This window comes from Clostridium sp. AF20-7 (genome assembly GCF_003479275.1).
In the GTDB taxonomy this organism is placed as follows: domain Bacteria; phylum Bacillota; class Clostridia; order Lachnospirales; family Lachnospiraceae; genus Otoolea; species Otoolea fessa.
Genome location: NZ_QUGF01000003.1, coordinates 173014 through 230684, shown reverse-complemented (window position 1 = coordinate 230684; position 57671 = coordinate 173014). Strand labels below are relative to the sequence as shown.

48 protein-coding genes and 1 pseudogene (2 of these 49 only partly in view) are annotated in these 57671 nt (G+C 50.5%); 6 read left to right on the top strand and 43 right to left on the bottom strand.

Annotation, left to right across the window (positions count from 1 at the left end; genetic code table 11):
• The 8 genes from DWX68_RS04160 to DWX68_RS04125 form a co-directional block, all read right to left on the bottom strand.
• Positions 1-794, bottom strand: partial view of an electron transfer flavoprotein subunit alpha/FixB family protein gene (locus DWX68_RS04160; protein WP_118491963.1) — the 5' portion only. Its footprint begins 394 nt before the window's first position; only the first 794 of its 1188 coding nucleotides appear in the window; it begins with the start codon at positions 792-794; its stop codon lies beyond the left edge, outside the window.
• Positions 795-805: 11 nt separating this feature from the next.
• Positions 806-1594, bottom strand: a complete 789-nt coding sequence (locus DWX68_RS04155) for an electron transfer flavoprotein subunit beta/FixA family protein (RefSeq protein WP_022359830.1) — start codon at positions 1592-1594, stop codon at positions 806-808.
• A gap of 203 nt (positions 1595-1797) precedes the next feature.
• Positions 1798-2502, bottom strand: coding sequence for an FCD domain-containing protein (locus DWX68_RS04150; protein ID WP_118468026.1), 705 nt, complete (start codon positions 2500-2502; stop codon positions 1798-1800).
• A gap of 74 nt (positions 2503-2576) precedes the next feature.
• On the bottom strand, positions 2577-3854 hold the full coding sequence (locus tag DWX68_RS04145; RefSeq protein WP_118628674.1) for a Wadjet anti-phage system protein JetD domain-containing protein: 1278 nt from the start codon (positions 3852-3854) through the stop codon (positions 2577-2579).
• A 16-nt stretch (positions 3855-3870) separates the two neighbouring features.
• Complete coding sequence (locus DWX68_RS04140; RefSeq protein WP_118628673.1) at positions 3871-7131, bottom strand: SbcC/MukB-like Walker B domain-containing protein; 3261 nt, start codon at positions 7129-7131, stop codon at positions 3871-3873.
• Complete coding sequence (locus tag DWX68_RS04135) at positions 7106-7792, bottom strand: DUF4194 domain-containing protein (protein WP_117796428.1); 687 nt, start codon at positions 7790-7792, stop codon at positions 7106-7108. Before DWX68_RS04135 ends, DWX68_RS04140 begins: the two co-directional genes overlap by 26 nt.
• Positions 7793-7795: 3 nt before the next feature.
• Positions 7796-9211, bottom strand: a complete 1416-nt coding sequence (locus DWX68_RS04130) for a Wadjet anti-phage system protein JetA family protein (RefSeq protein ID WP_107000148.1) — start codon at positions 9209-9211, stop codon at positions 7796-7798.
• 192 nt (positions 9212-9403) lie between these two features.
• Positions 9404-10306: a LysR family transcriptional regulator gene (locus tag DWX68_RS04125; RefSeq protein ID WP_107000149.1), complete on the bottom strand. Its 903-nt coding sequence runs from the start codon at positions 10304-10306 to the stop codon at positions 9404-9406.
• 275 nt (positions 10307-10581) lie between these two features.
• Here DWX68_RS04125 and brnQ point away from each other — a divergent pair, with 275 nt between their 5' ends.
• Both brnQ and DWX68_RS04115 read left to right on the top strand, forming a co-directional pair.
• Positions 10582-11967, top strand: coding sequence for a branched-chain amino acid transport system II carrier protein (gene brnQ, locus DWX68_RS04120; RefSeq protein ID WP_118628672.1), 1386 nt, complete (start codon positions 10582-10584; stop codon positions 11965-11967).
• A 28-nt stretch (positions 11968-11995) separates the two neighbouring features.
• Positions 11996-13012, top strand: coding sequence for an ABC transporter substrate-binding protein (locus tag DWX68_RS04115; RefSeq protein ID WP_118628671.1), 1017 nt, complete (start codon positions 11996-11998; stop codon positions 13010-13012).
• 190 nt (positions 13013-13202) lie between these two features.
• Here DWX68_RS04115 and DWX68_RS04110 read toward each other — a convergent pair whose 3' ends face one another.
• Entirely contained in the window at positions 13203-14669 is a 1467-nt protein-coding gene (locus DWX68_RS04110; protein WP_243027526.1) for a D-alanyl-D-alanine carboxypeptidase family protein, read from the bottom strand.
• Positions 14670-14868: 199 nt separating this feature from the next.
• Between DWX68_RS04110 and DWX68_RS04105 the strand changes: the two genes are divergently transcribed.
• On the top strand, positions 14869-16353 hold the full coding sequence (locus DWX68_RS04105; protein WP_243027524.1) for a polysaccharide deacetylase family protein: 1485 nt from the start codon (positions 14869-14871) through the stop codon (positions 16351-16353).
• A 141-nt stretch (positions 16354-16494) separates the two neighbouring features.
• Here the strand turns inward: DWX68_RS04105 and DWX68_RS04100 are convergent, their stop codons facing one another.
• The 18 genes and pseudogenes from DWX68_RS04100 to DWX68_RS04010 all read right to left on the bottom strand — a co-directional run bounded on the left by DWX68_RS04100 (position 16495) and on the right by DWX68_RS04010 (position 35601).
• Entirely contained in the window at positions 16495-17430 is a 936-nt protein-coding gene (locus DWX68_RS04100; protein ID WP_118628669.1) for a GTP-binding protein, read from the bottom strand.
• A gap of 18 nt (positions 17431-17448) precedes the next feature.
• Complete coding sequence (locus tag DWX68_RS04095; RefSeq protein ID WP_118491949.1) at positions 17449-18678, bottom strand: CobW family GTP-binding protein; 1230 nt, start codon at positions 18676-18678, stop codon at positions 17449-17451.
• Between the two features lie 244 nt (positions 18679-18922).
• The gene (locus tag DWX68_RS04090; protein ID WP_118628668.1) at positions 18923-20257 is read right to left on the bottom strand and encodes an MATE family efflux transporter; all 1335 of its coding nucleotides are present in this window, start codon (positions 20255-20257) and stop codon (positions 18923-18925) included.
• Between the two features lie 418 nt (positions 20258-20675).
• Complete coding sequence (locus DWX68_RS04080) at positions 20676-21503, bottom strand: metal ABC transporter permease (RefSeq protein ID WP_022359814.1); 828 nt, start codon at positions 21501-21503, stop codon at positions 20676-20678.
• A gap of 147 nt (positions 21504-21650) precedes the next feature.
• Positions 21651-22352, bottom strand: a pseudogene (locus DWX68_RS04075) (metal ABC transporter ATP-binding protein); the annotation flags it as partial.
• Between the two features lie 89 nt (positions 22353-22441).
• Positions 22442-23698 (bottom strand): metal ABC transporter substrate-binding protein, encoded by a 1257-nt coding sequence (locus tag DWX68_RS04070; protein WP_118628666.1) that lies wholly within the window; start codon positions 23696-23698, stop codon positions 22442-22444.
• A 129-nt stretch (positions 23699-23827) separates the two neighbouring features.
• Positions 23828-24511 carry an HAD family hydrolase gene (locus tag DWX68_RS04065; protein ID WP_107000160.1) on the bottom strand — a complete coding sequence of 228 codons (684 nt, stop codon included), beginning with the start codon at positions 24509-24511 and terminating at the stop codon, positions 23828-23830.
• 268 nt (positions 24512-24779) lie between these two features.
• Positions 24780-25460 (bottom strand): epoxyqueuosine reductase QueH, encoded by a 681-nt coding sequence (locus DWX68_RS04060; RefSeq protein WP_181357178.1) that lies wholly within the window; start codon positions 25458-25460, stop codon positions 24780-24782.
• A 274-nt stretch (positions 25461-25734) separates the two neighbouring features.
• A complete protein-coding gene (gene rpoD / locus DWX68_RS04055) occupies positions 25735-26862 on the bottom strand; it encodes an RNA polymerase sigma factor RpoD (RefSeq protein WP_022359808.1) in 1128 nt (375 codons plus the stop codon).
• A 304-nt stretch (positions 26863-27166) separates the two neighbouring features.
• Positions 27167-28087 (bottom strand): YegS/Rv2252/BmrU family lipid kinase, encoded by a 921-nt coding sequence (locus tag DWX68_RS04050; RefSeq protein ID WP_118293271.1) that lies wholly within the window; start codon positions 28085-28087, stop codon positions 27167-27169.
• A 38-nt stretch (positions 28088-28125) separates the two neighbouring features.
• The gene (locus DWX68_RS04045; RefSeq protein ID WP_118628665.1) at positions 28126-29316 is read right to left on the bottom strand and encodes an A/G-specific adenine glycosylase; all 1191 of its coding nucleotides are present in this window, start codon (positions 29314-29316) and stop codon (positions 28126-28128) included.
• Complete coding sequence (locus DWX68_RS04040) at positions 29309-30289, bottom strand: biotin--[acetyl-CoA-carboxylase] ligase (protein WP_118472057.1); 981 nt, start codon at positions 30287-30289, stop codon at positions 29309-29311. Before DWX68_RS04040 ends, DWX68_RS04045 begins: the two co-directional genes overlap by 8 nt.
• 5 nt (positions 30290-30294) lie before the next feature.
• Positions 30295-30603 carry a DUF6637 family protein gene (locus tag DWX68_RS04035; RefSeq protein ID WP_022359804.1) on the bottom strand — a complete coding sequence of 103 codons (309 nt, stop codon included), beginning with the start codon at positions 30601-30603 and terminating at the stop codon, positions 30295-30297.
• Positions 30604-30840: 237 nt separating this feature from the next.
• Positions 30841-31779, bottom strand: a complete 939-nt coding sequence (locus DWX68_RS04030) for an SPFH domain-containing protein (protein ID WP_022359803.1) — start codon at positions 31777-31779, stop codon at positions 30841-30843.
• Positions 31780-31784: 5 nt separating this feature from the next.
• Positions 31785-32222 (bottom strand): NfeD family protein, encoded by a 438-nt coding sequence (locus tag DWX68_RS04025; protein ID WP_118628664.1) that lies wholly within the window; start codon positions 32220-32222, stop codon positions 31785-31787.
• Between the two features lie 220 nt (positions 32223-32442).
• Complete coding sequence (locus tag DWX68_RS04020; RefSeq protein WP_118628663.1) at positions 32443-33237, bottom strand: RNA methyltransferase; 795 nt, start codon at positions 33235-33237, stop codon at positions 32443-32445.
• Positions 33234-35201 carry an NAD(+) synthase gene (locus DWX68_RS04015; protein ID WP_182432133.1) on the bottom strand — a complete coding sequence of 656 codons (1968 nt, stop codon included), beginning with the start codon at positions 35199-35201 and terminating at the stop codon, positions 33234-33236. Before DWX68_RS04015 ends, DWX68_RS04020 begins: the two co-directional genes overlap by 4 nt.
• A gap of 280 nt (positions 35202-35481) precedes the next feature.
• Positions 35482-35601, bottom strand: a complete 120-nt coding sequence (locus tag DWX68_RS04010) for a hypothetical protein (RefSeq protein WP_117796415.1) — start codon at positions 35599-35601, stop codon at positions 35482-35484.
• A 293-nt stretch (positions 35602-35894) separates the two neighbouring features.
• On the opposite strand from DWX68_RS04010, the gene DWX68_RS04005 reads away from it, so the two are divergent.
• Positions 35895-37004 carry a ribonuclease H-like domain-containing protein gene (locus DWX68_RS04005; protein WP_118628661.1) on the top strand — a complete coding sequence of 370 codons (1110 nt, stop codon included), beginning with the start codon at positions 35895-35897 and terminating at the stop codon, positions 37002-37004.
• 1 nt (position 37005) lies between these two features.
• Here DWX68_RS04005 and DWX68_RS04000 read toward each other — a convergent pair whose 3' ends face one another.
• Entirely contained in the window at positions 37006-37626 is a 621-nt protein-coding gene (locus tag DWX68_RS04000; RefSeq protein WP_243027522.1) for a DUF5662 family protein, read from the bottom strand.
• Between the two features lie 290 nt (positions 37627-37916).
• Here DWX68_RS04000 and DWX68_RS03995 point away from each other — a divergent pair, with 290 nt between their 5' ends.
• Entirely contained in the window at positions 37917-38117 is a 201-nt protein-coding gene (locus DWX68_RS03995; protein WP_022359797.1) for a cold shock domain-containing protein, read from the top strand.
• 234 nt (positions 38118-38351) lie between these two features.
• On the opposite strand, the gene hslO is transcribed toward DWX68_RS03995, so the two are convergent.
• Together hslO and DWX68_RS03985 are read right to left on the bottom strand one after the other, a co-directional pair.
• On the bottom strand, positions 38352-39269 hold the full coding sequence (gene hslO / locus DWX68_RS03990; protein ID WP_118628716.1) for an Hsp33 family molecular chaperone HslO: 918 nt from the start codon (positions 39267-39269) through the stop codon (positions 38352-38354).
• A gap of 3 nt (positions 39270-39272) precedes the next feature.
• Complete coding sequence (locus DWX68_RS03985) at positions 39273-40028, bottom strand: class I SAM-dependent methyltransferase (protein WP_118293280.1); 756 nt, start codon at positions 40026-40028, stop codon at positions 39273-39275.
• A 286-nt stretch (positions 40029-40314) separates the two neighbouring features.
• Between DWX68_RS03985 and DWX68_RS03980 the strand changes: the two genes are divergently transcribed.
• Entirely contained in the window at positions 40315-41019 is a 705-nt protein-coding gene (locus DWX68_RS03980) for a hypothetical protein (protein ID WP_107000168.1), read from the top strand.
• A gap of 96 nt (positions 41020-41115) precedes the next feature.
• Here DWX68_RS03980 and DWX68_RS03975 read toward each other — a convergent pair whose 3' ends face one another.
• The 13 genes from DWX68_RS03975 to DWX68_RS03915 form a co-directional block, all read right to left on the bottom strand.
• Positions 41116-42945, bottom strand: coding sequence for an ABC transporter ATP-binding protein (locus DWX68_RS03975; protein ID WP_118628660.1), 1830 nt, complete (start codon positions 42943-42945; stop codon positions 41116-41118).
• Between the two features lie 12 nt (positions 42946-42957).
• Positions 42958-43755 (bottom strand): ABC transporter permease, encoded by a 798-nt coding sequence (locus DWX68_RS03970; RefSeq protein WP_107000170.1) that lies wholly within the window; start codon positions 43753-43755, stop codon positions 42958-42960.
• An 11-nt stretch (positions 43756-43766) separates the two neighbouring features.
• The gene (locus DWX68_RS03965) at positions 43767-44717 is read right to left on the bottom strand and encodes an ABC transporter permease (protein WP_117796410.1); all 951 of its coding nucleotides are present in this window, start codon (positions 44715-44717) and stop codon (positions 43767-43769) included.
• Between the two features lie 137 nt (positions 44718-44854).
• On the bottom strand, positions 44855-46429 hold the full coding sequence (locus DWX68_RS03960; protein WP_118472064.1) for an ABC transporter substrate-binding protein: 1575 nt from the start codon (positions 46427-46429) through the stop codon (positions 44855-44857).
• Between the two features lie 110 nt (positions 46430-46539).
• Entirely contained in the window at positions 46540-47397 is an 858-nt protein-coding gene (locus DWX68_RS03955) for a glycerophosphodiester phosphodiesterase family protein (protein ID WP_118628659.1), read from the bottom strand.
• Between the two features lie 50 nt (positions 47398-47447).
• Entirely contained in the window at positions 47448-50249 is a 2802-nt protein-coding gene (locus tag DWX68_RS03950; RefSeq protein WP_118628658.1) for an SMC family ATPase, read from the bottom strand.
• On the bottom strand, positions 50246-51430 hold the full coding sequence (locus DWX68_RS03945) for an exonuclease SbcCD subunit D (RefSeq protein WP_118628657.1): 1185 nt from the start codon (positions 51428-51430) through the stop codon (positions 50246-50248). Before DWX68_RS03945 ends, DWX68_RS03950 begins: the two co-directional genes overlap by 4 nt.
• A 186-nt stretch (positions 51431-51616) precedes the next feature.
• The gene (locus DWX68_RS03940; protein WP_107000176.1) at positions 51617-51943 is read right to left on the bottom strand and encodes a cupin domain-containing protein; all 327 of its coding nucleotides are present in this window, start codon (positions 51941-51943) and stop codon (positions 51617-51619) included.
• Positions 51944-52082: 139 nt separating this feature from the next.
• The gene (locus DWX68_RS03935; RefSeq protein WP_118628656.1) at positions 52083-54059 is read right to left on the bottom strand and encodes an RsiV family protein; all 1977 of its coding nucleotides are present in this window, start codon (positions 54057-54059) and stop codon (positions 52083-52085) included.
• A gap of 231 nt (positions 54060-54290) precedes the next feature.
• Entirely contained in the window at positions 54291-54713 is a 423-nt protein-coding gene (gene cdd / locus DWX68_RS03930) for a cytidine deaminase (protein WP_118628655.1), read from the bottom strand.
• Positions 54706-55488 carry a uridine phosphorylase gene (gene udp, locus DWX68_RS03925; RefSeq protein WP_022359925.1) on the bottom strand — a complete coding sequence of 261 codons (783 nt, stop codon included), beginning with the start codon at positions 55486-55488 and terminating at the stop codon, positions 54706-54708. Before udp ends, cdd begins: the two co-directional genes overlap by 8 nt.
• Positions 55489-55531: 43 nt before the next feature.
• Positions 55532-56719 carry a phosphopentomutase gene (locus DWX68_RS03920; protein ID WP_118628654.1) on the bottom strand — a complete coding sequence of 396 codons (1188 nt, stop codon included), beginning with the start codon at positions 56717-56719 and terminating at the stop codon, positions 55532-55534.
• Positions 56720-56768: 49 nt separating this feature from the next.
• Positions 56769-57671, bottom strand: the 3' portion of a protein-coding gene (locus tag DWX68_RS03915) for an alpha-hydroxy-acid oxidizing protein (protein WP_118628653.1). 114 nt of this gene lie beyond the right edge of the window; 903 of the gene's 1017 nt are visible here — the last part of the coding sequence; the start codon falls outside the window, past its right edge; it ends in the stop codon at positions 56769-56771.

Sequence of the window (57671 nt, the reverse complement as noted above, 5' to 3'; positions counted from 1 at the left end):
ACGATATCCAGAACCCTCACGTGGGAAAGCAGTTTTTCCTTCTCAATTGTACAGACCACAATCTCACCGCTCTCTTTCTCGGCACGCTCCGGTGCGTTCATGATCTTATAGCGCACGGTCGCCATCTGCGGACGGTGGTTCGGGGTCTTGATGTGCGCCATGATATTGCCGCCAAAAGCCGGTCGGATCTGGGATAAATCAGTATTTTCATCCATTTCCAGGATCGTACAATCCGCGGTCAGACCTGTCTTCATACGGGCAGCCACACGCGGCGCCAGCTGTCTGCCGACCGTGGTCGCACCGACGAGAATAGACGATGGTTTTACTGTCTGGATGAAGTTTTCAAAAACAGCCGTGTACGGCTCGATCTGGAAACGTGCCAGTTCCGGTGCATCATAGACGAATACTTTATCTACATTATAATGAAGCAGTTCGTGTGCAGCCGCTTCGATTCCATTTCCCATAAACAGGGCGTAAACCGGATGTCCCGTTACCTTGGAAAGTTCTCTCGCTTTTCCAAGAAGTTCCAATGTAACCGGATGCACCTTTCCATCCACGTGATCTACGTAAACGGCAATGCCCTTCCATGCACTCTTATCGACGCTTGGTTTTACCGCGTCTTCTACATATTCAACCGCGCCCTTCGGACCTTTTCTCACGCAGAGACGGCACATTTTACAGGCGGCGCTGATCGTCACCTTTCCGTCCTTTTCTTCCATCGCCCCGAACGGACAGAGCTTGATAAGTTCCTGATTATCCGGGATTTTGTCCTGATGTATGATTAACTCAGCCATGCTTCCACCTCCTACACGAATTTCATATCCACGATCTTCTGATACAGCCGGTCTGCCAGCTCTTCGCCGCTTCCGTCCCACATTTCCTTTTTGTCATTGACAGCCGGTGGAAAAATGCGCTGAACCTGCGTCGGGGAACCATTGAGTCCATAGTGCATCGCGTCTTTATCGTCCATATCCGCCAGGGAAAGAATCCGGATTTCACGGTCTTTCGTGTTCATTTTCCGGACATACGAAGGAAGTCTTGGCTGAAAAATGTCCTTGTCAACGGCTAAGAGACACGGAAACTGCACTTTCGCCACCTCGACCTCTTCCGGCAGATCCATGCTGACGGTGATGCCGTCCTCATCAATCTGATTGATCTTGACAACATCTGCCACACTCGGGATATTCAGCCACTCGGAGATCTCCGGACCAACCTGCGCGGTGTCGCCGTCCGTTGTCTGTTTGCCGCAGAGGATCAGGTCAAAATCGCCGCAGCTCTTGATGCCCTGCGCAAGTGTATAGCTGGTCGCCAGTACATCCGCACCGCCAAATTTGCGATCCGATAAAAGCGTTCCGCCGTCCGCGCCCATCGCAAATGCCTCGCGGATCACCTGCTGCGCCTGCGGCGGTCCCATGGAAATGACGTGAACACTTCCGCCCACTTCTTCCCGGATCCGGAACGCCGTCTCCAGCGCGTACAGATCGTATGGGTTCATCTTCGAAGCCGCGCCGTCTCGTTTCAGCACGCCGGTAACCGGATCGACTTCTACTTTATTGCTTTCCGGTACCTGTTTGATACAGACAAGAATCTTCATTCTGTTTCCTCCTTCATATGGATGCTTTGTAAAAATCTTTAAATGATGGATGCTCTTCAGGTCCTCACAAATTTTAAAGAATTTTTAATCCGCATATTGGTTCTACCAATTTATTGAAAAGAAAAAGAATTTTGGTAGAACCAATTTTCTTTATTCGTTAGTATAGTGGGCTGCGTTCTGGTTGTCAACGATTGTTTATCTTTTCACATAGAATGTGTTTTTTCATTTTTTTCCAAAATTTCATCTATCATCCGGAAATGCCGGTCCAGTGCATCCTTCCCCGCTGCATTATCTTTGTTCCGCAGCGCTTCCGCAATCTGCCGGTGACAGAGATTCAGTGCTTCTTTCGCCTCTTTTGTCCGCAGAATTTCCGCGCGCATATTCCGGATGAAGGTATCGATCACGCCGGAACACGCCTCTAAAATATTGAGCAGCAGCACATTTCCCGACGCCTGTGCCAGTGTAAAATGGATCTGTTTATCAATCCGGGCGTTTTCCTGCTCGTCCATGCTCCGGTCAAGACGTTTTACCAGTTCTTCCAGCGCGTCCATCTGGCTCTCCGACGCATGTTCAACCGCCAGGGAAAACGCCTGCTGTTCCAGCGCATAGCGGATCTGGCTGATCTGCTGATAATTAATCTGGGACATCGCAAACATCATCCCCATCGTCTCTGCAATGCTTTTCTGAAATTCACAAGTGATGTAATTCCCCGAGCCCTGCTGGGAGGAAATCACTCCCGTCATATCCATGATCCGCAGCGCTTCCCGGACGGAATTGCGGCTGACTTCCAGCATCTGCGCAATCTCCCGCTCCGGAGGAAGCTTCTCCCCCGGACGCAGCTCGCCCGCCATGATGCGATTCTTGAAATATTCGATGACGCCTTTGTAGGCTTTTTCCTGTTTTTCCATAGACGCTGCATTCCTTTCACTTTGTCTTTATCATATCATATATAAAAATCCGGATTGGACCGAAAAGATTCTTTTTACAGAAAGCTCTCCAATCTCGTCTCCTGCCAGCTTATAATCTCCTGCTCCAATTTACAGTTGTGCTCCAACATATACCGCAATATTCCCGCATAGCTGCTGCCCTGTTTTATCATCGCTTCCGCCTTCGCCCGATCGGGTGCTTCCAATGGCTTCGCATATGTCTGAAACCGCTGCAATTCCTGCACACCCATCGCGCACAGCTGAAACGGCAGTCCCGTCTTTCGGATCAGATGCCCCGCGATCGCCAGACCATCTGGATCGAGATCGCCAAAATGATGCCAGGAAAGTCCCGGATTTTCTCTGGCGATCCGCTGCAATAGCGCCTGTTTCGTGCGGGTATGGTAGCCGCTCAGAAACAGATAAAATATATGTTCCCGCTCCAGCCGGTGAAACGAGGTCAGATTTTCCACCGTCATCAGCGCCGCATCCCGGATATGGATGCTTTTTGCCTTCTGGAATGTCTCAAAAGGGATCGACATCGGCAGATCGTGATAAATCCGAAGTTCGCGTCCATCTTCAAGGCAGATCCGCGCATCCCCTTTCAGATAGATATACGCCGGATTGGAATAAATGTAAAATTCCTCCAGAAGCGCCGTCTGCCGCTCCCGTTCTTCTTCCAGCTCCGCAAGCGGTTCATCATACCGCCCTGTGTGCTCCAAAATTCCACACACCTTTTTCCGGTATATCTTTTCCCACTGTTTACTGTCATGCAGAACTGCCTCTGACATTTCCCGCTCCAGCGTAGTTCTCTGCTTTTCCTGATTTTCTTTTAAAAATTGCACCAGATTCCAGATAGCTTCTGCCTCGGTTATCTCTTTTTCTACCTTCTTTTCATCCAGCTTTCTCGCACGGCTGTTTTTCAGTGTCTGAAGCTTTTCTTTTCCATATGCCTCCAATAAATCGCATTGGCAGAAGCGATGATAAACCTCTTCCAGCCGTTTTTTTAGAATATTCTTTTCTGTCCGGTTCAGACAGGTATAGTAATCTTTCCAGCGTTCCGGGACGGCACAGATCTGACGGAGAATACCAGTATTCGGAGGAACTACATGAATAAGTCCCCCCGATTCCATCTGACGGATCAGTCGTTCAAATTCTTTTTCCTGGAAAAGCTGTTCCGGCGGGAGAAAATCTTTGTTGTAGCCCTTGAAAATATCGGATGGTTTGACCGAAAACACTTGTTTTACCTTATTTTCACCGACATAGGTGACGCTTTTTTCGTATTGATCCAGCAATTTACTTAAAAGCTGTTCTTTCCACTCTTTCCGATCCGCCATTTTTTCTCCTCGTTTCCTATGCCTGCTTCACCAATCCTTCTACCGCATTCGTATACCGTCCTGTCACGATGAGGCTGACGGTTGAATCGATGAACTGACCGATACTGTTGATCTTCTCCGGCGGGGCTGCATAGAATACCTGGAAGTGATTCTCTTCGAAATAACGGACCATCTGCTCGATCCGCTCTCTCGACAGCGCCGAGAATGCCTCGTCGATGAATGCCAGACGGGCGCAGCAGGTGTTTGCCGGATAGCACTGCAAAAGACTCGCCGCCAGAATGATGAAATACGGGGTCTGCTTCTCTCCGTTGCTGGCGGAACCCTGTTTTTTCGATAACTCTGCCGTGATCTCGGTCTGCCCCTGACGGCTGCTGATCTCCATATCGTAAGAAAAATATCTCCTGTAATCCGTGTATTCCCACTCATCCTCTTCCGCCAGAATGATACTCATAAACTCCTGAATATCATTCTCCATCTCCTCGTCGTCGCGCGCCGAATTCATATAGACCTGCGGGGAACTCATATATTTTTCCAGACGCCTGCAGATGCGGAAGAAGAGAGCGCGGTCTGGCTTTTCTTTCATCACAAACTTGTAGGTATCGTTGCCAAACGGCATATGGCGCAGTTCGCGGTTGATCGCGTCCATCTCACGTTTTGCCTCGCGGACATTCTCGTCAATCTCCGCCACGAAATCGTTCATAAACGCGCTCTCCAGCCGTCCTGCCTGCTCCTGCAGCTTCTGCTGGGCTTCCTCCACCTTGACGTGCGCCAGGTTCCGATATTCTTCCCGGTACCACGGGATGTAACCGATGCCGCGCTTTCCGACGTCGATTCCCGCCAGGCGGCAATACGCCAGCTGTGTGTCCTCCAGCTGGCGCTCCCGCTCTGCCAGCATATTTTTGCTCTTGTCGATGGAAAGCTGTGTCGTCACGCGGATCGTGCCGCGCTTCTCGCTTTCGCGGTTATATTCCTCCAGCATCGCCTCTTTGAGTTCCATGTTGACAAGGCATTTTTCCTCATATGCCTTCTGGCATAAATAGATCTCCGTGCTGATACGGCTCAGTGTTCCTTCGCAGCCCTTTAAATCATTCTTACAGCCGCCAAGCTCACTCTGGTTCTGGTTCACACTCTCATTTGCCTCGCGTGCCAGCCGTCCCGCCGTCTCCAGTTCTTTCAGGACTGCGGTAAAGTCCGGATTTGCCTCGATCTCCTCGCGGTCCTTTACCAGGCTGTCCCTGCGCTTTTTGCAGTCCTTCAGCCCATATGCCGCGCCGAAATCGTAGTGTCCGCCGTCCCAGTCGATCTCCTTGATCGCATCACGGTATTTGATAACCTGTGAAAGTGCCTCTTTATCGGCCCGCTGAACCACCTGTAATTCTTCCAGTTCTTTTCTGGACTGTTCCAGCTGGCAGCGGATCGCGTCTGCGCCGAGACACAGCTCGGTCCGTCTCATATCCATCATCGCAACCGCATAGCTCTTCGCCAGCATGCCATCCCGCATGAGTCCGCCCTTCGGGTATTCATGCAGCTCTTCCAGATTTTCACAGAGATGAATGCCGTTTAACAGATAATTGGCGTAACGTCTCGCATAGACGTTCGGGATCCGCAGAATCTCCGCCGCGGAACCTTCCACCGCCTCTGTTTCCGGAAGCTTATCCGTGATCACGACATTTCCATCATAGATCCGCTCTTTCTGTAAAATCTGCATCGCCTTATGGCAGTGCGCGCCGTCCACGATGATATAGAAACGCTTTCTTCCCAGAAATGTCTCAACCGCCTTTCTCCACTCCGGAGCGGTCACCTCCTGGACCAATTCGGCAAAAATGTGGACCTCGGTCTGGATACCCTGTTTTTCTAACCCTCTCTGAATCTTATTCCGGGCATTTTCCACCTCCGCCGGGAACACAAGGATATTCGATTCCAGACGGCGGATCTTCTCCTGCAGCGCCCCTATCTCTTTTTCGCGCTCTTTACACTGATCCTGCAGGTGGATCTTATTTTCCTCATAGATGGCATCCTGACGGTGCACCTTCTCGCGGAATGCGTCAAACGCCTCCCGCTTCTTCGCCGTCTCCCCATCCGCCTGTTCCAGTGTCTCCAGATAGGTGTTTTCCGAGTATAAGGACGGAAGATCTGCTTCCAGAAGCTTGATAAGCGCGCTTATCTTCTTCTTCAATTTCAAAATCTGCGCCAGCTTGTCCTCCCAGTTCTTTTTCTCACGATCCGCTTCCTCGATCTGGCGTTTCAGGGAATCCAGGCTTTCCTGCATTCCCTTGACCATATCGTTATTTTCTGCAATTCGCAGGCGTTCCTGTGCGGCTTCCTGCTGTCTTGCGAGCTCTCCCGCCCGCTCGGTCAGGCGCCCGTACTGGTCTTTTAAAGCCTGATAACGGTTTTTCGTCTGCTTTTCTTCCTCTTCCTTCTCCCGGAGCGCCTGGTACGAAAGCATCAGCTCCCGGATGCGGAGTACCCGCTTTTTCTTCTCGTATTCGTCACTCTGGCGAAGAACCTCTTCGAGCTGAATTTTGCCCTGTCTGAGACTCTCATAGAGTTCCCGCAGGCGCTCAAACTGGCGCTTCTGCTCGCGCAGTTCCTCCAACGACTGGACTTTTCCCGGTTCCAGGACACAGTCCTGAATAAACTGGTCGATATTATTTTCCGGGTTAAATGCCATCATTTTCAGAAGCTTTGTCCGGTATTTGGCTGCGTCCACGCGGAGTCCCAGCGCCCGGAGTACCGCCTCCGTGCCGCGGTCCCGTCCCATAAAAGAGGAAAGCTTCATCGCCTCGCCATTCACTGTCAGCTCATTTTTCGGCGTGATGCGGAGTGCATTTCCCTCAATCCGTGTAAAATCGATATCGTCAATCGCCGCCCCTGGACAGATAAACCAGCTGCTGACCGGCTTGCCAGACTCACTTGGAGACTCAATGCATACTCCGACCGTGAGCGGCACTCCCAGCGTCGGATCGGAAAATTCCATCGCAATATAGCTGACAATGCTGCCATTTCTCAAATAACGCGCCTCGCCATTACTGCGCGTGTCGCCGCGCACATAGCCAAGCACCGTCCGGTCTCGGTCCTTCGCCGCCTTGTTAAACTGCGTGTTGCCCGTCAGGAGATAGGTCATCGCATCAAGCACCGTCGATTTTCCGCTTCCGTTGACACCGGTCACCAGGGTCGAACCTTCCAGCTCGATACAGACATTCTGGAAACGCGACCACTGGACCATCAAAAGTTTTTTCGCCGATTTCCTATTCATGATCGTCTGATTCTTCATCGCCGTCTTCCTCCTCTTTTGTCAGCTCCGTTTCCCATTCGTCCTCACGGCTCCACTTTTCCTGCATCCGCCGGTTGACATTTTCCACAAATTTGCCAAACTCCTGTGGTTCCAGCACAAACTGCATCGACGGATAAAGACAGATCCGGCAGTCCTCCTCGCCGAGCTTTCCAATCACCTGCAGAAGCTGATATTTGGTAAACAGCGTCAGAATCGATGCAAAACTGCTCTTGTCAATCTGATCCCGAATGCCGTATTTTTCCATCTCATAGCGCAGATCGGTCACCGAAATCTCAATATTTTTCGAAAGACTTCCAGAACGCACCCGGTCCGCATAGAGAGTCCAGAGGCAGCATAAAACCACACTTTCCATCTTTTTGAGTGTCACATGGTTGATCTGCAGTTTTCCATTCTCGCCGAGATCCCGGCAGTTCTGCAGCATAATCACGCCATTTTCCCGGTCAATTACAATATCATATCCGATATATCCCAGGTACGCTGAAAATGGTTCCGAACGCTTGGAGACAAAATAGTACGCTTTTTTGCTGTCCTCGTCACGGTCGCGCACGATAAAGGTCTGCTTCAGAAGACGCCTGACACTTTTCTGGAACATGTCCTTCTCAGAGGATGTATATTCATTCCATATTTCTTCAAATCCCATGTTTTATTTCTCCTTCCGGCGTTCGATTTTAAAGCGCCGCAGAAGCATCTGCTGCGTTTCCAGATAACCATCCTCCGCCTGTATCTCATACCCATTTTCCGAACCATAGGCAACCGCCGAGAGCGCGCTTAAAAGATCCCGCTTGCTCTTCATCGGAACCTCCTCGCTGGATATCTCCGTCCGATCTCCTAAAAGCGCCTCCAGATAATTCTTCATCTTATCCTTCGAATACGGGTTCTCTGCCTCCCTCTCCTGTGCCTCCCTCGCACGATCGATGTCCTCCTGTGTCATTTCTTCCAGCTTTGCATAGGTTGCCTCGCGGATCATCTGCTCCCGTCGCGGATAGCGGATCGAGTCGGTATCGATAAACTCATTATTTTCCAGCAAAAACAACCCGTTCATCGACTCCGGCAGTTCTTCCTTCCAACCGAGTGTGTTCATCTCCGCCGCAATCACGCGGATCGTCTGCTCGACATGCCCGCGCACATCGCTGTCCCGGTTTTGAAGAAATCTCGCGCGTCCAATCGCAATCTGTAAATAGATATTAATTTTATGCTTGATATCCCGCATGATCTGGTCGTAATCGACTGAGAAAAACTGCAGAATCGTCTGGATCATATCCAGCACCTTATTCTCCGCCTCAATGTGTTCCAGTTCTTCTTCCTTCGCGCATCCCGCCACCAGGCCCTCAAACAGCTCCTGCCGGTTCTGCATCGCTTCCAGCTTTGACCGGATAAAGGAACGGTACATATGAATATTCTGCTGTTTCGTCAGACGCGCGTACTCGCGGATAAAATCGCCCTCACAGTATTCGAGGACGTTCTCGGTCAGACTTTCCAGGCTTTCCTCGCGCACCATCCGCTCGATGATTTTTTTGATAAAGGTCGCCAGGCGCTTGAGCGCACCGGAGAGCTGTTTCGCGTTGCGGTAGACCGAGCGCAGCGCATTGACATAGATATCCGGTTCCCACTGGTCTGGATTCTGCAAAATATTATAAATATTGAAAATATAACTTGAAAATTCTTCCCACTCCGGCTTCATCATCTTCTGGAGAAATTCTGCCAGAAAGACGCCCTGCTCCGTCATCATGATATGCTTCTCATACGTCGCATCGTCCGTGTCCTCCTCCAGCCATCCGACCTCTTTCGAGCAGAATTTGCGGATCACGGAATTGGCAAGCTGGTTGTAATTCCGGTCGGTTGTCATCTCATCGTCCAAATAATCAATGTGATTTTCCAGAAGATAGATGGCAAGCGCATCCCGGATGCGGCTGCGGGCAATGCGGTAGGTAATCTCCCGATCATACTCATGATAAATGAGCAGAAGACAGTCCGAATAAATGCGGTTGCTGCTGCCGCTTGCCAGGCAGTTGAAAAAGCCGATTGGGAGAGCATCAAAAAGGTTTTTATTTATACTCACGGTGTATTCCTTCCATATATTTATCTGTATTTATGTTTCTGATTTTCCTGAATATTTCAATATCTGAAAACACCTAACTACCAGCTCTTCCAAAAAACGAAAAGCCGGCAGTCTCAGTCGTTTCTTCTTAATAATTATATACTCTATACCGGGAAAATGGCAAGGCTGGGACTGTTTGGACTTTGATTCCGGTTATTTCAAAGAGACGTTTCTTCCTTTATTTAACGTACTCACAAACTGCATCACACATTTCGTCAGCTTCGCAATGCTTTCACTTTCCTCCGCCCCCGGCTTCATACCCATTCCTATTTCCCGGATGCAGGTCGGGGAAACCGGAACGCAGTAGACATCTTCCGTATTTCCGCGGATCATCAGTTCAGACATCATTGAAATGCCCAGTCCTTTTCCCACCATGCGGATCACCGTCTCGTCATCCACATAGACGGACTGCTCCTTTGCCCTGACTCCCTCTTTTGCAAATGCGGCGTGTACATCGATGTCAAACCGCCCGTAAGGCATCAGGAAATCTTTTCCTTCAAATTCACGCAGCGGAAATTCTTTGCGCCCATTTAAGGGATACTGCTTTGGCAGAATCGCATACAAAAGTTCATGATACAGCGGAATCCACTCGCATTTCGGTTCTTTCTGTCTACTCGCAAAAATGACATCCGTCTTTCCGCTCTGTAATAATTCAAATGGTTCCAGCGCATGATCGACCATGCGGAGATCAACGTCCACCTTCGGGCAGAGGCGGCGGAACCGGTATAAAATCTCCGGCATCCAGTACATCGCGATGCTCGCATATGCCGCCACACGGATCGACTCCTCCTGCTGTTCCCGCACCGCCTGAATCTTATTTTCCAGGGTGGCATTTGCCTGCAAAAACTGGCGGATATCCGGCAACAGGTTTTCTCCCGCCTCCGTCAGCGCGATGCCGCTGTAACTGCGGCGGATCAACGGAAATCCAATCTCCCGCTCCAGGCTGTCCACCAGATGGGTCAGCCCCGACTGCGTGTAGCCAACTACCTCGGATGCTTTCGAAAAACTTCCAAGATCTACCGCCGTCATCAATATTTCCAGTTTTTTGGCATCCATGCCGCACCTCCTTTTAGAATATTACATTTTGTCATATTTCTATTATAAACTAGATTTTCACAAACCACAAGGAAGGCTTTATAATAATGATTAGAAAAGAGTTTTCAATTGTTGCTGTTCACGGGTAGGCACTTTTGGAACCGAAAATGCCGTAAGAAAACGTGGTGGCAGCAGGAATTTGCCGTATTTAAATGCGAAGCCACGGCAAATTCCGTTACTGGACACGTATGCGTGAACAGTAACTTTCAATTCTCATGTAAAAGGAGTGAATATCTATGACGCAGACCTGTCTTTCCCATAAGCAGCGGCTTTTAGTTGCCGGAACATTATTCGGCATGTTCTTTGGCGCCGGAAATCTGATTTTTCCGGTACATCTCGGTCAGCTTGCCGGACGCCAGTTTCTCCCGGCAGCGATTGGATTTATTCTGACTGCCGTCGGCATTCCGATCCTGGGTGTTGCCGCGATCGGAAGCACACATTCGGAGGGACTTCAGGATCTGTCCCGCCGCGTCGGACACAGATATAGCTATTTCTTTACCTGTCTGCTCTACCTGACAATCGGACCGTTTTTCGCTATTCCGCGGTGCGCTACGACCTCCTTTACCGCCGGAGTCAGACCTCTTTTAGGAACACAGCTTTCCGAACAGACTATGCTGTTTTTGTTTTCGCTGATCTTCTTTGCGCTGGTGTTTGTATTTTCCATTCGTCCAGGCAGCATCACGCTCTGGATCGGAAAAATCATCAATCCGCTGTTTCTTCTGTTTCTAGGCGTTCTGATTGTGACTGCCCTGCTTCATCCGAGCATCGAGGTTTCAGCGGCAGTTCCCGATGCCTCTTATCAGAATGGAGCTTTCTTTTCCGCGCTCTCCCAGGGCTATGAAACCATGGATGCGATTGCCGGACTCGCATTCGGGATCGTGGTCATTTCGGTTATCCGCCAGATGGGCGTGCGGGAAGATTCAACCATTGCAAAAGAGGTTCTGCATTCCGGTATGCTGGCCGGGCTTCTGATGGCATTTATCTATCTGCTTACCATCCTGATTGGAGTACAGTCACTGGGACAATTCGAACTTTCAGAAAACGGCGGCATTGCCCTCTCCCAGATTGCAGACTACTACCTTGGACGGATGGGCTCCTGGATCCTCGCCATCGCGATCACATTCGCCTGCCTCAAGACCTCCATCGGGCTTGTAACCAGCTGTGCGGAAACCTTTGTGAAACTGTTTCCCCATGCCCTTTCCTACCGTGCATGGGCGGTCGTTTTTACCCTTTTTTCACTCATTGTGTCAAATATAGGACTGTCCGCTATCATCACTTACTCGGTTCCTGTTTTGATGCTGATTTATCCGCCAGCCATCACGCTGATTCTCCTGGCGCTGGTTGGAAATGCATTCCAGCATGACAAAAAAGTCTATGTCTGCGTTACCATCTGTACCTGGGCAGCTTCCATCTTTGACTTTTTAGCAGCTCTGCCGGACGAAATGCAGTCTGCTCTGCATCTGGAACCCGTCATCGCAGTTGCCAGACAGACGCTTCCGCTGTTTGATTTGAATCTCGGATGGATTCTGCCGTCGCTTGTCGGGCTTTGTATTGGACTTCTCCGAAGACGGAAAGAAAAGTCAGCAGACCACTCACACCTTCCTGTATTCCCCATATCTTAATAGTATGAACGAACCGCAGGAGGCAACCATGAAACGAAATAAATTTGCAGCTGCCCTGGCTGTGCTCACCCTGCTTACTACCCTGACCGGGTGTGGACAGGCGAAGGAGACGGGCGGGGCGCTTGAACCGGTCACACTCAATGAGGTAGCCCACTCGATTTTTTATGCGCCGCAGTACGCCGCCATCGAGCTGGGCTATTTTAAGGATGAGGGCATCGCTCTGACACTCGTAAACGGTGCCGGTGCCGACAAGGTTATGACCGCGCTCATCTCCGGGGACGCCGATATCGGATTTATGGGCTCAGAGGCAAGTATCTATGTCTACCAGGAAGGTTCCGCCGATTATGCCGTCAATTTTGCCCAGCTGACCCAGCGTGCCGGAAACTTCCTCGTTGGACGAAGCGCCGAACCAGACTTTTCCTGGCAGGATCTGAAAGGCAAAAAGGTGCTTGGCGGGCGTGCGGGTGGAATGCCAGAAATGGTCTTTGAGTATATTTTAAAGAAAAATGGCATCGATCCAAAAAATGACCTGACCATCGATCAGAGTATCAATTTCGGGCTGACAGCGGCGGCGTTTACGAGTAATGATGCGGATTACACGGTCGAGTTCGAGCCCTTCGCCACCACCCTTGAAACCGAAGGAAATGGCACCGTTGTTGCCTCACTCGGCGTCGATTCCGGTTATGTCCCCTACACCGCCTACTGTGCAAAGCAGAGCTATCTAAATGGGCATCCGGAAATTATCCAGTCGTTCACGAATGCCATCCAGAAGGGCTTAGCTTACGTCAACTCCCACAGTGCGGATGAAATCGCCGAGACAATCCAACCTCAGTTTCCGGAAACAGACCGTGCGGCAATCGCCCGCATCGTTGAACGCTACAAAGCGCAGGACACCTGGAAAAATGATACTATTTTCCACAAGGACAGCTTTGAGCTTCTGGAAAATATTCTGGAAGAAGCAGGTGAACTCAAGGAACGGATTCCTTATGAAAAACTGGTAACGACCACGTATTCTGAAAAAGCGGCTGGATTGCAGAATGAATAACTAGCAAAAAAGAATGTGCCTTGGCACATTCTCGCGCCGAGCGCGGTCGCTTGCGACAACCTACATCTTCGCGCGAGTGCGCATCATTGGCACGTTAGTGCCTTTTTGTGTAATAGGGAATTCCAAGGAATTTCCTATTACACAAAAAAGCTGTCATGTATCACTATTCAAACATGACAGCTCTTTATTTCTATGCCGCAAACACTCCCATTACCTTCTTAAAATAGTCCCAGAGCCCCGCTTTCTCCACCGTTTCTGCCGCTTCTATCTCCACACTTCCCAATTCCCGTCCATCCAGCCGGTAGACCAGATGTCCGATCACATCGCCCTCCTGAATCGGCGCTTTGCGGGATTCTTCCATCATCCACTCTTTTTCGATTCCATCCAGATTCTCTCCTCCCATCGAAAGATAAGAAAAGGTTCCCCGCAGACGTCCTTCAACCTGTTCCTGGATGCCGCCCGCCACCGTCGTTTCCGGCACAGCTCCCGGATTCTCATCTTTGTAAAGATGGCAATTTGCAAACCCATAATTTAATAATGTGACTGCATCCGCAAACCGCGCCTTATAATCCGGTGCTGCCAGAATGACGGCAATCAGATCAACGCCATCTTTCCGCCCGGTTGCGGACAGGCAATATTTTGCCAGCGATGTAGAACCTGTTTTCAGTCCCGTCACCTCAAAATTTGTCACCATTTTCAACAGCTTATTCGTATTGGAAAGTCCAAATTCTTTCTCTCCCTGCTTGGTCCGGTGCGTTATATTTTCCATCCAGATCGTTGAATACTGAAAAATTTCCGGATACTTCGTGATCAATTCCCGCGACATGAGGGCAATGTCGCGCGCCGACATCGCGTGCGTCGTAGACGCCGTCAGACCGCAGCAATCCTCAAACCTTGCTGTCTCCATTCCAAGCCCTTTCGCCCGCTCGTTCATCATCGCAACAAATGCCTCCTCGCTGCCGCCGATATACTCTGCCATCGCCACACTGGCATCGTTTCCCGATGCAATGACAATGCACTTGATCAGCGTTTCGACCGTCTGTACCTCCCCTTCTTCCAAAAACACCTGGGATCCCCCCATGGATTTCGCATGCGCGCTGGTCGTGACCTCATCCTGCAAATGAATTTTCCCCGAATGTAACGCATCAAAAATCAGAAGCAGCGTCATAATCTTCGTCACGCTGGCTGGATTTCGCGCCTCGTCCGCATTTTTTTCATACAAAACGGTTCCGGTGGAGGCCTCCATAAGGATCGCCTCCGGTGCCCGGATGGGAAGCTCAGCGGCATTTTCTGCTGCCTGCGCTGTCTCTGCGGTTACTGAAACGGGAATCCACAGTTCCTCCGCGTAAGATGTGAGCATACCACTTCCCCCCAATTTACCAATTCCAAGCTGTATGCCTGACACACATTCTCCCATCGTAAGCACAACCGCTACACCAATCGCTGCCAGCCCTCTCCAAGCATTTTTATTTAAATACTCTCTTCTCCTGTCTCTGCCCCCTTTGTCCCAACACATACATTCTTTTTCCCGAAACAGCTTCTTTTTCACAAACCAACACCATTTTTCCACACGCTTCCATTTCAAATACCACGCCTCTCCCTGCATGATACATTTTTCATTCATATCTTCCTCCGTCTGCACATACTCTCTTCTCAAGATATGGCATATCCGCCCGTCCCTATGCCAAAGAGAATTGTAAGAAACTGTCATAGACCACCTTTCCTTTTTATGGTATACTATAAGAACACAGACAGGCTTATAAAAACGTTTTCCGCTCTCTTTCTTGCTGTGTCGAGTCGGTGGCAAACTTTCTCGGCCTGTTATTACTATCTGACGCAAAAAACGACAGATAAATATGAATAAACAAAAGGTGAAAACTATGATGAGAAGAAATTCCTCCCTTGGAAGCGTTGGATTTTCTGCACGTGGCGGACGTTCCAGGCGACGGCACGGCGGTTCCTCTAAACTTCCGTATTTAATTTTAATCGGCATTCTGATTGTACTGCTTGGAATTGCCGCGTTCCTCTGGGTGCGCCGCTCTCCGGCAGCACATGTATCTTCGGTTCCAGCGACAACCGAAACGGATTCTGAAAATGGAGTAATTTCCCTTGATAATGCATCTGCACCTGCTGATGACAGCCTCGAGGGTGTCATCGCTCAGGCAAAGCTTCTGGCAGACGGTTATGACTATGACGGGGCAATCAATCTCCTGTCCAGCAGTACATACGCATCTGACGAGTCCGTGACGGCAGCGATCGACGAATACAACGCCACCAAAGAAACACTGGTGCGCGCTGATCCGCGTAAGGTAACGCATGTATTCTTCCATACACTGATTATGGATACCTCGAAAGCATTTGACGGCGACAGCCGCGAAAAGGGTTATAATCAGGTCATGACGACCAAGGATGAATTTATGAAGATTCTCCAGTCGATGTATGAGCGCGGTTTCGTTCTGGTACGTCTGCACGATGTAGCATATGAGGTGACCGCAGAGGACGGTTCCAAACATTTCCAGGAGGGCGATATCATGCTTCCGGAAGGTAAGAAACCGTTCGTCATGTCACAGGATGATGTCTGCTACTACGAATACATGGATGGCGATGGCTTTGCCTCCCGTATGATTATCGGCGAGGATGGCAAGCCAACGAACGAGATGAAGATGGACGACGGTTCTGTTTCCGTCGGTTCCTATGATCTGGTGCCGTTACTGGATGATTTCATCAAAGAGCACCCGGATTTCTCCTACCGCGGCGCAAAAGCGTGCATTGCTTTTACCGGTTACAATGGCATCCTGGGCTACCGCACCGATTCCGCCTACAATACTGACGAGTACAAAGCGGAACACCCGGATTTCAACTTTGAGGAAGAACGCGCCAACGCAGCAAAAGTCGTCCAGTGCCTGCGCGACGACGGTTTTGAAATTGCCTCCCACAGCTGGGGACACCGCAACATGGGTACGATCTCCATGGATAAATTCCGTGAAGATACCGATAAATGGGCAAATGAAGTCGAAACGCTGACCGGTCCGTGTGATATCATCCTCTTCCCGTTTGGAAGCGATATTGGGGACTGGCATCCGTATGATACAAGCAGCGAGCGCTTCCAGTACCTGTACAACAAGGGATTCCGTTACTTCTGTAACGTAGATTCCTCCCAGTATTTCGTCCAGATCGGCGACGATTATATGCGGCAGGGGCGCCGGAACCTTGACGGCTACCGGATGTATTATGACCTTCCGGAAAGTGGAGTCGGCGGCGATCATTTGAGTGACCTGTTTGATGTCAACGAGGTATTTGACCGGTCAAGACCTACTCCGGTGCCGAAGATGACGGAGTAAGATAAAGCTGTAATCCAATTTTAAATAAAAGAAAGAGAAATCGAGCATTTGTTCGATTTCTCTTTCTTTTTTAAAAACCCCGGAGTCTTCCACACTCCGGGGCACACCTTTTCTTTCAAACACAGCTTTCCGTTGCAAATCTTAGAACTGCACAATCTCCTCAATCGGCTCTGCCTTTTCCACGTAATCTGCATAAAGCATCGGACCTTCGCCCTCATACTCCGGCATATACTCATATTCTACGCGGGCACGTACTTTGACCCAGTCTTTCGTCTCAAGCAGACGGGCATTTTTTGCCTTGCACATGAAACCTAAGAACGTCATATCTGCCTCGCAGCAGGTCATCGCCATACGTCCAGGAACAAAGTTGTTCTTCGGGAAATCCGGGGTTTTCAGTACCATGCCGGTAAATTCAACAGTCTTTCCACGGTAACGGTCCGGTTTATCCATCGCATCAATATACCAGATACCATATGCCTCCGGCGGAATCTCGATCACTTCGGCATTGACATCAAATGGAAGATCCGCTTCGGTCACTTCCTCAATTTCGCCCTCTGCGTCCTCAAATACGATCTGAACCTGCGGGTTCATGCCCTTTAAAGTACGGCGGTATACATCCAGATCCTCGATCTCGTCGCAACGGTTCATGATAATCATTTCCGTGTTGCGGACCATGGCACCAATCAATGGTTTCATGTTCTGCAGGTATAAATCAAATGTGGAACCATCGATGATCGTGATCTGCTGATACAGATCCCAATCGTTCGGAAGTTTCAGGGCATCCAGATTCCACATACCGTTCCACTCCATCAGAACTCGCTCCGGATTGTAAAGGAGTTCCAGATCCTGTAGGTATTCCGGCGTCAGCTTTTCCGCTTCCTCTATATAGACAACCGCTGTATGAGTCTGCTTTAAAAGATCCTCATCATACTCTTCCTCGCCCTCTTCGCAGACAATCAGAAGTGTTTTTCCTTCGGTCTGGAAATAATCCTGCTGCATTGTAAATTTAATAAACTGGGTTTTTCCAGCTTCCAGAAAACCATTGATGAGAAACAACGGCATCTTATCTTCATTCATAGTTCATTCTCCTTGTATTTACGCGTTGAACGCTGCCTTCAGACCCTCTTCGTCCAGCTCGGCACCGATCACGCACACCTTTCCGGTAAAATCCGGTGCTCCCTCACGGATCTCAGCCTGCTCCGGAACCATATCAAAATGCAGCCATACGCCCTTTTCTTCACTCGGAACCATGCCTTTCGCACGCAGAACCTCGCCGTATTTATCACCATAAGCCAGATCATCCAGAATCTTCTGCAGATCTTCTTTCTTCATCACGCCGACATTCTCCAAGCCCCAGCTTGTAAATACATCATCTGCATGATGGTGTCCTTCGTGATCGTGGTGGTGGTCATGGCAGCCACAGCCACACTCGTCATCATGGTCGTGATGATGATGCTCATGGTCATGATCGTGACAGCCACAGTCATCATCATGGTCATGATGATGGTGCTCATGATCGTGATCATGACAGCCACAATCGCAGTCATCGTCATGGTGATGATGCTCGTGATCATGATCATGGCAGCCACAGTCGCAGTCATCGTCATGGTGGTGATGCTCATGATCGTGGTCATGGCAGCCGCAATCGCAGTCATCGTCATGATCATGATGGTGATGATGCTCATGCATATGCTCTCTTGCCTCTTTCATCAGCTCCTCTGCCATATCATCTTCCTGCTCGATCATCTCAAGAAGCTGTGCGCCGGTCAGCTCGCTGCATGGAGTGGTCACGATGGTTGCCTTTGCATTGTGCTGGCGAAGCATCTCAACCGCGCCCTGTACCTTCTTCGGATCCGCTACATCGGTACGGCTTAACACGATCGTGCCTGCATTTTCGATCTGGTTGTTGAAAAACTCACCGAAGTTCTTCATATACATACGGCATTTGTTGACATCTACCACGGTAACCGCACTGTTTAACATAACCTCAATCTCAGAAGCTACATTTTTTACTGCATTCATAACATCAGACAGCTTGCCGACGCCTGACGGCTCGATGATAACACGATCCGGCTGATATTTGGTCAGAACTTCCTCGAGGGAACGTCCAAAATCGCCGACCAGAGAGCAGCAGATACAGCCGGAGTTCATCTCACGGATCTCGATGCCAGCGTCTTTTAAAAAACCGCCGTCAATGCCGATCTGTCCAAATTCATTTTCAATCAGAACGACTTTCTCGCCTGAAATTGCTTCTTTTAAAAGCTGTTTAATAAACGTAGTCTTTCCTGCACCCAGGAAACCGGAAATAATATCAATCTTTGTCATTTTACTTACCTTCTTTTCTGTACAAATGTGTACTGACTGTAAATCATTGTCCGCCCGGTACCTGGCATCCCGGCAATGCATAGCTTTACATCGCCCGAATCTGCCGAAGTTCCGATCAGCCACTTATTATTTTACACAAATACCTAGTAAAGTCAAGCATCGGCAAAATCCCGTTACTGGGCGCGTGTGAACACTAACGTTTTTAGCCTCACATATATGCAGCCTTTTTGAGACCAAAAACGCCCTATAAAGACACAGTAATCGTCCGCTTCCAGCTCGCCCCAGCATACACTGCCGTGATAAGCTCTGCCAGCCAGAACGCGTGCCAGACACCGGTAGGACCGATGATCCGGCTGAGCACACATGCGATCGGAATGATAATCACGGCATAGCGCATCAGGGAAATTTTCAGAGATTTAAGTCCCATTCCAAGTCCCTCAAACGCGCCGGAAGCAATGACGGAAACCGTTGACATGACAAAGCCCGGGCTGATGATCCGGAGCGCCGTTCTGCCGATCTCCACCGTCGAAGGCGTCTGCGTAAACAGCCCCATCAGGAAATCCGGCACCAGCTCGCCAAGCAGGGTTCCCGCTGTCATGATAATGCCAACAATCATAAGGGCCGCGCGGAAGATCTTTTTCACCCTCTCCTGCTCGCCTGCACCGTAATTGTAACCGATCAGCGGGCGCATTCCCTGCACCACGCCGCTGGCTCCCTGATAAAGCAGTGCCTGCAGCTTGTAGTAAACACCCAGCACCAGAATATATACCTGCGAAAATGGTGCCAGAATCGCATTGAGCGCCGTCAGAAGCAGGGATGTCAGCGCCATATTGAGTGTTGCCGCGATTCCGACTGAATACATACCGCCGCAGATCTCCTTCGACGGACGCATTTCCCGCAGCGAAATCTCCACATTTAACGGTTTCACATGGTTTAAAATCAAATAAAACAGCAGCGACGCCGTCTGCCCGATTCCTGTCGCCCACGCCGCACCGCAGATTCCCAGTTCCGGCATGGGGCCTAATCCAAAGATAAAGATCGGGTCCAGCACGATATTGACGCCGCATCCAATCAAGACGGCTGCCATCGATATTTTCATCTTTCCAACCGACTGGTAGACCTTTTCATATGCCATTCCCATCGTGTCAATCGTTGAAAACAGAAACACATTGCAAAAATACGTCAGTCCGTAGGAAATCGTTACCTCATCGCTCGTAAACATCCGCAGGAAATACGGAATCACCGCCATTCCTAAAATCGTTAAAATCATTCCATGTAAGGCACTTAAAAATACTCCCTGCGATGCTGTCTGGTTCGCCATCCGTGTTTTTCCTTCGCCAAGGCGTCTCGCCACCATCGCATTGATACCAACACCAAACCCAACCCCGGCTGCGTGCGCGAGGTTCTGGATCGGATAGACAAGCGAAACCGCCGTCATCGCGTCCTCACTGATCATTGCCACGAAAATGCTGTCCACGATATTGTAGAGTGCCCCGGCGATCATCGATATGATGACCGGGATTCCCATCGAAAGCAGCAGCGGGACAACTGGTTTTTCTTTCATGTAGGTCTGATCCATTTTTCCATCTCCATTCCCTTTTTTATTTTCCACTTTTCATGAGCGTTTCTGACACATTCTTCGCAGAAAAAACACCTGGGTTTCTTCCGCAAAGCATTTCTTATCAAATAAAAAAGAGACTACGGACTTTACTGTTTATCTCAGAAACAGTACAAACCCTATAGTCTCTTTAACGCTTAGACAAGCTATTCGATTTTCGTTTTCTATCGCCGACCAGCAACTCTGCAAGCTTTTGCTGGCGATCTGCCCATTCCGGCAACCGGATATTATTATAACCGCAAGCCATTTTATTTGTCAACCACTCCCCGGCAAATTCCTGCTGCCACCACGTTTTCTTACGGCACTTTCGGTTCCAAAAGTGCCTACCCGTGAACAGAAACATGAGCATACAGAATGTGTATGTTCTACAAAAAACATCCTATTTGCGGGCAGTAGCAGCTATCCCTCTCTGTATCAGCGAAAAGAGCAGAAACGCCGCCAGATCCACCACAACAACGCTCGCGCCCGCCGGTGTTGAGTACGTGTAGGACATCACCATTCCTCCAAAGAAACAGATCAGCGACAGAATCCCCGATGCGATAACCACCCCCCGGAAGCTCTTGAACACCCGCATGGAGGTCAGAGCCGGGAAAATAATCAGACTGGAGATCAGCATCGCGCCCATCATCCGCATTCCAATCACGATCGTGATCGCGGTCAGAACCGCTATCAGCACGTTATAGAGCGACACATTGACGCCGGTCGCCTTGGCAAAGCTCTCATCAAAGGTAACCGCAAATACTTTGTTATAACAAAAAAGATATAATCCAAGCACCACCATGGAAAGCACCGCCGCAAACTGGACATCTTCCCGGCTCATCGCGAGAATGCTTCCAAACATATAGCTGCTGACATCGGTCGTCATACCGGTTGTCAGGGAAGTTACGATAATACCGATTGCAAGCGCACTGGCCGAGATCATCGCAATCGCAGCGTCACTCTTTACTTTTCCATGTTCCGTGATCCGCAGCAGGAAAAATGCCGCCAGCACGACCACCGGAATCGAAACCTTTAAAGGTGACCAGCCTGCCGCCAGTGCAATCGAAAGGGATCCGAACGAAACATGGGATAAACCGTCTCCAATCATTGAGTAGCGTTTCAGCACCAGGCTGACACCCAGCAGAGAGGCGCAGAGAGAGACTAAAAGACCGCCGATCAGCGCCCGCACCATAAACGGGTATGATAACATTTCAGATATAATTCCCATCTTCTACACCTCCTTCTCCGCATTTCTGTCTTTCAAATGCTGTTTCGTTTCAGAATCAGTTTCCGAACCCATTTCCGGCTTCTGCATCTTCCTGATTCCATCCTTCTGCATCGGCACTCCGCATCTGTGCCCCAGAGTTGCCAGCTCTTCCCGTCCCAGGAAAGAATGAGCAATCTCACTCTTCACATATTCTTTCATCGTACCCCAGAACAGCGGCTTCTGCCGCATCTGCAAAATTTTTCCTCCCTGATGCACAATATTTGCCATATCATGGGAAACCATCAGGATTGCAACCTTTTCTTCCTGATTCAGTTTCTGGATCAGCTGGTAAAAGTCCAGAATCGCCGACGGATCGAGTCCCGTGATTGGCTCATCGAGAATCAACAGCTTATCCGTCGCACAGAGCGCCCGCGCGATCAGAACACGCTGTTTCTGACCGCCGGAAAGCTCTCTGAAACAGCTTTTTTCCAGATCGCGGATTCCCAGACGATCCAGATTTGCCCGCGCCTCTTTCTTTTCTTTCATCGAATAAAACGGGCGGCTGCCGCGTTTTCCCAGGCACCCGGAGATAACCACCTCAAACACAGTCGCTGGAAAGTCCTTCTGCGCGTCGGTCTGCTGCGGCAGGTAACCAATACCGGCTTTTTTTAATTCTTCCGAATATTCAATTCTGCCCGAAGTCGGTTTTAAAAGTCCCAGAATGCCCTTCATCAGGGTACTTTTTCCCGAACCATTTTCCCCGACAATGCAGATGTAATCGCCCTCATTTACCTCCAGGTTCACATCCAGCACCGCATCCTGGTTTTCATAACCAAAACCTACATGCTCACATTTTAAGAGTAATCCCATCTATAATTCCTTTCACTACTGCTCTACTCTTCTATTGTCATAAACATTCACCATGGCTAAAGACTTTTTCCCATAATCATCTATTCTTTTTATGACAATCCCTTTTTCAAGTTCTTTACGTTCTGCTCCATCAATTCCAGATAGGTAACGCCCGAATCAAACTGGTGTCTCGTCACATTGTGGCAGGAGTGGAACAACAGTGGTTCCGCGCCCGTCTCTTCCCCGATGATCTCCGCCACGCGCGGGCTGGAAAGCTCCAGGTAATAGACGGCTGGTATCTGTTCCTCCCGCACCTTATCGATCAGGTAGGCGATGGTCTTGGCACTCGGCTCCGTATCCGTACTGCATCCTGAAAATGCCGCCCTGTATTCCAGCCCATACTCATCGAAAAAGTACCGGAGTGGAAATTTATCACCGAAAACGACGAGACGGCGCTTGGCATGGGAGACAACTTCTCTGAATTCTGCATCCAATTCCGTCAATTTATCCTGATAGGACGCGCAGTTTTCCGCATAGGAAGCCGCGTGCGCCGGATCTTCCTGTGCCAGCACCTCCGCCAGCACGCCGGCCAGCTTTTTCGCATTGACCGGGGATGTCCAGATGTGCTCGTCATATTCAATCTCGACGCCGTGACCATCGTCCTCATCCAGATACTCTTGAGCGTGATCTTCATCATGAACCGCCACATCTTCCATATCATGCTCATCCTCGCTGTGAATATGCTCTTCTGTGTCGTGTTCTTCTTCACTGTAAACATGGTCCTCTGGCTCATGTTCTTCTTCACTGTGAGCATGATCTTCCGACTCATGATCGTGATTACCCGCATGAACTGTTCCATCCGCATGAACATGCGTATGTCCATGATCGTGCGCCTCTCCATCTTCCATGCCCTCGACGATCTCCTCCTGCACTACATCCACGCAGTCCATCATCGTCACGACGCGCTTCGGTCCGGTACCTTCCCCGAAGGAATCAAGCACCTGCGAAAGCCACTGTTCCATCGTACCGCCGTTGCAGACTAACAGATCTGCATTCTGGATCGTGATCATGTCCGCCGGCGTCGGCTCGAACGAATGGCTGTCCATGCCCGCCGGAACAACCATCGTCAGCCGGATCGAATCCCCGGCAATCTGCCGGAGAAAATCGTAATACGGAAATAGCGTCGTCACAACGTTTAAGCGCGTATCACCAGACGCATCTGCCCCTTTTAACGGATTCGACGATGAATCAGACGATGCAGTTCCCCGCCGTGGCGTACACGCTGTAAGAACACAGGAAAAGGCAATCAAAAAAGCAAGCATCCATGATATCCATTTACATTTAAATCCATTCTTGTGTTTTACCATATTTCTTTTTTACCCTTAACTTCTTCTATTTCAGTAAATGTTTTTCAATAAACATTTCGAATTACTCTTTCAAATATCATTTTCTTTCACAACTGTTTCTCTTTTCACAGCTATGAACAAACACAGACACTACTCCATTCTTCCATGTGACTCATTCTTTTTCTTCACAATCTCCGCTACTTCCGACGGATGTGCCACAATATACTGCGGATGGCAGCCTTCCAGCTCTTCCCGGTCACGGAAGCCCCAGAGCACGCCGACCGTGTCCATTCCGGCATTCAGTCCAGTTTCCATATCTGTATTCGTATCGCCCAGATACAGACACTCTTCCTGTTTTATACCCAGTTCCCGGCAGATGGCGAACGCCCCGTCTGGAGCCGGTTTTTTCGGCGTTCCCGCCTGCTCGCCGCGCACCACATCAAAATATCCTTTCCCAAAGAATGTCTCAATATTCACAATTGCCTGCTCATGCGGCTTGTTCGAAAGGACAGCCACATGTACACCCATCTCTTTTAACGACGCCAGCAGTTCCCGGATACCGTCATATGGCTCTACGTCTTTCAGGCAGTATTTAGAGAAATTCTCCATATAAATCGGAAGCGACGCTTCATAATGAACCAGCTTCTCGTCCCCCGCCAGCACCAGCGCGCGCTTCATCTGCATCCGGTATCCATTTCCCACGATCCGTTTCGTTTCCTCCGGTGTAACATGGCGCAGTCCGAATGCATCCAATGTTAAATTTGTCACATAAGTCAGCGCATAAACCGTATTTAAAAGAGTTCCATCCAAATCAAATATACATAAGCGGTACATTGCGTTTCTTCCTTTCTGTTTCCATCTTTTCTTGTAACTTTTTTGTTACTGTTCACGCATACGTGCTCAGTAACGGAATTTGCCGTGGCTTCGCATTTAAATACGGCAAATTCCTGCTGCCACCACGTTTTCTTACGGCACTTTCGGTTCCAAAAGTGCCTACCTGTGAACAGTACCACTTTTTCCCCTCACAGCCGATTCATACTTTCACAGCTACAGGCAATCATCCATACAAACTCATCTTCGACCAAACATATCGCCCCGCAAATCACGATGTTTCCTGCCTCTCCTTCTGCATCTGCTCTTCACGCTCCCGCTTCGAGAACACGCATCCGCAGTAATTCTGCCGGTATAGATGATACTGCGCCGACAGCTCGATCGAGCGCTTATATCCCTCTTTTTTCTTGAAATCCGACGGTAGAAATGCCACATGATACTCTTCTCCCATCGCCTGCCCGATCGTATTGAGGCGCCCGGCATTTTTGAGCGGACTGATCGTGAGGGTCGTCGTGAACCAGTCATAGCCGCCCTCGGCTGCCAGCTTCGCCGCTTCCCGGAGGCGCATCTCAAAACAAATACCGCAACGCTCGCCGCCCTCCGGATCCTTCTCATGCCCCCGGACTGCCTCATAGTAGCATTCCGGGTCGTATTTTCCTTCTACAAACCGGATCGGATGCACCGCTGGAAGCTCCCGGATCAGCCGCTGTACCTCCTCCGTGCGCGCCTCATATTCCTCCTTCGGTGAAATATTCGGATTGTAGTAGAACACCGTAATTGAAAAATACTGCGACAGATATTCCAGCACGTAGCTGCTGCACGGCGCACAACAGCTGTGGAGAAATAAAGTCGGAACTCTGCCGTCCCGGACTGCTGCATCCAGCACTTTTTCCATTTCTTTCTGATAATTCCGTTTCGCCGTCTGTGTCTTTCTGGCTGGCGGATTTTTCATTGGTTCCGACATTTTTCTCTCCTCTTTCTATAAATTCCCATCTGTCCGTGCATTTTCCATCCAGCACACGATACTTCTATCCGAAACGCTTCTTTCCTGACAAACATCATTTCCATCCTTAGACGTCATATGAAGATATGCACAATAATTCATATTCTTCAAAACTTGAAAAAGCAGCCTGTACCCACGGACGGGTACAAACTGCTTTATCTTTTTATTAAACCTTTCAGGAAATTCCAAACAAATTCCCCTTTTTACCAAAATGATACAACTCTTACAGGAAATCGCGAATCCGTTTGCTCCGGACCGGATTTCTTAATTTACGAAGTGCTTTTGCCTCGATCTGGCGGATACGCTCTCTCGTTACGTTGAATGCTTTTCCGACCTCTTCCAGGGTTCTCGGATGTCCGTCCTCCAGACCAAACCGGAGAATAATAACCTGACGCTCTCTCTCCTTCAGGTCTCCAAGCAATGCATCGATATGCTCACGCAGCATAACAGATTCTACATTTCCTTCCGGCGTTACCACGTTGCCGTCCGCTACGAAATCACCCAGATTGGAATCGTCTTCCTCACCGATCGGGGTTTCCAGGGAAGCTGGCTCACGTGCGATCTGCATGATCTCCATGACCTTATCCTCGGACATGCCAAGCGCCTCGGAAAGCTCTGCCACCGACGGCTCATAGCCCAGTTCCAGCGTCAGCTTACGCTGCATCTTGGACATCTTGTTGATCGTCTCTACCATATGCACCGGGACACGGATAGTTCTCGCCTGATCCGCCAGAGCCCTTGTAACAGACTGACGAATCCACCAGGTCGCATATGTACTTAACTTATAACCCTTTGTATAATCAAACTTCTCAACGCCCTTAATAAGACCCAGATTGCCTTCCTGAACCAGATCCAGGAAGCTCATGCCGCGTCCTGTATAGCGCTTTGCAATGCTGACAACCAGGCGCAGGTTTGCCTCAATCAGGCGCTCTTTTGCATTCACATCACCCTCTGCTTTGCGCTTTGCAAGGCGGATCTCCTCCTCCGCGCTCAGAAGCGGAACAGTACCGATCTCTTTCAGGTACATGCGGACCGGATCTTCCGTGCCGATTCCCTCTAACAGATCGATCGCATCCAGATCGATATCCTCTTCCTCGTTCTTGAGGAATTCATCATCCACATCATCATCGAGCATCGAATCATTTTCCTTGAGGATCGAATCATCGATCACCTCCGGAATGACATCAATATTATTCTGCTCCAGATAATTGTAAATCTGCTCCATCTGCTCTGTCTGCAGATTATCGCCCATAAAAAAGTTATTGATCTCTGTCACGTCCAGCGCGTTCTGCTTGGACTTTGCTAACTCTACCAGTTTCCTTAACTTACCTAAAAAATTTTCTTTCTCCACGAATTAACGTCCTTTCGATTTATTTCGCTTAGAAGTTTCTTTATATCTAACGTGATATTGTCCCTCGATTGTTTGTGTGCTTTTATTTCCCTGCACCTTTCCCTGCAATATCCCGAAAGTACATTATATACGATTAAATTCTATTTTTCAACAATTTTCGAAATTTTTCGATCTATTTCTATTTAGGCAGTTACTGTTCACGCATACGTGCCCAGCAACGCAATTTGCCGTGGCTTCGCATTTAAATACGGCAAATTCCTGCTGCCACCACGTTTTCTTACGGCACTTTCGGTTCCAAAAGTGCCTATCCGCGAACCGTAACTTCAGGCACCCTGATCGCAATCTCTCTTGGTTTATTTTCAATCACGACCTCTGTCTGACTTCCACCAAACTCACCGTCCAGCGACCAGTCCACCAGCTCCTCCGACTGTACCGTCAGTTTCGAGGTGCGGAACTTGAATACGCATTCATTTTCGCCCTCTCTCTGAATCAGATAAGCAGCAATACTTGCAATGTCAAGCGGCGTGCGCGGTTTCCGGACCAGAAGCACCTCAAACTCCCCGTCATCCAGCGCCACGTCCATACCAACCAGTCCTTTAAAACCTCCGATCGAGGTCGTATTGGTCACCATTCCCAGAATAAATTCCTCTTCCAATTCTCTCTGCTCCCCCAGATGTTCCCACGTAAGGCGCATCCGGTAGGATTTAAGCCCTGTCAGGCGTTTGATAGCTTCCAGCATATATGCCTGATGCCCCAAAATATTTTTCGTCTCCTGCGGGGTCGAATAGGATACCTCCGTAAATGCTCCGAACGCCGCCACATAGACGAAATATCGGTTTTTACCGAATACACCGACATCCACCAGAAATGGTTTTCCCCGCACAGCTGTCTGCGCCGCTTTCCGCATATTTTTCGGAAGTCCCAGACTGGATGCGAAATCATTCGTGGAACCCGACGGGATATATCCTAACTCCGGGCGCTTTTCCGGGGTGATCGTCATCAGCCCCGATACCACCTCGTTGAGCGTACCGTCCCCGCCGCTGCACACGACCAGTTCCTTCGTTTTCGCACGTGCCGCCTGATACTCCGCATCCTTCGGGCCCTGCGTAATATAAACAGACGGTCCATAGCCCGCCTTTACAAAACTATCTAAAATTTCAAGAAGACGACTTCGAATCTGTTCTTTGCCAGATCTCGGATTGATGATAAAAAGCATTTTTTTCATAATCGCCATTTCTCCTGCTCCCCCACACTAACAGTATTTCATATTAATATATTTGTATACACGCGAAATGCATTGGGGATCGGATAGCGATCCTGCAGCTGTGCCCGGCACACCATCAAAACTGCTTTATCCTGATAACCGGATGCCCGTTTCAGGCGGATTCTGCGTCCGCACATATGCCATTCAACATGGGAAAAAATGTGGACTGCATCCGGCAGATCCTCGGTTTCCCTGATATCCGCCTCCGCGATCCCCAGTTCTTTCGCTGCCTCCACCGCACTCTTTTTTCCGTCCAGATTGACATATTCGTAGAGGGACGCCAACAATCCCTTGCTGCTGCGCTTGCGGATCGCCACCGTATCCTCCCACTCAATCAGGCAGACCGTTTTTTCCTCGATCCGGCGCGGCTTTTTCGGCGGCTTGACCGGATATTGCTCCTCCTCTCCCCGCCGGTGCGCCAGACAAAGGGATTCCAGCGGGCACTTCTCACAGAGCGGACGTCCGCCCGGGATGCAGACAAGCGCGCCCAACTCAATCCATGCCTGATTATATTCACCTGGATGAAATAGCTCTTCTGACCGTGATGCCGTTGAAACCTCACCGGCATCATCACCGGCTAACAAATAGGAATCTCTTTCCTCCGTCCGGCGCACAAGTTCCGCCTCCAGGCGCCGCTCATATTTCTTTCGAAGCGCCGGCTTCGTGCTGTCCTGTGGGTCAGCAAACAGGCGTGTCAGAACACGCACCACATTTCCATCCAGCGCCGGAGCCGGCAGATCATACGCGATCGACGCAACTGCCCCGGCTGTATAACTTCCGATGCCCGGAAGTTTCAATATCTCATCCCGCGACGCCGGCATCTGACCGCCGTAGTCTTCCATCAGGCAGACCGCTGCCTTTTTTAGGTTCCGGGCTCTGGAATAATACCCAAGTCCCTCCCACAGCTTCAAAAGCCGCTCTTCGTCCACCTGTGCGAGCGAGGTGATGTCCGGGAGTGCTTCCATAAAACGGGCAAAGTACGGTTTGACCGCCTCTACCCGCGTCTGCTGCAGCATGATCTCCGAAATCCAGACCGAATACGGTTCCGGATTCTCCCGCCACGGAAGGAGCCGCCGGTTTTTCCGGTACCAGGAGAGCAATGGAGCGCCGGATGCCGCCAGCCTCTCTTCTTCCGCATAAGGTATTTCCCCCTCTAAAGGCTTCAACGACGCATAAAAATCTTTATACATATCCGTAAATGCCCCGGACAGATACCTCTCCTGAGATCACCTTGCATACCTTTCCGTCTTCTGTGCGGACCAGCAGTTCGCCCATCTCATCAATTCCAAGCGCCATGCCCGTATACTCATTGCCCGGAGACAGGACGCGCACCTGTGTACCGCAGTTTGCCAGACGGCTGTTATAAACGTCCATCAGGGATTTCATGTTCTGGTTTTCCATGAATTTATCATAATATCCCTCATACGCACGCATGATCGCGGCGATAAGCTGGCTGCGGCGCACTTCTTTTCCTGTCTCCAGATACAGAGACGTTGCCACATCCCGAATCTCCTCCGGGAACTCGTGATTTGCCACGTTGATACCAATACCAGTCACGATATAATTAATACACTCTAATTCCGTGCTCATCTCGGTCAGGATACCGCAGACCTTCTTTCCATTGACGACGATATCGTTCGGCCACTTGATCTTTGCCTCCAGATCACAAACCTCCCGAATCCCGTCGGCAACTGCCAGAGCCGCCACCAGCGTCAGCATCGACGCGCAGGTCGGAGGAAGCTCCGGGCGCAGAAGCAGGCTCATCCAGATGCCGACGCCATGCGGCGCCGCCCAGCTTCTTCCGCGGCGTCCCTTTCCCATCGACTGATAATCCGCGACTGCCAGCGTACCGTGCGGGGCATCTTTCTCCGCCGCTTTCTTGATCTCGGTATTGGTTGAATCCGTCTCGTCAAAATATAAAATATTTTTTCCAGCCCACTCGCTGTCGATGCTGCTCTCCAGCTCTGCCTGGCTGAGAACATCGCCCAGGAAACGCAGCCGGTAACCGCGGTTCCGGACCGCCTCTATCTCATATCCTTCTGTCTCCAACTGTTTGATAACTTTCCAGACTGCCGTCCGTGATACATTTAAACGCTCACAGATCTCCTGTCCGGACAGGTAATCATCCGTTTCTTTTAACATTCGCAAAACTTCTGTTTTCACTTTTATTACCCCCACCATATTGTAAGTGTACTGACAATACATAAAAGGAACAATCCTGCTCCCACAGCCATCAGGATCATTCCGCCGGTCCGCAGATGCTTTCTTCCCCTTCCCCGGCGATAGCGGTCATAGCCATTGGCAAAATTCAGTACCGCCGCCAGAAGAAAGATTACCGGAAACAAAATCCGGTTTTCATCCGGGTTCAGAAACGCAAGAACCGCAAATATCACGATCAATATACCCACTACGATATGAAGCATATCCAGGGCAAACGCGATATTCGCGCTTTTCTTTCTTTTTTCCTGCAGGTTCAACGCATCCACTCCTTACTTATATTCGCAAACAACAGCCTCATTCTTCATATAGCACATAGCTTCTTGCATATACCCTTTCATCAACATATATGGGTATACATATCACTATGGGATATTATACCGAATGTCCGCAGGCTTGTCAAAAAAGAAATCGAAAAAGGCTGCGGTTCCTGCTTTACATAACCATCAGCCTTTTCTTATACCTTCTTTTTATAACTTAGAGCCGCTCACTCCCGGCTACTCTGCCTTTTGAACATCCGTGCCAACTTCCGTCAGACCCTTTACCAGACCGGCAATGCCCTGGATCTCGGACGGGATGATGATCTTCGTCGCCTTGCCGTCCGCTGCTTTGGCAAATGCCTCCAGGCTCTTGAGCTGCAGCACTGCATTGTCCGCGCCTGCTTCCTTGATGAAGCGAAGTCCGTCTGCTTCCGCTTTCTGGACTTTGAGGATCGCTTCCGCCTCACCTTCTGCCTCGCGGATCATCTTTTCCTTCTGTGCTTCTGCACGCAGGATCGCCGCTTCCTTCTCTGCTTCTGCTTCCAGAATCGCGGACTCTTTCTTACCTTCGGCTACCAGGATCGTCGATTTCTTCTCGCCTTCGGCACGGAGAATGGACTCACGGCGCTCACGCTCTGCCTTCATCTGTTTCTCCATCGCATCCTGAATGGCTGCCGGAGGAATGATATTTTTCAACTCAACACGGTTTACCTTGATTCCCCACGGGTCTGTCGCCACATCGAGTGCAGCGCGCATCTTCGTGTTGATCGTCTCACGGGAGGTTAAGGTCTGGTCAAGTTCGAGATCACCAATGATATTTCGAAGGGTGGTCGCCGTCAGGTTCTCGATCGCCATGATCGGGTTCTCAACACCATAAGCAAACAGCTTCGGATCCGTGATCTGGAAAAATACAACCGTATCAATCTTCATCGTAACGTTATCTTTCGTGATAACCGGCTGCGGTGCAAAATCTACAACCTGCTCTTTTAAAATGACTCTTTTTGCCACGCGGTCAATGAACGGCACCTTGAAATGCACGCCAACCGACCATGTCTCCAGATAAGCACCCAGACGCTCTACGACTAATGCCTGTGCCTGCGGCACGATCCGGATACAGGATGACAAAATCAGAAGTACCACAATCGCAATGACAAGAAAACTGATAACTGCTCCCATATTTCCTACTCCTCCTTACATTTGCTGACAATCAGCTTGACGCCGCTGACCGCCTGAATCTGTACCATCGTATCCCTCGGAATCCGGCTTCCATCCGCCGAGCGTGCCGTCCATTCCTGGCCGGACACCATCGCCGTTCCTCTCGCCTCGTCGTTATCAATCTCTGCGGTTACCCGCGCTTTTTTACCCACCAGCGCGTCCACATTGGTCCGCACCGTCTTCTGATTGATATACCGGAGTGCCAATGGTCTTGTTGAATACAAAAGAAGGAATGAAACAACGACAAACACTGCCATCTGAATGTAAAGATTCACTCCCGCGATCGACAGGACACACGCAATCAGAGCGCCTCCAGCAAACCAGATCGAAGTCAGCGCCATCGACGCTGCTTCCAGCCCGATACACACTACAAACACCACCAGCCAGACACACCATACTGCCATGTCATCCCCTCCTTCCATATAGGTCTTTTGACCCTGATATCTTAAAACTAGTATACGATATTTTCTGACATTTATCAACCAATCAGCTCTGTTTTTGAACTTACGGTTTTATTACAAACTTCTTAATGGAACATATCCATCGGCAGTTCCATTTATCTCTTCACAATTCTCTATCTGCACAAACTATTCGGCTCAAAAAGATTGTCTCAAAAAATGCATTTTACTGCCGCCTCTGCCGTGCCGTCTCAAACAGCAACACCGAAGCTGCCACCGCTGCATTGAGAGATTCGACCTTTCCAGCCATCGGAATCTTCACCCACGCGTCAGCAAGCTCCGCCGTCTCCTCGGTCAAACCATTCGCCTCGTTTCCGATCAAAAAGCCGGACGGACCTGTATAATTTTCTTCTTCGTAGTTATGTTTTCCCTTTAAATGCGCCGCATAGAGGCGAATTCCCTGTTTTTTCACTTCCCCGATCGTCTGATGCAGGTCATCCGTGTAGATAAACGGTACCCGGTAGATCGAGCCCATCGTGGAACGGATAACCTTCGGGCTGTAAATATCGGCTGAACCGCGGTCAAGAATGACGCCCGTCACACCCGCTCCCTCTCCTGCACGCAGGATTGTTCCCAGATTACCCGGATCCTGCAGCGTCTCCAGAATCACAAGCTCCGGTGCCTTTCCGTCCAGGCTATTTTTCAGCACATCTGAGAGCTGATAGGAAAACTGTTCCGCTACCGCCAGGATTCCCTGCGGTGTCTGGGTGTCCGACATATGGCGCATGACCTCATCCGTCACCGTCTCATACCGGCAGCCAGCCAGCAGTTTTTCTGCTCTTTCCCCCTGCTGGCGCAGAAAATTTTCCGACACATAGACTTCGCGGCGTCTCTCCACCGGCAGTTCCCCGAACATCTTCGGACCTTCCACCAAAAAGACGCCCTGTTCCCGTCTTGCTTTTGCTTTCTTTGCAAGCGCCGTCACCGCTCTGACACGGGCGTTGCCCGTGCTCGCGATCACAGGCTGCCTCCTGCCGCGTTCGTCTCCGGCACTCCGTAAACGCAATCCTCATCCAGTGTTTCCAGCTCCTCCAGCCACAGGCGGCTGCACGCATCGCTCGGCATACGCAGGTCGCCGCGCGGTGATACTGCAGCAGAACCTACCTTCGGACCATCCGGCAGGCAGGAACGCTTAAACTGCTGGTTGAAGAAACGGCGGTAGAACACCTTCAGCCATTTAAGGATCGTTTCCTTATCATAAGCACCGTCAAATGCCTGACGCGCCAGGCGGTAAATCTTGCCCGGACGGTAGCCGAATCTTAATATATAGTAGAGATAGAAATCATGCAGCTCATAAGGACCAACCAAATCCTCCGTTTTCTGTGCAATCTTTCCATCCTCCTCCGGCGGCAGAAGCTCCGGGCTGACCGGTGTATCCAGTACATCCAGTAGAATATCAGAAAGCTCTTTCTCGCCACAGGTATCTGCATAATAGCGCACCAGATGGCGCACCAGCATCTTCGGAACCGAGCAGTTGACACCGTACATCGACATATGATCGCCGTTGTAGGTCGCCCAGCCAAGCGCCAGCTCCGACATATCGCCGGTACCGATGACTAGACCGCCGATCTTATTGGCAAGGTTCATCAGAACCAGCGTTCTCTGGCGTGCCTGTGAATTTTCATACGTTACATCATGAACCGACGGATCCTGCTCAATGTCACGGAAATGGATAGTAACTGCCTCTCGGATATCGACTTCTTTCAAGGTTGCACCCAGCTTTTTCGTGAGCTGGCAGGCATTCTGGTACGTCCGGTCAGTCGTACCAAAGCACGGCATCGTCACAGACAGGATATTTTCACGCGGAATCCCCAGCAGATCAAAGGCGCGCACGGTTACTAAAAGTGCCAGCGTTGAATCCAGACCGCCTGAAATACCAACGACAGCATGGCGGCATCCGGTATGTTTGAGACGTTTTTTCAATCCCATCGCCTGGATCGAAAGGATCTCCTCGCAGCGGCGGTTCCGGCTGCCCGCATCGTGTGGGACAAACGGGGTCGGATCGATCGTGCGCTCCAGCGCAAGCGGTTTCCGATCCAGCGTAAAGCTTACAAACCGGTAATCCTCACGGTCTTCTGTCTGATAGGTCGTCATCCGGCGGCGCTCACATTCCAGACGTTCCAAATCGATATCTGCGTAGATTGTCTGATTCTCAAATCGCGCTGACTCCGACAGGATATTGCCATTCTCAGCGATAATATTCTGGCCGCCAAAAACGAGATCCTGGGAAGACTCTCCCTCGCCCGCATTGGCGTAAATATACGCACAGAGCAGCCGCGCCGACTGACCGCTGATCAGACTTCTGCGGTACTCGCTCTTGCCTGTCACCTCATCGCTGGCAGAACAGTTGACGATCACCGTTGCCCCCGCCGACGCGTGTGCAATACTCGGTGGATTTAAAACCCAGACGTCCTCGCAGATCTCCGCCCCCACGACGAGATTTTCCACATTGTCACAGGAAAATAAAAGCTTCATTCCCATTGGCACCTGATAACCGTCCCAGGAAACGTCGATTGTCTTTTCCCAGCCCGGGTTGAAATAACGTCCCTCATAAAATTCAGAATAGTTTGGAATCCATCTCTTCGGAACCAGACCGAGCAGCTTTCCATCCTGGATCGCCGCTGCCACATTGTACAATTTATTGTTGTATTCCCACGGAAGTCCTACAAATACAAGCATTGAATCGCCAGCTGTAAAGGCGATCAGCTTCCTAAGCTCTTCCTTTGCCTTCGCCAGCAGCGATTTCTGGATAAACAGCTCACCGCACGTATATCCCGTCAGCACCAGCTCTGGAAATACCATAATCGAAGCGCCCTTTTTGCGCCCCTCCTCTATCTGTTCACAAACCTGTTCCCGGTTGTACTCTACATCTGCCACCTTCACTTCCGGTGTTGACGCGGCAACCCGGATAAAGCCATCTCTTATCATATGGTTTGTCTCCCTTATAAATGATTTTTAGAAACACATATTTATTGTAGCGGTCACTATACAAAAAGTCAAACACATAGGACGAAGTTTCCTATGACATAAAAAGAGAGCCGCTTTTCCCCCACAGAAAGCAGCTCTCCGGTCACGTTCACAACCGTTACATTAAATAGTTTGATTGCTGTATGTAAATATACCACTCTTTTCCAATTTTGTCAACGTCACCTTTGTCATTTTGCACAATAAATCTTTTTCTTTTTTCGACAAGAAAAAGCAATTTTCACAGTTCTTTTTTACGAATCTTTCCGCTTTCAGTCTTTGGAAACTCCTTTAGCAAGGCAAATTCGCGCGGGATCTCATAATCTGCCAGTCTTTCCGCCAAAAATTCCCGAATTGCCATATTGGTACAACCACATTTCCCGCTGTCACTTCCGACATTTTCTAGTATATCGGAATTTCAAAAGATTGCCAAACTTGTACCACTGAAGGTTTACAAATTGTTTTTCTTTTTACTCAACTGCCAGAACGGATATTTCACGATACCGGGTGTGTTATTGTTTTGTCGTTTTAAACGGTTGCTTTTCACTTCCGATGAATTTATAATAACGCCATAGGTTACAGTCTGAAACCAATCCCCGACGCAATGCGGACCAGGGGCGGACATTATAAACCGACACAGGAGGATACTGCCAAATGATCACCATTCAAAATCCGCTGACCTTTACTTCCTCTTATCCGCCCAAACGGTTAGGAGCTATCTCCGATCTGCTCTTTTTCGATATCGAGACGACCGGCTTTTCCGGCGACTACGCCTCAGTCTATCTGATCGGCTGCGTCTGGCACGACGGAAACACCTGGATTCTGACCCAGTATTTTGCCGAGACGAGGGATGCGGAGGAAGAGGTTCTCGACGCTTTTTTTGCACTTCTCCGGACAAAGCGCATCCTCGTCCATTTCAACGGCGACGGGTTTGACATTCCATTTCTGACGAAACGCTGTGTTTTTTATAAAAAGAACTGGAATTTTGAAGCAGTTGAAAGTTTTGATATTTATAAGAAAATACGCCCATTAAAAAAATTGCTGGGACTTGAAAATCTGAAACAAAAAAGCATCGAGCGGTTCCTCGGCATTGCCCGCGAAGATAAGTACAACGGCGGTCAGCTCATCGAGGTTTACGGTGAATATTTACAGACGCACTCTGAACTGCTGAAACACCTTCTGATTCTCCATAACGAGGATGACTTAAAGGGAATGCCGCAGATTCTGCCGATTCTCGCCTACCCGGACTTTCTGACCGGCGATTTTTCTTTCAAAGGTTCAGAAAGCCGTGATATCCCATATGCGGACGGAAACTCAGAAAAGCACCTGCTGCTTCACTATGAAAGTCCCGTCTCTCTGACAAGCAGATTCCAGTTTTCCATCGGTGAGCTGGAGCTGTCGGCGGAAGGAAACCGCCTGACGCTCGACCTTCCATTATATTCCGGGGAACTGAAACGATTTTACAGCGATTATGAGAATTATTACTATATGATCTACGAGGACTGCGCCATCCACAAAAGTGTCGGTCAGTATGTGGATCGCTCCGCCCGCAAGAAGGCAACCGCCAAAACGTGCTACACCCGCGCAGCCGGGCTGTTTGTGCCGCAGCCGCTTCTTGCAGATGGCACTCCGATGTGGCATGAATGCCTGAAAGCAGACTATAAGAGTAAGCAGCTGTTTGTGCCGTATTCAGAACAGCTTTTCACAGATCCAGAGACGGCAGTGCTGTACTTACATAATTATCTGAGAGAATTGTCCTTATAAATTACAGCACCCGTCCACGCTCTCTTATCTCCCGGATCACGTATCCCATCCGTTTTCTCCGGACTGCCTGTTCTTTCGCCCTCTCCCGCGCAAGCAGCGCCCGGATGAACGCAAAGGTTCTCTCCTCGCCCTGCTCTTTCAGCATCGTGAGGAGATATTCCAGCTGGTACTTCGTCCTCGGGTGCATCACGACAAAATCTCTGCCTCTTTCAAAGTATTCCCACGCACACGCATCCGTGTAATCTTTTCCCTTATAAACCTTCGACGCGGCAATCCGGTCCATTACCATCTCGATCAGGTAGCGAAGGGGCATTTTATTGCCGACAAGCCCCCAGGACTTGTCCGGTGCAAAATCGATCCAGTATTCGAAATGATGTTTGTTGCGTCCCTTGTGGTGCAGCCATGCCGCCGAATAGCCCTTTTCTTCTTTTTCCGCTGCATTTGGGCTGCGGTTTCCCTGATAATATTTAACGCCGGTCACAAATTCCTCCCAGGAATACTTGGAGAGGTCGTGCAGAAGTCCCTGGCGGTACAGCCCTACCGCAAAGCAGTTTTTCATGACCTCGCATTTATGTTTCGTGATCGTCAAAAAATGATGATACGCATTGTAAATATAATTCATTTTCCTACCTCTTTCCCCTTTTCTTTCCTCCTATTTTACCCCCCGTATTCTGGTTTGACAACCCCACTTTCTTTCGCGGCTTTCTGGAAAATACCCGTTACTGGGCACACATGTGTGTACAGTAACAAATGCCCTTATTTTCCACAAAAATTTAACTATTTTTAAATGTCTGAATTTCCAGAAATTTTATGCGAAAACGTTTGACATCAATATGAAACTATGCTATTCTTGGAACAGGTCGTAAATCCATGCGACCATCACTATTTTTTATATTTTTTTGGAGGTATCATATGAACAGAGGTACTGTAAAGTGGTTCAACAACCAGAAAGGTTACGGATTTATCTGCGACGAGCAGGGCAACGATGTATTCGTTCACTACTCCGGACTGAACATGGAAGGCTTCAAGTCTCTTGAGGAAGGCGCTCAGGTAGAGTTCGAAGTTGTTAACGGTGCTAAGGGACCGCAGGCTACTAACGTAACCAAGCTTTAATCATCAACTTTCCAGTGTACCTGTTTTCCAAATATGTTTGATATATATTTTGCGAATACGTTATATTGATCTAAGTAAAGTGATTATAAAAAGGGATACCGCTTCGGCAGTATCCCTTTTTTCGTCACTGCTCACACATGTGTGAACAGTGACCTTTTTTTCTGTCCTGCCATGCGGAACATATCCAAATATCCTTTTTCCGCACAGCAGCCATATCTATTATCTCATTTCTTTTTACTTCTTAGCTTTCTCGTACAGTTTTTTCAGCTCATCCACACTAAATTCATAGTGCTTGTTGCAGAACTGGCAGTTGACTTCGATGCTCTTGCCCTCGTCGATCATCTCCTGCAGCTCCTTGCCGCCGATGCTGATCAGCGCCTTTTCTACACGGCTCTTGGTGCAGTTGCAGGTAAACTGAATCGGCATCTTATCCAGAATCTCCAGACCAAATTGTCCTAAAATCAGCTCCAGAATGTCCTCCGGGGTCATTCCCTTATTTAACATCGTCGTCACCGGCTCCAGCTCACCGATCGTCTTTTCAAGTGCCGCGATCGTCGCCTCCTCTGCTCCCGGAAGAAGCTGGATGATAAATCCGCCTGCCTGGCGCACCGTATTTTCTTTATTCATCAGAACGCCCAGTGCCACGGAGGACGGAGTCTGCTCGGAGGTCGCATAGTAATAAGTCAGATCTTCCGCAATCTCACCCGTTACCAGGATCGTCTGTCCCACATACGGCTCTTTCAAACCGATATCCTGGATTACGCTTAAGACGCCGACTCCCAGCGCACCGCCCACATCCAGCTTGCCCTTCGCATTCGGCGGCAGCATTACCTCCGGGTGGAACGCGTAGCCCTTGACATTGCCGTTCTTATCAGCTGTCACCGTCAGACCGCCGATCGGACCATCGCCCTCGATCCGGATGGTTAAAAGATCACTGTCCGCTTTCATCATCGACCCCATCATGACCCCTGCCGTCATCAGCCGTCCCAGCGCTGCGGTCGCCACCGGGCTGGTATTGTGCGCCTGTCTGGCTTTCTCCACCAGATCGCGGGAAGTCGCCGCAAATGCGCGGATCTGACCATTCGCCGCCGTCGCACGGAGCATATAATCTCCGGTCTGTTCCGTTATTTCACCTGCTTTTATCTTTTCCATCATTTATACCTCTTTTCCATGTTCTCTCGCAACCACATAGATTCGGTCGCTCTCTTTTCGCGGCGCGTTCTTCGTAAATGCGTCATACGCCGCCACAAATTCCATGCCCGCCTCTGTGAGCGCCTTTTTTATCTCGTCCAACGACCACGCGCGCTCAAAATGCGTCTCCTGATAGCGGCGGTATAAGTCATCCTCCTCGCGGATAAAGAGCGTCAGATCGTAGGAGTTAATTTTCTCCTCTTCATCATACTCATTTTCCCAGATGAAGCTCCCCTCGTCGCGCGCCTCCGCGATCGTCTCACTTCCCATTGCCTGAAACTTTGCCTCCGTGTTCAGGTCGAAAATGAACATTCCCTTCGGATCCAGATAATTGTTGACCAGCGAAAATACGTGCGCCAGATCGTCATAATCCAGAATATAATTCAGCGAATCGCAGATACTCACGACCGCCCGGACCGTCCCGTACAATTCAAATTCGCGCATATCCTGCAATAAATACAAAATTGGCAGCCCGGATTCTGCCCGTTTTTCGATTGCTTCCTGCAGCATATCCTCCGAGACATCCACGCCGATCATATCATAGCCTTCCTTTGCCAGAAGCTCCGTCAGCGTGCCGGTTCCGCATCCCAGATCCAGCACCAGACCATCATTGATCCCATATTCCTTTAAAAGAGAAGTCAGGTACCCGCACCAGTCCTCATAGGGAATATTATCCATAAACATATCATATACTTCCGCAAAACTCGTGTAAGCGTCCATTTAGCCTCTCCTTCTATATTGCCAATGCAAAAATGACTGCCATGCATCGAAAGCTTTCCCCTACTGCACAATCTCCTTCCGATGCCAGCACTCCCATCATAGCAATTTTTCGCCCTGTTTGCAAGAATAATTGAAAAAGCACGCGCAGATGACCAGGAATGGAGTAATTGTTTACAGGTAGGCACTTTGGGAACCGAAAGTGCCGTAAGAAAACGTGGTGGCAGCAGGATTTTGTCGTATACACTAACTCTTGACGTTCCACGCAGAACTGACTATACTAGAGCGTATGAAAAATTTGACTGAAAAACAAAAACATTCCCCCATCAAAAGCCGCCGTTTTTACCGTCGGCAGATGTGGCTTCCGGCGCTGGTGCTGATCGCGTCCATCCTGCTCCTGTGGCAGAATGCCGGGGAAAATTCACACTCCCCGCGGCCGATAAACAGCCAGTGCAAGTTTGAAGATTTTTATAACCCGGCTCAGCCCTATGTCTCGGTGAACGCTCCTTCCTTATATTATACAGGGTGCGCTGCCTACGATGGAAAGAAAGAGACCGGATATTATTATTACTCTCTGGAAAATGGAACCTGCCATTTCTATCTGCTCGATCCGTCTTCCGGCTATCCAGAGCCGCCCGAACGCAAAGCACTTTCATTAAACGGGCGTTTGATCCGCCTGAACGAGGATACCTATGAATCGCTTCTCCAGACGATGGCGGACAGTCTCTCCTGGACGGTGAGCTCCCTGCGGAACATGACTTCTCCTTATATCATATCCGCTCTGCCGTATCCCGCTCTGACGCATGAGGTATTTCATCTATTAGCCGGATGTGCGTTTCTGATCGCCCTGGTGGATCTGATCTGGCTTTTTTACCATTCACTCCGGCACCGCCGGGAGCCGCTGCAGCTTTCCGGTGAGGCACAGCAGGGGCAGCAGGATTCTTCCAGTGAGCAGCCGCGCACTTTAATTTCCCACCGCAGGAAAAAACATTGACAGACGATTCAAGCCATGCCGCTTTCCCTGGCATAGGCTGAACCGTCTGTCTTTTTTCGGCTGCTATTTCGTTTTTCTCTATTTCAGCTTATCAGATTATGCTTCTATCTGAATACACCGCGCCCAGTGTGTCCTTGAAAGTTGTACTGCCTCCGGTGACAGCGGCACATGGGCACACGCCTCTCTTCTCTTCGGACAGCGCTCATAAAAGATACACTTCTCCCCACTGCCCGCTATCTTCTTTGGTGCATTCTGGACGGACCGCTCTTTTTCCTGATTTTCCAAAAGGTTCCCTTTCGTCTGTCCCCGCTCCGGTTTTTCCATCCGGCTGTCTCTCTCCGGCTCCGCACTCTGCTTTCCTGCCTCCGCATCCAGTTCCATTGTATCCCCGCCGATCGCCGCTTCCAGCAGAAGTTTCGTGTACGGGTGCGCCGGATGCTCATAGATCTCTTCTGCCAGACCTTCTTCCACAATCACACCCCTGTAAATGACCATGACACGGCTGCAGAGCCCGCGCACGACGTTCAGATCGTGGGAAATAAAGAGGATGGTCATCTGCTTTTCGGCGTGCAGCTTCAAAAGCAGGTTCAAAATCTGGGACTGGACCGTCACATCAAGCGCCGAAACAGGCTCATCCGCGATCACCAGGCGCGGATCCATGAGAAGGGCCACGCCGATGCTGATGCGCTGTTTCTGACCGCCAGAAAGCTCTCTCGGATGGCGCGCCGCAAAGGACTCGTCCAGTCCGACATTTTCAAGCATTTCTTTCACTAGCTGCCTGCGCTCTGCGCGGTCTCTGATGCCGCGCAGGCGCAACGGTTCTTCCAGAATCCATCCGATCGTCCGCGCCGGGTTAAGCGATCCCGCCGGATCTTGAAATACCATCTGCGGACGGACACCGTCACGCACCTTCACCTCACCCGTATAATTGTCGTGAAGTCCCAGGATCGTCTTGCTGAGCGTCGATTTGCCGCAGCCGCTCTCGCCCACGATCCCCACAATCTCTCCCTCTCTTGCCGACAGGTTCAGATCGTGAATTACGTGTTTTTTTCCTTTTTTGCGGAACAGACCGCCACGCACATCGTAAAATACGTTCAAATCCGTCAGGCGCAGGATCTCCCCGCCGGAGCTTTCCCCTTTTTCTCCCTCCGGAATCGACGCCACCAGATGGCGCGTATATTCATGCTTCGGATGCAGAAGGACGTCTTCCGTCTGCCCTTCTTCCACGATCTCGCCCTTATAAACCACGATCACACGGCTGCAGAGCGCACGCACAACATTCAGATCATGGGAAATAAAGAGAATCGACGTTCCCTTGGTCCGGTGGATATTCCGCAGAAGCTCCAGGATCTGTGCCTGAACGACACAGTCTAACGCTGTCGTCGGCTCATCCGCAATCAGAAGACTCGGAGAATTGATCATCGCCTGCGCGATCATCACACGCTGGCGCATGCCGCCAGAAAGTTCATGCGGGTATTTACCGCACAGCCCCTCCGGGTCCGGCAGACCGACTTCTGAGAGTGCCTGCACGACCCGTTCATGGATCTCAGCATTTCCGAGTTTCGTATGGATCCGCAGGCTTTCCCCGACCTGCCGTTCGATTTTCAATACCGGATTTAAGGAGGTCATCGGCTCCTGAAAGACCATCGCCATTTTGCTGCCGCATAGCTGTCTCCGCTTTTCCGGTTTCATGGTCACCAGATCTTCTCCCTGAAAACAGAGCGATCCGGAGGCAATCTCGGCGTCCTTCGGAAGCAGCCCCATCAGTGCCAGCGCACTCATGGATTTTCCTGACCCTGACTCGCCGACTACTCCGACGATCTCTCCTTTTCCGATCGAAAAGCTGATGCCCTTGACTGCCTCAAAGGTCGAATTTCCTTCTGGAAAACGGATCGACAGATTTTTTATCTCAACCAATGGTTCCATCTTTTCGCCTCCTTACTGCTGCATCGAGCGCAGTCCCTCGCTCACCATGCTGAATCCCAGAATAATCAGGATGATCGTCACGCCCGGTCCGATCGCGTACCACGGCGCATTGAACAGGTACGACTGCGCTTCGTAAAGCATTCTCCCGAGACTCGGCTCCGGCGGCTGGATTCCCAGTCCCAGATAACTCATACTCGCCTCAGCCAGCACCGCATTGTTAAATCCGATCGCCGCCGCCGTCAAAAGGCTGACCGCCGCATTCGGCAGAATATGGGCGAAAATAATCCGGATATGCCCTGCGCCAAGGATCCGCGCACTCTTGACAAAATCCAGTTCCCGGCACCGTATCACCTCACTACGGACGATCCGGGCAAAACTCGGGATAAAAAGGATTCCCAGCGCCAGAATGATGTTGTAGCTTCCCGGCTTCGTCAGGCTGATGAAGATAAGCGCCAGAAGAATGCTCGGAAACGATAAAAGGATATCATTGAAACGCATGATCAGGTTATCGAAAAAGCCGCCGAAATAGCCGGTCAGCGCACCGACGATCGTGCCAAACACACACCCGATCAGAACCGTGCAGACTGCCACAAAAAAAGTGCTGCCGCTTCCCGCCATCACACGGCTCAAAATATCGCGCCCGAAGTTATCCGTTCCCAGCGGGTGTGCTGCACACGGCGCCAGATTGACTGCCATGGAGTCCATCGTCGTTGTCCCATACGGCGTCCAGAACTGTCCGATCAGGGCAACTGCCAGAAAGAACAGCGTGATCGCGCCCCCTATCATCAGATTATAATTCTTTCGTTTCATTCGTCTTCCCTCTATTCTTCCGCCGTCCGGACTCTCGGATCCAAAACCTGATAAATCATATCAACCGCAAAATTGATAAGTACGACCACCGATGTGATGTACAGCACGATCGCCTGCACAACCGGATAATCGCGGTTGGAGATCGAGCTGATCAGAAGTCTTCCGATTCCCGGCACGCTGAACACCTGCTCCGCCACGATGCTGCCGGCAAGGATCTCCGCGATTACCATCGCAAAGAACGTCACAACCGGAATCATCGCATTTTTCAGCACATGCCCGTACAATACCGCCGTTTCCGTATTGCCGCGGCTGTAGGCAGTCCGCACGTATTCCCGGTTCATCTCGGTCAGAATCGAGCTTCGCAGGAATTTCACCACCATCGCAATCTTCGGCAGCGCCACCGCGAGCGCCGGAAATAAAAGGTACTGTGCAGACTTTCCAAAATTTTCCGACGGTTCGATAAATTTACCCGGCTGGAACATATGAAGAATCAGTCCAAACACGTAGGTCAGGATCATGCCGAGAAAAAATGACGGCACCGCCATCAGAATCTGCGTCAGGCAGTTCGTCAGCGTATCGACCCATTTTCCGGCAAACCGGGCACTCAGGATTCCGAGTGGAACTGAAATCACCGTGATGATGAGCAGGGAAATGACTGCCAGAAGCACCGTGACCGGAAGCCGCTGTGCCAGAAGGGAGCGGACTGAGGTTCCCTCATACCGGTAGGACTCCCCGAAATCCCCCTGCATCGCATTGGTCACCCATCTTCCATACCGCTCCAGAAGTGGATCATTTAATCCCATCTCATCCCGCGCCCGCTCTAACTGCTCTTCCGTCGCGTCCTTTCCCAGCCTGGAAAGTGCCGCATCGCCCGGAATCACAGAAAAAGCGGTAAACGTCAGGAAGGATATGACCAACAATGTGATAATGAGAGTTATCAGTTTTTTTATAAAGAATTTCATAATTCCCTCCTGCGTTTACCGCTTCTTATTCTGTTGTTATTTCCTGGTTACTGTTCACGGGCAGGCACTTTTGGAACCGAAAGTGCCGTAAGAAAACGTGGTAGCAACAGGAATTTGCTGGATTGTAACTGTATATTTTACTGCTCTACCTGATATAACAGGGACATATCCTCTGCTGCCGTCGGGTAGAAGGTGTAGCCGCCAAACTTCTTGCTGACTGCTACGAGGTTCGCCGGATCTTCGATGTAAACGGCTGCCGCATCCTCTGCCAGGATCATCTGCGCCTTCTTGTAGTTTTCTACTTTTACATCGTCATCAACGGTTGTGTATGCTGTATTAAATACATCGTCGTACTCAGTGTTGGAGTAATGCATGAAGTTCTTCGCATCGTCTGTCACATATTTCTTGAGCCAGTCGCTTGGTGCCAGCGTTCCGTCAAAACCGATGACGGTCGCCTGGAAATTGCCTCCCTTGTATACATCCTGCAGCCAAGTGCTCCACTCAACCTGATTTAAGGTCACGTTGACGCCGACCTGGGACAGCTCGTCTGCGATGATCTGCGCGCTGTCTACGTGCTGGCTGTATGAGCTCGGAACAGTAATTTCCAGATCAAAGCCATCTGCGTATCCGGCATCTGCCAGAAGCTCTTTTGCCTTCTCCGGATCATAGCTGTATACAGTCTCTGCTTCCGGCTCATAGTATTTCGACATTGCCGGGATCATATGGGAGCCGATGATGTGGCTCTTTCCGCCGAAAATAAAGTTGTTGATCGCATCGCGGTCTACCGCATAGCAGAGTGCCTGACGCACCTCTGTCTTGGAAAGCGGCTCGTAAGCGCTGTTTAAGTACATCGCATGGACGAGGTTCATGCTTCCCTGTACGATGTTGTAATCTTCATCGCCCAACGTCTCCGCTTGTGCGGCGGTTAAATATTTCAGAATGTCGATGGTGCCAGCCTGCAGCTCTACAAATGCGGTGTCCACATCGGCAATAAATTTAAATTCCACGCTGTCCAGGCTCGGAACGCCCTCCTGCCAGTAGCCGTCATATTTTTCCAGCTCCAGGTTCTGACCCGGTGTGTAGGAAACATATTTGAATGGACCGGTACCGATCGGATTGCCTGCCGGGTCCTCGTTGGACTTCGGAATGATGGCAATCGTCATCATCGGAAGAAACTCTGAATAACTTTCTTTCAGGTTTACAACCAGTGTCTTGTCATCCTGCACCTCTACACTATCTACAAGCGAAGAAAAAGCGGAGGATTCGCCCTGAATCTCCGCATAACGATCGATGGAATATTTGACATCTTCGATGGTAACCGGTGTGCCGTCATGGAATGTGACGCCATCTCTCAATGTGAAAGTATAAGTCTTTGCATCATCGGAAATGGTATAATCGCTGGCAACAGCCGGAATAAATCCGCCATCGGAAGTAGGCTTTACAAGCCCTTCGTACAAATTGAAAACCACGTCTCTAGTTCCTGCGTCCGTATCTACATGGGGGTCAAGACTAGCCAGGTCCTGCGTCATGCCATACACAACGCTGCCGCCTGGTACTGGTGTTCCTTCTGAAAGAGTATTACTGGTCTCTGCTTCGCTGGACTCGCCAGCTGCTTCTGAGGTGCCTTCTGCTGTCTTGCTGCCTCCGCATGCACAGAGTGAAGCAGATAACAAAAGTGCCATTACGCCTGAAAGAAGCTGTTTCTTTTTCATATCTTTGTCCTCTCGAATTCGTAATAATCTCTCATTATTAAATTGTCCTAGCCATTATAGCAGATTTTCATAGAAAATCAACTTTTCCAGCATAATTTAGGACTTTCTCACTATCTTTTAGGATGTTTTTTGTTAAAATTCACGAATTGATCCGGCTCGAAGCTGTCAAAAATAAAAACATCAAACTGTTTCCGGTGCCGGTTTAATTCGCCCTGGTTTTTGATCGTCCACGCCGCCATCTTACATTTGTAGAAATAGCGCAGCATTTCCACCGGAAGCGTGTTGCTGAACTGGCAGTTGTACGCAATGAAATCCGGTCTGCAAAATCCGTTCAGCATACAGTATGTAAGCATCTCCCGCACAATGACCGGCGTTTTCAAGCCCTCGCCGCGGTGATTGGTCGCAAGCTGCCCGCGCAAAACATTCGGACGATGGTGCTTAAACCAGCCGAGTGCCAGCGGACTGAACGATTCGATGCAGTACTCACCCGGATAACGATCTAAAAGCGCCGCGCATTTCTCACACAGCTCCCGGTGGACAATCTCTGCTTTCAGTTCGATGATAAGCGGGGTACGCCCATCCGCCAGCTCAAGCACTTCCTCAAAGGCCGGTATCGTCTGGGATGAACCAAACAAACGATAGCTTTGCAGCTCTTCAAAGGTACAGTCGCGTATCTTCCGGTCAACGCCCGCCGCCCGCTTCAGATCCCAGTCGTGAAATACGACCGGAACCCCGTCTTTCGTCAGCTGTACATCCAGCTCAATCCCATATCCCATCTGGATCGCGCGCTCAAACGCCGGGAGCGAATTTTCCGGACATTCACTCCGGTTGTCATGAAATCCCCGGTGGGCGATGTATTGCCGCTCAAATGCCTGCATTCTCGCCTTCCGCCCCGTCTCCGGCAGCATACTGCAGTAAAACAGAGATAAGAGCGATAACGTCACCATCCCTGGAATTACGATTGTCATATGTAAATAGCCTCTTTTCTTTCGTCACACAACGGCTCTGCGCCGTCATACTAATCTTCTATCTCCCAATGCACCTGACTTCCGCCATTTCCTTTTTTTACCACCAGCTTGTGTCCCATCTCCTCTTTCAGCTCCGTCACATGGGAAATGATGCCGATCAGGCGTTTTCCTCCGGACAGCTCCTGCAGCACCTGAACCGCCCGCGTCCGTGATTCCTCATCCAGAGAACCAAACCCCTCATCAATGAACATAGCATCCACCTTCACGCTGCCTGCCGCATTCTGGATGACATCCGCCATGCCGAGCGCCATCGCAAGCGCCGCCAGAAAGGATTCTCCACCAGACAATGTTTTGACGTCCCGGACCCGGTCGGTCACAAAGCTGTAGACATCCAGGTCAAGTCCCACTTCTCCCTGTTTTCCCAGATCGGCCAGACCGCGGCATTGAAGTTCAAAGGTTCCTTTCGTCATCCGGCGCAGGTGGCGGTTGGCTGCCTGTATCATCTGGCGGAAATACTGGCGCTGTACATACGTCTGGAAATCGATCCGCGCCGCGCCGCTCAGTTTTCCGTCCGCCGTCTGGTAAAGCTCGCTGATCTGCTGTTTTTCCCGGTCAAGCTGCTCCCGTTCCTGCAGATACCCCCGAAGTGCCGCATATGCATCCTCGTTGCGCGTCCGCACCGACATATGTTCCCGGTGAAGCCGCGACCAGCGCGTTTTTTCCTCTTCCCAGTGCCGGATCGCCTGCTGGATTTTTTCTTCCGGTTCTGTTTCTGAATCTGCTTCAAAACGTTCCTGGAGCGAAGATAAGCTTCCCTCCAGCTCCCGGCATTTTTCCCGGCACTCCTGTGCTTTCTTATCAGCCGCTGTCACCGCCTCTGCAAGTGTTTCCAGCTCCCGGCTGCGCTTCTCAAGCTCCACCTGGAGTGTCCGGCTGTCTTTCCACTCCAGCCGCTTCGAGAGTTCCTCCAGCTCATTACGTCTCGTCTGGCTCTCGATCGCCGCCTGCTGCACCTCACTTCTTTTAAGCTCCAGCGCAGCTTCCAGCTTCTTCTGTTCGGCTCCGTTCGCCTCCCGTTTCTGCCGGATCGTTTCTTCCATGGCAATCCGGTCTGTATAAGTGGTTTCCGCCTGCCTGCATCGCCGGATTTCCTGTGCCATCTGCCGTAGCTCCTTCTCCAGAGCATCCACATCCGGCTGGGCTGCCGGGCTGTCCTGATTTTGGCCGTACAGTTTTCCCTGGATCTCTATCCGCCGTCTGCTCTCATGTTCCAGCGAGATCTGCGCCTCCTGGCACGCCTCAGCGGCTGTCCTCTGCTTCTGATCGGCATCATCCCGCCCGGCACGCAGCGCTTCCACCTGTTCCTCCCGGATCGGCTCTGTCTCCAGACGGCAGGGAGCCGGGTGTTCCAGCGAGCCACAGACCGGGCACGGTTTTCCTTCCTGCAGCTCTGCCGCCAGAAGTCCCGCCTGCATCGCCAGAAAGCGGCAGGACGCGTCCTGATACAACTGATCTGACTGCTGGTACGCCCGCGCGGCTGCCTGAAATTTTTCCTGGCGTTTTTCCAGTGACTTCCTCCATGTCCGCTCCGCTTCACAGCATTTCCCTAACTCCTGCAAAACCGCCTGGCGCCGTTCCATCTGCTCCCGCCGTCCCCGGCATTCTGCCAGGGCAGCGCGCGCCTCTACCGCCTCCCGCTCCTGGTTTCGAAGTATTTCTTCCTGTGTACGGCACGTTTCCAGCTGATTCTGCATTTTTTTCAGGTTTTGGGTCAGAGCCGTCCGCTGATGTTCCAAAGTTTCATATGCCTGCCGTTTTTTCTCCTGCTCCGCATAGAGCGGAAGCGCATCCTGCATCCGCCAGATCTGATCCTCCAGCTCCGGTTTCCGGCTCTCATAGGCTGCGGCAGCTTCCCGGCGCCTAGCCTCCATCTCCCGTCCAAATGCTTCCAAACGGCTCTTTTCTTCCAGTACCCGTTTTTCCTTTTTCACAAGCTCCAGATGGTTCTGTCCGGCGGCAAGCTTCTGGATTGTATTCTCTTCCAGTCTCCCCGCCTCTTCCTCGATCCTCCGGCTTTCCTCCGACAACTGATGCAGAAATGCAAGCAGTTCCGCTCCATTTGTCCGGTACCGCTCTTTCAAAGACTGCCATCTTTCTTCCCACTCCAAAGCTGCCGCCTCCTCCGTCCTGGGAACCGTCACCTGCCGGATGACTTCCTCGCACCGGGTCTTGTTATCCTCCAGCCTTCCATACAGCGTCCGATCTGCCTCCCGCAGCTTCTGCTGGATTCTACCGTAGATCCCGGTATGGAAAATGCGCGAAAATATCTCTTTTCTTTCTTTGGAGGATGCATGGAGCAGACGGATGTATTCGCCCTGCGCGATCATCGCGATCTGCGAAAACTGATCGCGGTCCACGCCCACGATCGCCCGGATCTTCTCATCGATCTCACGGATCCGGCCGGACATCTCACTTCCATCCGGCAAAAGCAGAGACGCTTTCGGCGCCACACTCGTCGCCGTGTATGCGCCGTCCTTATTTTTCCGCTTGCTGAGGCGCGTGTATGCCGGACTGCGGCGGATCGTATAATCCTGCCCCTTATCCTCAAACGTCAGTTCCACCCAGGTCTCCGCGTCCTCCGGTGCATACTGGCTGCGAAGCATCGCGCCCTCTCTCCCGGCGCCGCTCGCCGCCCCGTAGAGCGCAAACGAGATCGCGTCAAAGATCGTCGTTTTGCCTGCCCCCGTATCGCCCGTGATCAGGAACAATCCCGTCCCCGCCCGTTCGAAATCAATCTGCGTCACGCCCCCATAAGAGCCAAACGCCGACATTGTAAGCAGCTTCGGTTTCATACGCGTTCCTCCTCCTCTGCCTCTTCCACCATGCGCGCCAGAATCGTCTCCTGTTCCTCTGTCATCGGGCAGTGGCGCACCGCCTCATAAAAAGAGGCAAATGCCTGAAACGGCGTCACCGCCCCTGTTTCCTCCGGTTCTTCCTCCAGTCGTTTCCGCGTCCTCTCATTGTCCACCCGGATCTCCAAAATATGCGCAAATAACTCCTCCAGGCGCTCCCGGAAATCGTACATTTCTTTTTCGTCCGTCAGGACCACGCTCACATACGCGTCCGCGCGTCCGCTTCCATCCGGCATCTTTTCCATCGTATCTGAAAGCAGCTTGAGTTCTTCCAGTGTCCCCCGCACGCGCTTTACATCGGGATGGCAGAGAATCGGCAGACGGCGGATCTGAGGCTCACTTCCTTTTTCTCCCAGTTCCACCACCGTGATCCCCTTCTGATGGTGTTCTTCACTGATCGAATATTTGTACGGCGTCCCACAATAGCAAAACCGCTCCTGCCCTACCTTCTGTGCCCCATGGATATGCCCTAACGCCGCATATTCAAACGGTTCCAGCACCGACGCATCAATCGCATCCAATCCGCCGGAGGTCAGCACCGCCGTCTCCGAATCGCAGGTTTCCGGATTCTGACCGTTCCAGACAAAAAACTGGTGCGCCAGAACCACATTGCGCTCCTGCTTCCGGATCGTCTCCCGCGCCAGGAGTTTCTGGAATGCATCGGTATAACCATTGGTGTCAAACAAATGGCGCACATGACCCGGACGGATAAACGGTACCAGATAAAAATGAACCGGTCCCCACTCATCTGTAAGTGTGACCTGCTTTAAATACTCCGTCCGATCTGCCGGCGGCAGCGCCGCGATATGGATCCGGTGGCGTGCCAGAAACGATGCGCCATACGCCAGCCGCTCCGGTGAATCGTGATTTCCCGCAATGATCAGGATCTCCGTCCCCGGACAGCGCCCGGATAGCTCGGTCAGAAACCAGTCAAAAAGCGTATACGCTTCCCCCGCCGGGACCGATTTATCATAAATATCCCCGCATATCAGAATCGCATCCGGCTTCTCTTCCTCCGCATATTTAAGTATCTGCAAAAACGCATTTTTCTGGCTCTCGCGCAGGCTATAGCCATTTAACATTTTCCCGATATGCAGATCAGAAAGATGAAATAGTTTCACGCAGGCACACCTCCTTTTTCTTTCTTTGAGCCACTGTTTTTTTGATTTCCAATTTTTTCCGCTTAAACATATAGACATTTTCCGGACATATATGGCAAAAAGCGCCGACACATCGAACCACTTCCCGTGCCAGCGCCTTTTTTGGTTACTGTGAACCGTTACCTTTTTCTGTTTTGTTCTTCACTCTTAATCCAGCTGGATCAATGCCATAAAGACCAGATCTTCATCTCCGGTATTGGCAATGCCATGACCACAGCCATCCGGCGTGAAGGTCTTATCGCCGACGGTAACCGGACGTTTCGTTCCATTATCATCGTACTCGCCCTGTCCCTTGATGATATAATACGTCTCGCTCTCGCCGTGGTGCTCATGATAGCCCAGGGAACATCCCGGTGCGATCGTTACCTCGGCAAACATCTTACATTTTGCATTTAACTCATTGTCATCCAGAATGTATTTTACAACTACCTGTCCTTTACCGCCGTTCGCATTTTCCTTAACAACTGTCTTCATGCTGTTTCCTCCTCATCCTGTGCCATTCTTTCAGATTCGTTCGACACTGTTTTTCTATGGAGTATTATAAGCGATTTTTTCCTCAACTTCAAGCTCTCTACTTAAGGGCAATCCGCATTTGTTGCAGTTCAGAAAATTCCTACTTGCTAAGTTCAATCCGCATTTCTAACTCGCTGTACGGAATTGTTACCTCCGGGAATCCTTCCGCATACGATGCAATCTCATACGGCGCATAATAGAAAACCACGCCCGTCTCGCTCAGATAAAACGGCGATTCGTAGCTGATGCCGTCTGCCACCGTATGTTCCAGATCCTCCGGTGATTCAAAGGCAAAATTTGTCTTTTCCGCCAGCTCCCGGAATGCCGCACCAACCTTCGCCTGCAGCTCCTCCACCGGATTCTCAACCACATCGCTCAAAGACAGGCGTGCCCCCGTTTCCCGGTCAAAGACAAAATACTGGCGGAACGGCGTTCCGTGTGCGCCGCCCGTATATTCGTATCCATCCGCACGGACGCAGACATAATGATCATCCAGATACGTAATCGCGTCATCTCCGTCGATCGTAAGAGCCATCGAATAGATCGGCTGCGCTGCATCCGCCTCCTGCGGAAGTACCTCTTCCTCCGATCCGTCCGTTTCCGCTGTATCGATGCTCATCTCCGTATCAAGATTCATGGAATCCGTCCGCGCCGCCGACAGAACCGACGCCTGCAGCTCCTGCATCGTCTGGTTCATCGCCTCGACCGCATCGCCCTCTCCGTCAAATACCAGCCGTTCTGCGTACACACTTCCCAGCTCCCGGCTTCCATCCGCACTCTTTAACGTCTCCGACTGCGCCTCGACATGCCCCAGCTCCCGGATCGGAGACTGGAACAGAACCGGCTCTAACAATGTCACTTCCCCGCCTGCCGCATCATCCAGCGTTTTTTCTCCCAGATAAACGCCGTAATCCTTAAACTGCTGGCAGTATGCCTGATTTCCCGTCACATAAAAATTACCATACATAGAAAAATCATTCGTCATGCCCGGCTCTTCCTCGACCGTAAAAAGCGCATTCTGCGCCTCGGCGGCATTTGCCGCTGCATCTGCCTTAGCATCCGCCGCAATCCGCTTAAACGAAAATTTTCCCGTGCTGATCTGGGAGGTCTGATTTTCCATCAGGTACAAATATCCGTCCTGATACTGCACCAGGCTGATATTTTCCGCCGTCTCATATAAAAGCGTCCGTTTCTCCGGGTCAGAGACCTCATAGCGGTAACACTGCGTATTTCCATTGCCATCCCGAAGCAGGGCAAAAAATGCGTCCTTCGCAAACAGCACCGACGATGTATTCGTAATATCCGAAATCTCCCTCGGATGGCTGCCGTCCACATCCGCAATCACCAGGCAGGTTTCATTCTGCACCGGCATATACCCAAACTGTTCCGTATAATATGGAAGAATCCCATTAAACAGCTCGCTGCAGCCTGCCGGAATCTCCCCGTAGATCGTGTCTGACGGTGACAACTCTCCCGCTGTTTTGCCATTCTCATCGAGCGTATAAATGACATTCATGTTGTAACCCTTGACATACAGGCGGTTCTTTGACGCATAGAGCACCGACGGCTGATCCGTCAGATCCGCTAAATGCTCTTCCACACCGCTCTCCAAATCCAGCCGGTACAGCCCATAAAGCTCCGTGCCCTGTGTGCTGCCACTCTCCGCCTGTATCCGATCAAAATACAGCCCGCCTCCGTAGACCCAGAAGGTGCTGTTTTCATCTCCCGTGTCAAACTGGCAGAGCGTCTTCATCTCGCCTGTCTCCTTCGAAAGGGAACGGATCTCCGTGCGGTATTTGAGGTACAGCATGCCATTCTCCTCCAGCACCCGATCCGCCGCTCCGAGCGCCGTGCTGACCGCGCCCTCCGTTTCCTCTGCCGCCTGTGTCTGCGCTGTTGTCTCAGCCGCCGGTGATTTTTTGCACGCTGACAGGGCTGCCGAAGCAGCAATCAAAAACATCGAAGCCGCCAGCACTGCCCTATACCCTGTCTTTTTCTGAACCTTTTTTCTCTGGTTCTGCTCTGTTCTTCCCTGATTCTGTTTCATTTCTTCCCGTTTCCACTCTTTCTGAGCCATCCGTCCAAACTCCCCACACTTTTTCTATTTTTCATCGGACCTGCGTCCGCTTTTTCTTCTGAATACAGGCGGAAATGGTGAATCCATCCCCGCCTGTCATACAGTGTACCCTGTTTTTTTTGCAATGTCAAAAGGTGTTCCAATATATTAAGTTATATTAATGAAACTGTAAGATTACAGTGCGCGGGTCTTTGACACCTGCATACCAGCTTTATGAGGCAATCGGCATTCCTACTGCAAATTATCCGGTCCGAATCCCATCGGTAGAAGCTCCGCCAGTGTATAGACCTTATATTCCTTCACCGAACGTGCCAGAATGATCTGAAATCTATCATCCTGGCAGAATTCCTTCATCACCTGACGACACACGCCACAGGGCGCACACCAGTCAAATTCCGAAGCTCCTTCCGGGCCTCCCACAACTGCAATCGCTGTGAAGCTGCGTTCACCCTCACTGACTGCCTTAAAAAAGGCAGTGCGTTCCGCGCAGTTTGTCGGTGTATAGGCCGCATTTTCAATATTGCAGCCACGGTAAATCCCGCCTTTTTCAGTCATCAGAGCCGCCCCCACCTGAAAATGAGAATAGGGTGTATAGGCCATTTTCCGTGCTGCGAATGCTTCCTCGATGAGTGTTTCTATCCTCTCATTATTCATTCTTCGCATCCTCCTGAATCAAGATACGGATGGCTTCCACCGCTGTCCGGATCGCTGCCTCTGTATCATGGGCCTGTTCATTGGACAAGCCTTTTTTCGCCCGCTCCTGATTAGCCAGAACCAGGAAGCAGGCACCTACACGCACCCGAAGGAAGCTGCCTGCGATAAACAATGCTGCTGACTCCATCTCCGATGCCAGGCATCCCATCCGAAGCCACGCCTGCCACTTATTTTCAAGCTCGTAGCTGACCGGCATCACCTCCGGCTCATGCTGTCCAAAGAAGGAATCCTTCGACTGTACAACGCCCGCATGACAACGGAACTTCAGATTCTTCGCTGCACGGATCATGGCATTCATAACATCCACATGGGGCACAGCCGGATACTCAATGGGAGCGTACTCTCTGCTGGTTCCTTCCATGCGGATAGCTCCGCTTGCAACTACGATATCTCCGCCCAGTACATCCTCCTGCATACCGCCACAGGTGCCCACACGCAGAAAAGTATGGGCTCCGCACTTGGATAACTCCTCGATAGCGATAGCCGCTGACGGACCACCGATGCCGGTTGACGTCACACTGACTTTTACCCCATCGATGGTTCCCGTATATGTGGTATATTCACGATTATCCGCAACTAACACCGGATTTTCAAAATGTTCTGCTATCTTCTTGCATCGCTTGGGGTCCCCCGGCATGATGACATATCCGCCGATATCCTCCGGACCGATTCCTGTGTGGTACTGTTTTCCCGTTCCTTCTGTATAATCAACCATATAATCGCCGCCTTTCTGTTTTTAACTTCAAGTCCAATGTCATTTATTTTATCTGATCCAGCATAGAAGTTCCGATGGTTCCCTCCGGCATCTTGACACCGAAATTGTCCGCAATAGTCGCACCGATAACGGCAAAGGTGTCACTGGTATCAAGCTTCCCACTTTCCGTATCCGATGGTGAATACGCAATAAACGGGACCTGCTCTCTCGTATGATCCGTTCCCTTGTAGGTTGGATCATTTCCATGATCCGCCGTCAGAATCAGCAGATCGTCCTCACGGAGCAGCGGCAGAAGCTCTCCCAGCTTTTTATCAAATTTTTCGATCTCTTCCCCATATCCCACCGGATTTCTGCGATGTCCCCATAACGCATCAAAATCTACCAGATTGGTAAAGCAAAGTCCCTTGAAATCCCGCTTTGCGATATCGATGGTCTGCTGCATGCCATGTACACTGCTGTCGGAATGATTGCTTTCTGTTATCCCTTCTCCCACAAAGATATCGTTAATCTTTCCAACGGAAATCACATCATATCCGGCATCCTTCAGGGCATTCAGCGCCGTCGGTCCGGTGGGTTTCAAGGCATAGTCATGTCGGTTGCTCGTCCGCTTAAATTCGCCGCGCTTTTTGCCCACATAGGGTCTTGCGATAACACGGCCAACTCTCCACTCATCCCGCATAGTCAGTTCTCTGGCAATCTCACAGTAATGATACAAGGTCTCAAGTCCCATGGTTTCCTCATTGCCACAGATCTGAAGCACAGAATCCGCTGATGTATAGACAATCAGCTTTCCTTCATTCACTTCCTGTTCACCCAGCTCCTCCAGAATCTCCGTTCCGCTGGCTGCCTTATTGCCGATTATCTTTCTGCCGCAGCGCTTTTCCAGTTCGTCAATCAGTTCCTTGGGAAATCCATGTTCTGTAAATGTGATAAATGGCTTATCCGTCCGGATGCCCATCATCTCCCAATGACCGGTCATGGTATCTTTACCATTACTCGCCTCATTCATCGCCATAAAATATCCTTCCGGATGTTCTGCCGGCTTTACCTGCTTAAGGGCCTTGAGATTGGCAAGTCCTAATCTCTGCAGATTCGGAATATCCAGATGTTCCACTGTTTCTGAGATGTGCCCCAGCGTATCCGCACCGGCATCGTCAAATCTGGCCGAATCCGCCATGGGACCGATTCCAAGGGAATCAAGTACAATTACAAACACTCGCTTAAAACGCATACCACTCACCCTTTCTACTAATTTTTGCTATATTTGATAGTTTACTTTTTTACACTCTCACACAGTCACGGGTAATTTCAGCAAGGGAAGATACGCCGCACATAGCCATGGTATCTGCAAGCTCACTTCCGATCTTCTGGATATAAACTTCGACCCCTTCTCGGCCTCCGCCATATACAGCTGTGACGAAAGGTCTGGCTATGATAACCGCATCTGCCCCCAGTGCCAATGCTTTAAATACATCGGTACCGGAACGGATTCCGCCATCCACGAAGATTTTCATGGAACCGTCCACTGCCGTTGCTATTTCCTCCAGAACTTCTGCAGTTGCCGGGCACTGATCCAGGACTCTTCCTCCATGGTTAGATACCACGATAGCTGCTGCACCGGCCTCTTTAGCCTTCAAAGCACCTTTTACCGTCATAATTCCTTTTACAATAAAAGGTACTCCTGCTGCCTTCACGATCTCACGAAGCTCCTCCACTGATTTACTTCCGGCCGGTGGATTGAAATTTTTCAAAAATGGAAGACCTGCCGCATCAATATCCATGGCTGCAGCGAAAGCACCTGCATCCTTGACAAGCGCCATCTTTTCACGAACCATCTCCACATTCCATGGCTTCACTGTAGGAATTCCCAGTCCCCCTGCCTTTTTGATGGCTTCCGTGGCTGCCACCATCACATTGCTGTCCATTCCGTCTCCTGTAAAAGCGGCAATTCCAAACTCTGCGCAGGAAGAAACTAATATATCATTGTAAGAAACATCATTCAGTGAATCGCCGTAATGCATATTCACGGCTCCCACCGGACCTGCAAAAAACGGATACTGAAAATTCTTTCCAAACAACGAAAGAGAGGTATCGATGGGACGTTTCTCCACCAGTGTATCCATCTGGACACGGATTTCCTTCCATTTGTCATAATTCCGAATCGCCGTATCTCCGATTCCTTT

Bases quoted from the DNA above. Each gene is read 5' to 3' on its own strand.
- DWX68_RS04155 (WP_022359830.1), bottom strand. From the start codon at position 1,594: ATGAAGATTCTTGTCTGTATCAAACAGGTACCGGAAAGCAATAAAGTA.
- DWX68_RS04150 (WP_118468026.1), bottom strand. From the start codon at position 2,502: ATGGAAAAACAGGAAAAAGCCTACAAAGGCGTCATCGAATATTTCAAG.
- DWX68_RS04145 (WP_118628674.1), bottom strand. From the start codon at position 3,854: ATGGCGGATCGGAAAGAGTGGAAAGAACAGCTTTTAAGTAAATTGCTG.
- DWX68_RS04140 (WP_118628673.1), bottom strand. From the start codon at position 7,131: ATGAAGAATCAGACGATCATGAATAGGAAATCGGCGAAAAAACTTTTG.
- DWX68_RS04135 (WP_117796428.1), bottom strand. From the start codon at position 7,792: ATGGGATTTGAAGAAATATGGAATGAATATACATCCTCTGAGAAGGAC.
- DWX68_RS04125 (WP_107000149.1), bottom strand. From the start codon at position 10,306: ATGGATGCCAAAAAACTGGAAATATTGATGACGGCGGTAGATCTTGGA.
- brnQ (WP_118628672.1), top strand. From the start codon at position 10,582: ATGACGCAGACCTGTCTTTCCCATAAGCAGCGGCTTTTAGTTGCCGGA.
- DWX68_RS04115 (WP_118628671.1), top strand. From the start codon at position 11,996: ATGAAACGAAATAAATTTGCAGCTGCCCTGGCTGTGCTCACCCTGCTT.
- DWX68_RS04105 (WP_243027524.1), top strand. From the start codon at position 14,869: ATGAATAAACAAAAGGTGAAAACTATGATGAGAAGAAATTCCTCCCTT.
- DWX68_RS04100 (WP_118628669.1), bottom strand. From the start codon at position 17,430: ATGAATGAAGATAAGATGCCGTTGTTTCTCATCAATGGTTTTCTGGAA.
- DWX68_RS04095 (WP_118491949.1), bottom strand. From the start codon at position 18,678: ATGACAAAGATTGATATTATTTCCGGTTTCCTGGGTGCAGGAAAGACT.
- DWX68_RS04090 (WP_118628668.1), bottom strand. From the start codon at position 20,257: ATGGATCAGACCTACATGAAAGAAAAACCAGTTGTCCCGCTGCTGCTT.
- DWX68_RS04080 (WP_022359814.1), bottom strand. From the start codon at position 21,503: ATGGGAATTATATCTGAAATGTTATCATACCCGTTTATGGTGCGGGCG.
- DWX68_RS04070 (WP_118628666.1), bottom strand. From the start codon at position 23,698: ATGGTAAAACACAAGAATGGATTTAAATGTAAATGGATATCATGGATG.
- DWX68_RS04065 (WP_107000160.1), bottom strand. From the start codon at position 24,511: ATGTACCGCTTATGTATATTTGATTTGGATGGAACTCTTTTAAATACG.
- DWX68_RS04060 (WP_181357178.1), bottom strand. From the start codon at position 25,460: ATGAAAAATCCGCCAGCCAGAAAGACACAGACGGCGAAACGGAATTAT.
- DWX68_RS04050 (WP_118293271.1), bottom strand. From the start codon at position 28,087: ATGAAAAAAATGCTTTTTATCATCAATCCGAGATCTGGCAAAGAACAG.
- DWX68_RS04045 (WP_118628665.1), bottom strand. From the start codon at position 29,316: ATGTATAAAGATTTTTATGCGTCGTTGAAGCCTTTAGAGGGGGAAATA.
- DWX68_RS04030 (WP_022359803.1), bottom strand. From the start codon at position 31,779: ATGGGAGCAGTTATCAGTTTTCTTGTCATTGCGATTGTGGTACTTCTG.
- DWX68_RS04025 (WP_118628664.1), bottom strand. From the start codon at position 32,222: ATGGCAGTATGGTGTGTCTGGCTGGTGGTGTTTGTAGTGTGTATCGGG.
- DWX68_RS04010 (WP_117796415.1), bottom strand. From the start codon at position 35,601: ATGGCAATTCGGGAATTTTTGGCGGAAAGACTGGCAGATTATGAGATC.
- DWX68_RS04005 (WP_118628661.1), top strand. From the start codon at position 35,895: ATGATCACCATTCAAAATCCGCTGACCTTTACTTCCTCTTATCCGCCC.
- DWX68_RS04000 (WP_243027522.1), bottom strand. From the start codon at position 37,626: ATGAATTATATTTACAATGCGTATCATCATTTTTTGACGATCACGAAA.
- DWX68_RS03995 (WP_022359797.1), top strand. From the start codon at position 37,917: ATGAACAGAGGTACTGTAAAGTGGTTCAACAACCAGAAAGGTTACGGA.
- hslO (WP_118628716.1), bottom strand. From the start codon at position 39,269: ATGGAAAAGATAAAAGCAGGTGAAATAACGGAACAGACCGGAGATTAT.
- DWX68_RS03985 (WP_118293280.1), bottom strand. From the start codon at position 40,028: ATGGACGCTTACACGAGTTTTGCGGAAGTATATGATATGTTTATGGAT.
- DWX68_RS03980 (WP_107000168.1), top strand. From the start codon at position 40,315: ATGAAAAATTTGACTGAAAAACAAAAACATTCCCCCATCAAAAGCCGC.
- DWX68_RS03975 (WP_118628660.1), bottom strand. From the start codon at position 42,945: ATGGAACCATTGGTTGAGATAAAAAATCTGTCGATCCGTTTTCCAGAA.
- DWX68_RS03970 (WP_107000170.1), bottom strand. From the start codon at position 43,755: ATGAAACGAAAGAATTATAATCTGATGATAGGGGGCGCGATCACGCTG.
- DWX68_RS03965 (WP_117796410.1), bottom strand. From the start codon at position 44,717: ATGAAATTCTTTATAAAAAAACTGATAACTCTCATTATCACATTGTTG.
- DWX68_RS03960 (WP_118472064.1), bottom strand. From the start codon at position 46,429: ATGAAAAAGAAACAGCTTCTTTCAGGCGTAATGGCACTTTTGTTATCT.
- DWX68_RS03955 (WP_118628659.1), bottom strand. From the start codon at position 47,397: ATGACAATCGTAATTCCAGGGATGGTGACGTTATCGCTCTTATCTCTG.
- DWX68_RS03950 (WP_118628658.1), bottom strand. From the start codon at position 50,249: ATGAAACCGAAGCTGCTTACAATGTCGGCGTTTGGCTCTTATGGGGGC.
- DWX68_RS03940 (WP_107000176.1), bottom strand. From the start codon at position 51,943: ATGAAGACAGTTGTTAAGGAAAATGCGAACGGCGGTAAAGGACAGGTA.
- DWX68_RS03935 (WP_118628656.1), bottom strand. From the start codon at position 54,059: ATGGCTCAGAAAGAGTGGAAACGGGAAGAAATGAAACAGAATCAGGGA.
- cdd (WP_118628655.1), bottom strand. From the start codon at position 54,713: ATGAATAATGAGAGGATAGAAACACTCATCGAGGAAGCATTCGCAGCA.
- udp (WP_022359925.1), bottom strand. From the start codon at position 55,488: ATGGTTGATTATACAGAAGGAACGGGAAAACAGTACCACACAGGAATC.
- DWX68_RS03920 (WP_118628654.1), bottom strand. From the start codon at position 56,719: ATGCGTTTTAAGCGAGTGTTTGTAATTGTACTTGATTCCCTTGGAATC.